The 56,893-nt window shown below is 66.6% G+C and carries 51 protein-coding genes and 1 tRNA gene (2 of these 52 running past the window's edge); 21 read left to right on the forward strand and 31 right to left on the reverse strand.

The genetic code is table 11. The features are described from left to right. The 3 genes from gdhA to ArtHe_RS11640 form a co-directional block, all read right to left on the reverse strand. Window positions 1-287, reverse strand: the 5' end (the start) of a protein-coding gene (gene gdhA / locus ArtHe_RS11630; protein ID WP_066296431.1) for an NADP-specific glutamate dehydrogenase. 1,054 nt of this gene lie to the left of the window's left edge; 287 of the gene's 1,341 nt are visible here — the first part of the coding sequence; it begins with the start codon at window positions 285-287; the stop codon falls past the left edge of the window. Window positions 288-373: 86 nt separating this feature from the next. After that, window positions 374-928: a metalloregulator ArsR/SmtB family transcription factor gene (locus tag ArtHe_RS11635; RefSeq protein ID WP_248317038.1), complete on the reverse strand. Its 555-nt coding sequence runs from the start codon at window positions 926-928 to the stop codon at window positions 374-376. 48 nt (window positions 929-976) lie between these two features. After that, window positions 977-2,185: an acetoin utilization protein AcuC gene (locus ArtHe_RS11640; protein ID WP_248317039.1), complete on the reverse strand. Its 1,209-nt coding sequence runs from the start codon at window positions 2,183-2,185 to the stop codon at window positions 977-979. A gap of 108 nt (window positions 2,186-2,293) precedes the next feature. Here ArtHe_RS11640 and ArtHe_RS11645 point away from each other — a divergent pair, with 108 nt between their 5' ends. Both ArtHe_RS11645 and ArtHe_RS11650 read left to right on the forward strand, forming a co-directional pair. Continuing rightward, on the forward strand, window positions 2,294-3,703 hold the full coding sequence (locus ArtHe_RS11645) for a potassium transporter TrkG (RefSeq protein WP_248317040.1): 1,410 nt from the start codon (window positions 2,294-2,296) through the stop codon (window positions 3,701-3,703). Further along, window positions 3,696-4,364: a TrkA family potassium uptake protein gene (locus tag ArtHe_RS11650; RefSeq protein ID WP_066296444.1), complete on the forward strand. Its 669-nt coding sequence runs from the start codon at window positions 3,696-3,698 to the stop codon at window positions 4,362-4,364. Before ArtHe_RS11645 ends, ArtHe_RS11650 begins: the two co-directional genes overlap by 8 nt. A gap of 14 nt (window positions 4,365-4,378) precedes the next feature. Here the strand turns inward: ArtHe_RS11650 and proC are convergent, their stop codons facing one another. The 6 genes from proC to ArtHe_RS11680 form a co-directional block, all read right to left on the reverse strand. Further along, window positions 4,379-5,224 carry a pyrroline-5-carboxylate reductase gene (gene proC / locus ArtHe_RS11655; protein ID WP_248317041.1) on the reverse strand — a complete coding sequence of 282 codons (846 nt, stop codon included), beginning with the start codon at window positions 5,222-5,224 and terminating at the stop codon, window positions 4,379-4,381. Window positions 5,225-5,329: 105 nt separating this feature from the next. Then, a complete protein-coding gene (locus tag ArtHe_RS11660) occupies window positions 5,330-6,163 on the reverse strand; it encodes a sugar phosphate isomerase/epimerase (RefSeq protein WP_248317042.1) in 834 nt (277 codons plus the stop codon). Then, window positions 6,160-7,194, reverse strand: a complete 1,035-nt coding sequence (locus tag ArtHe_RS11665) for a Ppx/GppA family phosphatase (RefSeq protein WP_248317043.1) — start codon at window positions 7,192-7,194, stop codon at window positions 6,160-6,162. Before ArtHe_RS11665 ends, ArtHe_RS11660 begins: the two co-directional genes overlap by 4 nt. Window positions 7,195-7,281: 87 nt before the next feature. Continuing rightward, window positions 7,282-9,999 (reverse strand): type I DNA topoisomerase, encoded by a 2,718-nt coding sequence (gene topA / locus ArtHe_RS11670; protein ID WP_248317044.1) that lies wholly within the window; start codon window positions 9,997-9,999, stop codon window positions 7,282-7,284. A 157-nt stretch (window positions 10,000-10,156) separates the two neighbouring features. After that, window positions 10,157-11,896, reverse strand: coding sequence for a methyltransferase (locus ArtHe_RS11675; RefSeq protein ID WP_248317045.1), 1,740 nt, complete (start codon window positions 11,894-11,896; stop codon window positions 10,157-10,159). Between the two features lie 129 nt (window positions 11,897-12,025). Next, window positions 12,026-13,483, reverse strand: a complete 1,458-nt coding sequence (locus ArtHe_RS11680) for an MDR family MFS transporter (RefSeq protein ID WP_248317046.1) — start codon at window positions 13,481-13,483, stop codon at window positions 12,026-12,028. A gap of 146 nt (window positions 13,484-13,629) precedes the next feature. Between ArtHe_RS11680 and ArtHe_RS11685 the strand changes: the two genes are divergently transcribed. Continuing rightward, on the forward strand, window positions 13,630-14,232 hold the full coding sequence (locus tag ArtHe_RS11685) for a TetR/AcrR family transcriptional regulator (protein WP_248317047.1): 603 nt from the start codon (window positions 13,630-13,632) through the stop codon (window positions 14,230-14,232). On the opposite strand, the gene ArtHe_RS11690 is transcribed toward ArtHe_RS11685, so the two are convergent. Continuing rightward, window positions 14,229-15,122, reverse strand: a complete 894-nt coding sequence (locus tag ArtHe_RS11690) for a rhodanese-related sulfurtransferase (RefSeq protein ID WP_248317048.1) — start codon at window positions 15,120-15,122, stop codon at window positions 14,229-14,231. The two genes, ArtHe_RS11685 and ArtHe_RS11690, sit on opposite strands and share 4 nt — an antisense overlap. 82 nt (window positions 15,123-15,204) lie before the next feature. On the opposite strand from ArtHe_RS11690, the gene ArtHe_RS11695 reads away from it, so the two are divergent. Together ArtHe_RS11695 and ArtHe_RS11700 are read left to right on the forward strand one after the other, a co-directional pair. Next, a complete protein-coding gene (locus ArtHe_RS11695; RefSeq protein ID WP_248317049.1) occupies window positions 15,205-15,855 on the forward strand; it encodes a GNAT family N-acetyltransferase in 651 nt (216 codons plus the stop codon). A 72-nt stretch (window positions 15,856-15,927) separates the two neighbouring features. Further along, window positions 15,928-18,291 (forward strand): DEAD/DEAH box helicase, encoded by a 2,364-nt coding sequence (locus ArtHe_RS11700; protein WP_248317050.1) that lies wholly within the window; start codon window positions 15,928-15,930, stop codon window positions 18,289-18,291. Window positions 18,292-18,300: 9 nt separating this feature from the next. Here ArtHe_RS11700 and ArtHe_RS11705 read toward each other — a convergent pair whose 3' ends face one another. The 3 genes from ArtHe_RS11705 to ArtHe_RS11715 are packed head-to-tail and all read right to left on the reverse strand — an operon-like array spanning window position 18,301 to window position 21,330. Further along, window positions 18,301-18,987 (reverse strand): HAD-IA family hydrolase, encoded by a 687-nt coding sequence (locus ArtHe_RS11705; RefSeq protein WP_248317051.1) that lies wholly within the window; start codon window positions 18,985-18,987, stop codon window positions 18,301-18,303. Between the two features lie 16 nt (window positions 18,988-19,003). Next, window positions 19,004-20,392 carry a xylulokinase gene (gene xylB, locus ArtHe_RS11710; RefSeq protein ID WP_248317052.1) on the reverse strand — a complete coding sequence of 463 codons (1,389 nt, stop codon included), beginning with the start codon at window positions 20,390-20,392 and terminating at the stop codon, window positions 19,004-19,006. Beyond that, a complete protein-coding gene (locus ArtHe_RS11715; protein ID WP_066296497.1) occupies window positions 20,389-21,330 on the reverse strand; it encodes a sugar-binding domain-containing protein in 942 nt (313 codons plus the stop codon). The genes xylB and ArtHe_RS11715 overlap by 4 nt, the downstream gene beginning before the upstream one ends. Window positions 21,331-21,494: 164 nt before the next feature. Between ArtHe_RS11715 and ArtHe_RS11720 the strand changes: the two genes are divergently transcribed. The 4 genes from ArtHe_RS11720 (at window position 21,495) to ArtHe_RS11735 (ending at window position 26,217) form a co-directional block, all read left to right on the forward strand. Next, window positions 21,495-22,535 (forward strand): NAD(P)-dependent alcohol dehydrogenase, encoded by a 1,041-nt coding sequence (locus tag ArtHe_RS11720; protein ID WP_248317053.1) that lies wholly within the window; start codon window positions 21,495-21,497, stop codon window positions 22,533-22,535. After that, window positions 22,532-24,061, forward strand: coding sequence for a sugar ABC transporter ATP-binding protein (locus tag ArtHe_RS11725; protein ID WP_248317054.1), 1,530 nt, complete (start codon window positions 22,532-22,534; stop codon window positions 24,059-24,061). Before ArtHe_RS11720 ends, ArtHe_RS11725 begins: the two co-directional genes overlap by 4 nt. Next, entirely contained in the window at window positions 24,058-25,080 is a 1,023-nt protein-coding gene (locus ArtHe_RS11730; protein ID WP_248317055.1) for an ABC transporter permease, read from the forward strand. The genes ArtHe_RS11725 and ArtHe_RS11730 overlap by 4 nt, the downstream gene beginning before the upstream one ends. A gap of 63 nt (window positions 25,081-25,143) precedes the next feature. Further along, window positions 25,144-26,217 carry a substrate-binding domain-containing protein gene (locus ArtHe_RS11735; RefSeq protein WP_191747613.1) on the forward strand — a complete coding sequence of 358 codons (1,074 nt, stop codon included), beginning with the start codon at window positions 25,144-25,146 and terminating at the stop codon, window positions 26,215-26,217. A 120-nt stretch (window positions 26,218-26,337) separates the two neighbouring features. Here ArtHe_RS11735 and ArtHe_RS11740 read toward each other — a convergent pair whose 3' ends face one another. The 9 genes from ArtHe_RS11740 to ssd all read right to left on the reverse strand — a co-directional run bounded on the left by ArtHe_RS11740 (window position 26,338) and on the right by ssd (window position 34,241). Beyond that, entirely contained in the window at window positions 26,338-26,799 is a 462-nt protein-coding gene (locus ArtHe_RS11740) for an Rv3654c family TadE-like protein (protein ID WP_282568684.1), read from the reverse strand. 201 nt (window positions 26,800-27,000) lie between these two features. Beyond that, window positions 27,001-27,423, reverse strand: coding sequence for a TadE family type IV pilus minor pilin (locus tag ArtHe_RS11745; RefSeq protein WP_349238351.1), 423 nt, complete (start codon window positions 27,421-27,423; stop codon window positions 27,001-27,003). Further along, the gene (locus ArtHe_RS17880) at window positions 27,420-28,034 is read right to left on the reverse strand and encodes a DUF4244 domain-containing protein (protein ID WP_349238352.1); all 615 of its coding nucleotides are present in this window, start codon (window positions 28,032-28,034) and stop codon (window positions 27,420-27,422) included. Before ArtHe_RS17880 ends, ArtHe_RS11745 begins: the two co-directional genes overlap by 4 nt. Before the next feature lie 234 nt (window positions 28,035-28,268). Next, window positions 28,269-29,861 (reverse strand): tannase/feruloyl esterase family alpha/beta hydrolase, encoded by a 1,593-nt coding sequence (locus ArtHe_RS11755; RefSeq protein ID WP_248317057.1) that lies wholly within the window; start codon window positions 29,859-29,861, stop codon window positions 28,269-28,271. Next, window positions 29,858-30,172, reverse strand: coding sequence for a hypothetical protein (locus ArtHe_RS11760; RefSeq protein ID WP_248317058.1), 315 nt, complete (start codon window positions 30,170-30,172; stop codon window positions 29,858-29,860). Before ArtHe_RS11760 ends, ArtHe_RS11755 begins: the two co-directional genes overlap by 4 nt. 222 nt (window positions 30,173-30,394) lie before the next feature. Beyond that, window positions 30,395-31,012, reverse strand: a complete 618-nt coding sequence (locus ArtHe_RS11765) for a type II secretion system F family protein (protein ID WP_248317059.1) — start codon at window positions 31,010-31,012, stop codon at window positions 30,395-30,397. Window positions 31,013-31,022: 10 nt separating this feature from the next. After that, window positions 31,023-31,655, reverse strand: a complete 633-nt coding sequence (locus tag ArtHe_RS11770) for a type II secretion system F family protein (RefSeq protein ID WP_248317060.1) — start codon at window positions 31,653-31,655, stop codon at window positions 31,023-31,025. Window positions 31,656-31,878: 223 nt separating this feature from the next. Then, the gene (locus ArtHe_RS11775) at window positions 31,879-33,012 is read right to left on the reverse strand and encodes a TadA family conjugal transfer-associated ATPase (RefSeq protein WP_066297081.1); all 1,134 of its coding nucleotides are present in this window, start codon (window positions 33,010-33,012) and stop codon (window positions 31,879-31,881) included. 92 nt (window positions 33,013-33,104) lie between these two features. Next, entirely contained in the window at window positions 33,105-34,241 is a 1,137-nt protein-coding gene (gene ssd, locus ArtHe_RS11780) for a septum site-determining protein Ssd (RefSeq protein WP_083521389.1), read from the reverse strand. Window positions 34,242-34,498: 257 nt separating this feature from the next. Here ssd and ArtHe_RS11785 point away from each other — a divergent pair, with 257 nt between their 5' ends. Then, on the forward strand, window positions 34,499-36,217 hold the full coding sequence (locus ArtHe_RS11785; RefSeq protein ID WP_282568687.1) for a bifunctional 3'-5' exonuclease/DNA polymerase: 1,719 nt from the start codon (window positions 34,499-34,501) through the stop codon (window positions 36,215-36,217). Here the strand turns inward: ArtHe_RS11785 and ArtHe_RS11790 are convergent, their stop codons facing one another. The 3 genes from ArtHe_RS11790 to ArtHe_RS11800 all read right to left on the reverse strand — a co-directional run bounded on the left by ArtHe_RS11790 (window position 36,218) and on the right by ArtHe_RS11800 (window position 39,069). Then, window positions 36,218-36,901: a CoA pyrophosphatase gene (locus ArtHe_RS11790; RefSeq protein WP_248317061.1), complete on the reverse strand. Its 684-nt coding sequence runs from the start codon at window positions 36,899-36,901 to the stop codon at window positions 36,218-36,220. It lies immediately after the preceding gene. Next, window positions 36,898-37,689, reverse strand: coding sequence for an endonuclease III (gene nth / locus ArtHe_RS11795; protein WP_248317062.1), 792 nt, complete (start codon window positions 37,687-37,689; stop codon window positions 36,898-36,900). Before nth ends, ArtHe_RS11790 begins: the two co-directional genes overlap by 4 nt. 78 nt (window positions 37,690-37,767) lie before the next feature. Continuing rightward, the gene (locus ArtHe_RS11800; RefSeq protein ID WP_248317063.1) at window positions 37,768-39,069 is read right to left on the reverse strand and encodes a hypothetical protein; all 1,302 of its coding nucleotides are present in this window, start codon (window positions 39,067-39,069) and stop codon (window positions 37,768-37,770) included. Between the two features lie 321 nt (window positions 39,070-39,390). On the opposite strand from ArtHe_RS11800, the gene acs reads away from it, so the two are divergent. After that, a complete protein-coding gene (gene acs, locus ArtHe_RS11805) occupies window positions 39,391-41,379 on the forward strand; it encodes an acetate--CoA ligase (protein WP_066296551.1) in 1,989 nt (662 codons plus the stop codon). Window positions 41,380-41,467: 88 nt separating this feature from the next. Here the strand turns inward: acs and ArtHe_RS11810 are convergent, their stop codons facing one another. Continuing rightward, on the reverse strand, window positions 41,468-41,890 hold the full coding sequence (locus tag ArtHe_RS11810; RefSeq protein WP_248317064.1) for an organic hydroperoxide resistance protein: 423 nt from the start codon (window positions 41,888-41,890) through the stop codon (window positions 41,468-41,470). Between the two features lie 113 nt (window positions 41,891-42,003). Between ArtHe_RS11810 and ArtHe_RS11815 the strand changes: the two genes are divergently transcribed. The 3 genes from ArtHe_RS11815 to aroQ all read left to right on the forward strand — a co-directional run bounded on the left by ArtHe_RS11815 (window position 42,004) and on the right by aroQ (window position 44,522). After that, the gene (locus tag ArtHe_RS11815; protein WP_248317065.1) at window positions 42,004-42,591 is read left to right on the forward strand and encodes a TetR/AcrR family transcriptional regulator; all 588 of its coding nucleotides are present in this window, start codon (window positions 42,004-42,006) and stop codon (window positions 42,589-42,591) included. Between the two features lie 129 nt (window positions 42,592-42,720). Then, the gene (locus tag ArtHe_RS11820) at window positions 42,721-44,049 is read left to right on the forward strand and encodes an MFS transporter (protein WP_248317066.1); all 1,329 of its coding nucleotides are present in this window, start codon (window positions 42,721-42,723) and stop codon (window positions 44,047-44,049) included. An 8-nt stretch (window positions 44,050-44,057) separates the two neighbouring features. Further along, complete coding sequence (aroQ, locus tag ArtHe_RS11825) at window positions 44,058-44,522, forward strand: type II 3-dehydroquinate dehydratase (RefSeq protein ID WP_066296561.1); 465 nt, start codon at window positions 44,058-44,060, stop codon at window positions 44,520-44,522. Window positions 44,523-44,546: 24 nt separating this feature from the next. Here the strand turns inward: aroQ and ArtHe_RS11830 are convergent, their stop codons facing one another. After that, a complete protein-coding gene (locus tag ArtHe_RS11830; RefSeq protein WP_248317067.1) occupies window positions 44,547-45,728 on the reverse strand; it encodes a MarP family serine protease in 1,182 nt (393 codons plus the stop codon). Between the two features lie 220 nt (window positions 45,729-45,948). Here ArtHe_RS11830 and ArtHe_RS11835 point away from each other — a divergent pair, with 220 nt between their 5' ends. Further along, window positions 45,949-46,626: a Crp/Fnr family transcriptional regulator gene (locus ArtHe_RS11835; RefSeq protein WP_055239104.1), complete on the forward strand. Its 678-nt coding sequence runs from the start codon at window positions 45,949-45,951 to the stop codon at window positions 46,624-46,626. 70 nt (window positions 46,627-46,696) lie between these two features. On the opposite strand, the gene ArtHe_RS11840 is transcribed toward ArtHe_RS11835, so the two are convergent. Genes ArtHe_RS11840 through ArtHe_RS11850 form a run of 3 tightly spaced genes read right to left on the reverse strand, consistent with a single transcriptional unit; the run spans window position 46,697 to window position 48,238 of the window. Next, the gene (locus ArtHe_RS11840) at window positions 46,697-47,608 is read right to left on the reverse strand and encodes an NUDIX hydrolase (RefSeq protein WP_248317068.1); all 912 of its coding nucleotides are present in this window, start codon (window positions 47,606-47,608) and stop codon (window positions 46,697-46,699) included. Next, window positions 47,601-48,083 carry a RidA family protein gene (locus ArtHe_RS11845; protein WP_066296567.1) on the reverse strand — a complete coding sequence of 161 codons (483 nt, stop codon included), beginning with the start codon at window positions 48,081-48,083 and terminating at the stop codon, window positions 47,601-47,603. Before ArtHe_RS11845 ends, ArtHe_RS11840 begins: the two co-directional genes overlap by 8 nt. Further along, complete coding sequence (locus ArtHe_RS11850) at window positions 48,083-48,238, reverse strand: DUF4177 domain-containing protein (RefSeq protein WP_151723881.1); 156 nt, start codon at window positions 48,236-48,238, stop codon at window positions 48,083-48,085. Before ArtHe_RS11850 ends, ArtHe_RS11845 begins: the two co-directional genes overlap by 1 nt. Before the next feature lie 37 nt (window positions 48,239-48,275). Here ArtHe_RS11850 and ArtHe_RS11855 point away from each other — a divergent pair, with 37 nt between their 5' ends. From ArtHe_RS11855 to ArtHe_RS11880, 6 genes are all read left to right on the forward strand, one after another. Continuing rightward, complete coding sequence (locus ArtHe_RS11855) at window positions 48,276-50,534, forward strand: transglycosylase domain-containing protein (RefSeq protein WP_248317069.1); 2,259 nt, start codon at window positions 48,276-48,278, stop codon at window positions 50,532-50,534. A gap of 2 nt (window positions 50,535-50,536) precedes the next feature. Then, window positions 50,537-51,475 (forward strand): metallophosphoesterase, encoded by a 939-nt coding sequence (locus ArtHe_RS11860; RefSeq protein ID WP_248317070.1) that lies wholly within the window; start codon window positions 50,537-50,539, stop codon window positions 51,473-51,475. Between the two features lie 144 nt (window positions 51,476-51,619). Then, window positions 51,620-53,440: an ABC transporter ATP-binding protein gene (locus tag ArtHe_RS11865; protein WP_248317071.1), complete on the forward strand. Its 1,821-nt coding sequence runs from the start codon at window positions 51,620-51,622 to the stop codon at window positions 53,438-53,440. Between the two features lie 32 nt (window positions 53,441-53,472). Next, window positions 53,473-55,302: an ABC transporter ATP-binding protein gene (locus tag ArtHe_RS11870; protein ID WP_248319780.1), complete on the forward strand. Its 1,830-nt coding sequence runs from the start codon at window positions 53,473-53,475 to the stop codon at window positions 55,300-55,302. Window positions 55,303-55,406: 104 nt separating this feature from the next. Further along, window positions 55,407-55,483: transfer RNA gene (locus ArtHe_RS11875), tRNA-Pro, on the forward strand. 194 nt (window positions 55,484-55,677) lie between these two features. Continuing rightward, window positions 55,678-56,319: a dihydrofolate reductase family protein gene (locus tag ArtHe_RS11880; protein WP_248317072.1), complete on the forward strand. Its 642-nt coding sequence runs from the start codon at window positions 55,678-55,680 to the stop codon at window positions 56,317-56,319. A 58-nt stretch (window positions 56,320-56,377) separates the two neighbouring features. On the opposite strand, the gene ArtHe_RS11885 is transcribed toward ArtHe_RS11880, so the two are convergent. Then, on the reverse strand, window positions 56,378-56,893 hold the 3' portion of the coding sequence (locus tag ArtHe_RS11885; RefSeq protein ID WP_066296580.1) for a phosphoribosylaminoimidazolesuccinocarboxamide synthase. The gene runs 378 nt beyond the window's last position; 516 of the gene's 894 nt are visible here — the last part of the coding sequence; its start codon lies beyond the right edge, outside the window; the stop codon is at window positions 56,378-56,380.

Below are 56,893 nucleotides of genomic sequence, written 5' to 3' on the forward strand. Positions count from 1 at the left end.
TGGAAGCGCAGGCCGCCCTTGTACGGGCCCAGTGCGGAGTTGAACTCGACGCGGAATCCGCGGTTGATGCGGACCTGGCCGGCGTCATCCACCCACGGCACCCGGAAGATGATCTGGCGCTCGGGTTCGCAGACCCGCTGCAGGATGGCTGCTTCGCCGAATTCGGGATGCTTGCGGAGGACCGGTCCGAGGGTGTCGAAGACTTCAACCACCGCTTGGTGGAATTCCGTTTCGCCGGGGTTGCGGCGGAATACTTCGTCGCGCACGCGTGTGAGTGTTGCGTCCATATATTGCTCCTTATAAATTCCCCGCTTGCTTACTACGCTAAACCGATTGGTGCCGGGGTGCGATTGAAGACCGGGGGCAGCACCGCTTACGGGCGGCGGCGGCGGAACTTGGGTAGTGAACCCAGCAGGTCAGCGGCGCGTTCCGCGGCACGGCCGACAGTGCGGCCGAGCTGCTGCTGGACGCTGGCGTCAGCGGCCGAAGGGGTTTCGGCAGCGCCGGACGGCAGCTGTGCCGCCACGGCAGCGGCAGCGTTTTGCCGTCCTGCTCCGGGCACAGGGCGCCCGGGGAAAAAGGATCGGCCGCCGCGGAAATCGGCTGTCTCCAGGCCGGCGGCGACGCCGGCCAGGCGCGGAGTGGTGGCCTGGACGGCGGTAAGTGATGGCAGATCGAATGCGCTTAGCCATAGTACTACCTCGCCGAGCGGCTCGGTCTTCAGGGCGTAGTACCGCCGCTGTCCTTCCGCCCGCATGGAAACCAGGCCCGCTTCGCGCAGGACCTTCAAATGCTTGGATACCGTGGGCTGGCTGACTTCCAGTTCCTCCACCAGTTCACCCACGGATTTGTCGCCGCTGCGCAGTGCACCCAGGATCTCGCGCCGGGTGCCTTCCGCGATGACGGCGAATACATCATCAATGACCATATCCATTACCTTAGCTGCATATATTCGGCTGTTTGCTCACGGGGTCCGTCAGTCGAACCAGGGGTCCAGGCCGTGCAGCGGGAAAACTTCCTTACGGGTAGCCATGACCGTCCGGTCAATCTCGTCGTTGGGGTCGTAGCCAACCTCCCAGGAGCGCCACCATACGTCCACGCCGTCGCCCATGACCGCTGGAGTGTCGATGCCGTGCCGCTCGCGGACATAGTCCCGCCAGCTGCGCGGCACCGGCGTCGTAACCGGCATGCGGGTGTTCGCCGCCACGGCGAGCAGGAGGCTCCAGGACCGCGGAACGACGCTGGCCACGTTGTACCCGCCGCCTCCGGTGGCGACCCACCTGCCTTCGCAGAACTGATCCGCCAGCCCGGAGATGCTGAGGGCAGCCTGCCGCTGTGTGTCCACGGACAGGCGGAGGTTGGAGAGTGGATCATCCCGGTGTCCGTCACAGCCGTGCTGGCTGATGATCACCTGTGGCGCGAACGCCCCGGTGAGCTGCGGGACGACGGCGTGGAAGGCCCGCAGCCAGCCGGCGTCGGAGGTGCGCGGCGGCAGCGCGACGTTCACGGCCGTTCCCGCGGCATCCGGTCCGCCGGATTCGTTCGCGAAACCGGTTCCGGGGAAAAGCGTCAGCCCTGTTTCGTGCAGCGAAATTGTCATGACCCGCGGATCGTTCCAGAAAATCGACTGGGTGCCGTCTCCGTGATGCGCGTCGACGTCGATGTACAGGACCCGGGAGTAGCCCGCTTCCAGGAACCGCGCGACGGCGGCAGCGGCGTCATTGTAGATGCAGAACCCTGAGGCCTTGCCGGCGGCGGCGTGGTGCATGCCGCCGCTGAAGTTCACGGCGTGCAGGGCCCGGCCGGACAGCACGGCCTCTGCGGCGGCGAGCGAACCGCCCACCAGCCGGGCACTGGCCTCGTGCATTCCTTCGAAGGCAGGGTCGTCTTCCGTCCCCAGTCCCAGGGCCTCGTTGGATCTGCCGGGATTGCGGCTGATTTCCCGCACCGCGGCGATGTAGCCGGGCTCATGCACGGTGGCGAGCTGGGAGTCCTCAGCGACGAACGGCTCCCCCACGCTCACCTGCGGGAGGTCGAAAATTCCCAGTTCCTTCGCCAGCCTGGCGGTGAGGTCCAGCCGGAGCGGACTCATGGGATGGCTGGCGCCAAAGTTATATGCCAGCAGTGACTCATTCCACACGATATGGGTGGGGATCGCGGGGAGGCTGAGCCCGGTACTCGTCATGGTCACAGGCTACGCGATCCGGCCTCCGCGCCCCGCACTGCTGCCGGCAAGGTTAAGTGGTTTACTACTCAGCAGGACCACAGCGCACAGAACTGGATTTTTCGACCCATGGCATCCCAACAGCAGCCTCCGCTGCAGACGCGCCAACGCCGCCCCCTTGGCTTCGTCGTAGCAGGCCGCGACTTCATTGACGCCGTTGCCAACAGCTCCCCCGCACGTCTGGCACTGATCGTGTTCAGCCTCGTGATCCTGCTGTTCTCGGCGCTGCTGTCGCTTCCCGCGGCTTCCGCTTCCGGCGAAGTGACCCCGCTGCATGACGCGATGTTCACGGCCGTTTCCGCCGTCTGCGTCACCGGCCTGACGGTGGTGTCCACCGCAGCATACTGGTCCGTGTTCGGGCAGGTCCTGATTCTGGTGGCCATCCAGATCGGCGGCCTCGGTATCCTCACCATGGCCTCGCTGCTGGCGCTGGCCGTGAACCGGCGCCTCGGTGTGCGCGGCAAACTCATTGCCCAGGAAGGAATGAACACCGGCCGGCTCGGTGAAGTGGGTTCGCTGCTGCGGATCGTGGTGAGCACCACCGTGCTGATCGAGCTGGTCCTCGCTGCGGTGCTGGCCCCGCGCTTTATGATGCTTGGTGAGTCCCCGGCCCAGGCCATCTGGCACGCGGTGTTCTACTCCATTTCCTCGTTCAACAATGCCGGTTTCACCCCGCACTCGGACGGGCTGGTTCCGTATGAAAACGATCTCTGGATCCTGGTCCCGCTCATGCTGGGCGTGTTCATCGGCTCCCTGGGTTTCCCGGTCATCATGGTCCTGCTCCAGACGAGGCTGCGTCCCCGTGGATGGAACCTGCACACCAAGCTGACGCTGGTGGTCTCCTTCATCCTGCTGGGCGCGGGAAGCCTGCTCTGGGCCGCCTTCGAGTGGTTCAACGTGCGGACCATTGCCGGCATGGATGTTGGCGAAAAGATCCTGCATTCCATTTTCGCGTCCGTAATGATGCGCTCGGGCGGGTTCAGCCTGGTTGACATGGCGGACCAGGACGCCAGCACCCTGGTGATCACGGACATGCTGATGTTCGCCGGCGGCGGTTCGGCGTCCACGGCCGGCGGCATCAAGGTCACCACCATCGCCGTGATTTTCCTGGCCATCATCGCGGAGGCGCGCGGTGACACGGATGTGCGGGCCTTCGCCCGGAACATCCCCGCCGGAGCCCTCCGGGTCGCGATTTCGGTGGTGATGCTCGGCGCAACCATGGTCGCCGTCTCCACCCTGGCACTGCTGGTCATCACGGACGAGACCCTGCAGCCGGTACTGTTCGAGGTGATCTCCGCATTCGCTACGGTGGGACTAAGCGTCGGGCTGAGCCCGGAGCTGCCGCCGGCAGGTAAGTACGTGCTGGCCGCAACCATGTTCGCCGGCCGCGTTGGAACCATCACGCTCGCGGCCGCCCTCGCCCTGCGGCAACGCAAACCGCTGTACCACTACCCCGAAGAAAGGCCCATCATTGGCTGAAAGACCGCCGCACAACGCTCCCGTCCTGGTGATCGGACTGGGCCGTTTCGGTTCCGCCACCGCCGAGCAGCTCGTGAAGCAGGGCCGGGAGGTCCTCGCCATCGAACGGGATCCGGACCTGGTGCAGAAAGCCGCCGGCAAGCTCACCCACGTGGTGCAGGCCGACGCCACCAACATTGACGCACTCAAGCAGCTCGGCGCGCAGGACTTTTCTGCCGCCGTCGTGGGCGTGGGCACCTCGATCGAATCCAGTGTGCTCATCACCGTCAACCTGGTGGATCTGGGCATCGAGCACCTCTGGGTCAAGGCGATTACGCCTGCCCACGGCAAGATCCTCACCCGGATCGGAGCCAACCACGTGATTTATCCCGAGGCCGACGCAGGGCAGCGCGCAGCGCACCTGGTCGGTGGCCGGATGCTGGACTTCATCGAGTTCGACGACGATTTCGCCATTGTGAAGATGTACCCGCCGAAGGAAACCCAGGGGTTCACTCTGCGCGAGTCCAACGTCCGGTCCAAGTACGGCGTGACGATCGTGGGCGTGAAGTCCCCGGGTGAGGACTTCACCTACGCGCAGGCCGACACCAAGGTTTCCAGCCGGGACGTGCTGATTGTCTCCGGCCATGTTGACCTGCTGGAGCGCTTCGCGGCCCGGCCCTAACCCCTCATCCGCGCTTAGGAAGCTGCGCTGAGCTCCGCGGTGATTTCCGCCGAACGGTCCGCGGCGGCAGCCATTCCCGCAGCAATGATTCCGGGCAGGTCCTGCTCGCCAAAGACGCGGATCGCCGCTTCCGTGGTGCCGTTGGGGCTGGTCACAGCCTTGCGCAGGGCGGCAGCTTCCGCGCCGGGCTCGGCCAGCATGGCACCGGCTCCCGCCACGGTCTCCGCCGCCAGGACCGCGGCGAGTTCCGGATCCAGTCCCAGGTCCGCTCCGGCCTTGGCCATCGCCTCCGCCAGGTAGAAGGCGTAGGCGGGACCGGAGCCGCTGACGGAACCGACGGCGTCCAGCTGGTTTTCGGGCACCTCGACGACACGGCCGGTGCTGGCGAGCAGGGAACGGACGACGCCCACCGATTCGGGGGTGGCCGCGGACCCGGGTGCCAGCGCGGTGACTCCGCGGCCCACCTTGGCCGGGGTATTGGGCATGGTGCGGATGACCTGTGTCCCGGCCGGGAGTGCGGCTTCCATGAGTTCCAGCGGCACTGCGGCGGCAACGCTGACGACGACGGCGCCCGGGACCAGGGAACCAGCCACCTCAGTGAGCATGGCGCGGACCCCCACGGGCTTCACTCCGATGATCACGATGTCCGCTTCCGCCGCCGCGGTGCGGTTGGCGCCGTCGTCCTCGGAACCGGCCAGGACGGTGATCCCGTGCCGCTGCCGCAGCTCCGAGGCACGGTCTGCACGGCGGACGGTGGCCGTAATGCGGTCCGCCGGGAAACCACCGGCGAGGATACCGCCAAGGATGGCTTCATTCATGGAACCGCAGCCGAGGAAGGAAAGTCGGGGGAGATTTTGCATGCCCCGATTCTTTCACGGGCCCGTGGAGGGGCCGTACGTTACTCCGCGGCCGGGAATGACCGGCAGGGAAAAGGCGCGCGCCGGCAACCAGTAACCTGCGCGCGTTTACTCGTCGAGCACCTGGTTGAGGTTTACGCGGGCGAACTCCAGGGTCTGCCGCAGCATCTCCTCCCGCTCCCCCGGTTCCTTTGCCCTGCGGGTACTGACTTCAATGGCCACTGTCCCGTTGTAGCCGGTCTCCGAGAGGTACTGCAGGGCCTCAGCACAGCGCTGCGTCCCCTCCCCCGGCAGCAGATGCTCATCCCTGCCGTTCGGGGTTCCGTCCGTCAGGTGCACATGGCTGAGCCGGCTGCCGAGTTTGCGGATCTCCTCATAGGAGTCCATCCCGGCGATCGCGGCATGGGAGAAGTCCCAGGTCACGTGGTCGTACGGTTCCGGCAGCGGATTCCAGTGCGGCAGGTAGGCCTTCGCCTCGCGGCCACGGACGCGCCACGGATACATGTTCTCCACGGCGATGGTGACGCCGTAGTCCTCCGCGATCCGCCGGACCCCTTCGGCGAAGTTCTCCGCGTAGCCGGTCTGCCAGCGGAACGGGGGATGCGCCACAACGATGTGCGCCCCCACTTCGGCAGCCATCGCAGCGGACAGCTCGATCTTGGTCCACGCCTTGCCCCAGACCTGCTGGGTCAGCAGCAGGGTGGGGGCGTGGATGGCCAGCACCGGCAGCTGGTACCGGTCGATCAGCCCCTTGACGGTATCCGGGTTCCGGCTGATCTGGCTGCCGGTCACCATCACTTCCACGCCGTCATAGCCCAGGTCGTGGGCCACGGCAAACGTGTCGTGCACGGACAGCGGGTAGACCGAGGAGCTGGACAGCGCCACCGGGATGGATGGCAGGTTGGCGGCCGGCTGGACCGGCTGGGGGGAGGTTAAGGTCATGGCATCGCACTTCCGCTCGGTTCACCGGCCGCAGCCAGGACCAGGGCCCCGGCGTGTTCTGGCAGGTAAGGTTCGGGCCCGGCCGGCAGGGGGCCCGGGGTGTCAAAGCGCAGCGTATCCAAACGCTGCAGGATCAGGCCCTCGCGCAGCGCCCAGGGGCAGATCTGCAGTGTCTTGAGGTCGAAGGCTTCCATCGCCGCCTCAGCAACCAGCGCGCCGGCCAGCAGCTGGGGTGCCCGGAGAGCGGAGACCCCGTCCAGGCGGGAGCGCTCGGCCACGCTCATACCGGACAGCCGCAGGGTCAGCTGGGAAAGATCCTTTCGGCGCAGCCTGCGCCGGACGTAGGAACCGGCTGCCGACGGCGCCGCGCCGGTCAGGCGGGCCAGGGACCGGAACGTCTTGGAGGTGCCGGTGGCCAGGTCCGGCGCTCCGTACGGCAGGAACTCCAACGCCGCGTCATGCACGGTGTTGCGGATATAGTCCCGCAGCGCGTCAATGCTTTCCGCTGCCGGAGGATCCCCCTCCAGCCAGTCCCGCGTGAGGCGTCCGGCGCCCAGCGGAACCGAGACGGCGACGTCGGGCAGTTCATCCTGGCCCTGTGCCATCTCGAACGATCCGCCGCCGATGTCCAGGTCCAGGAGGGTTCCCGCACCCCAGCCGTACCAGCGCCGCGCGGCGAGGTAGGTCATGGACGCTTCCTGCCGCCCGCTCAGTTCCTTGAGTGCGACGCCGGTGAGGAGTTCCACATGTTCCAGTACGGAAGGCCCGTTGGCGGCTTCCCGGATGGCCGAGGTGCAGAAGGCCAGCAGGTCCTGCGCCCGGTGGCGCTCGGCGAAGTCCCGGGCCTCCTCCACGAATTCGACCAGCAGGTCCCGGCCGTGGTCGGTGATGGCACCGTTCCCGTCCAGGTGGGCAACCAGCTGCAGCGGCCGTTTGTGGGAGGCGAAGGGCACCGGCCGGGCACCCGGATGCGCGTCCACCAGGAGCAGGTGGACGGTGTTGGAACCAATGTCCAGGACGCCTAGTCGCATAGTTCCATTATGGCTCTGCCGCGCCCGCGCGCCTGCTCCGGGCCCCGTGCAGGGACCCGGAGCAAACGCCCGGCAGCCGGCATCGGCCTACTTCTTCGCCGTAGCGCGCTTACGGACAGGCTTCTTGGCCGGCCCCTTCTCGCGCTTCTCGGCCAGCAGTTCCACGGCCTGTTCCCGCGTGAGTTCCTCGATCGCGGTGGAGCGAGGAACCGTGATGTTCGTGATGCCGTCGGTGATGTACGGGCCGAAGCGTCCGTCCTTCACCACAATGGGCTTCTCCGACACGGGGTCGGTGCCGAACTCCGCCAGCGGAGCAGCGGCCTGGCGTCCGCCGCGCTGCTTGGGCTGCGAGTAGATCTCCAGCGCCTGCTCCAGGGTGATCGTGAAGATCTCCTCCTCCGAGCCGATCGAGCGGGAGTCCGTGCCCTTTTTCAGGTACGGACCAAACCGGCCGTTCTGCACGGTGATCTCGTTGCCCTCAGCGTCGGTGCCCAGCACGCGCGGCAGGCGCATCAGCTTCAGGGCCTCCTCCAGGGTGACCGTCTCCACGCTCATGGACTTGAAGAGCGAACCGGTGCGCGGCTTGACTTTGACCGGCTTCTTCGGGGGCTTGGGCTTCCCGTTCTTGTAGTACTCCACCGGCTGGTTGGCCAGTTCCTCGGCCGTGGGCTCGGGGATCAGTTCGATGACGTAGGGACCGTAGCGGCCGTTGCGGGCCACGATGGTGCGCCCGGTTTCCGGGTCCTCGCCGAGCACACGTTCCTCGGGGCCGGCACTGTTCATGAGTTCGATCGCCTTTTCGGCGGTCAGCTCATCCGGTGCCAGGTCCTCGGGCACGTTGGCACGGTCCGGCTCGGTGCCTTCGGGAGCGTCCGCGGGCAGCGGGCGTTCCAAATACGGGCCGAACTTGCCCACGCGCAGCACAATGCCGTCGGCGATCTCAATCGAGTTCACCGCGCGGGCGTCGATCTCGCCCAGATCGTTAACGATGGTGTGGAGGCCGGTCTCGACGCGGTCGCCGTAGTAGAACCGGTTCAGCCATTCCACCCGGCCGGCTTCGCCGCGGGCGATCCGGTCCAGATCTTCTTCGAGTTCGGCCGTGAAGTCGTAGTCCACGTAGTCGGTGAAATGCTCTTCGAGCAGGCGCACCACGGAGAAGGCGATCCAGCTCGGGACCAGGGCCTGGCCGCGGCTGGTCACGTAACCGCGGTCCATGATGGTGGAGATGGTCGCCGCATAGGTGGACGGCCGGCCGATGCCGAGCTCTTCGAGCATCTTGACCAGCGAGGCTTCAGTGAAGCGCGGCGGCGGCGAGGTCTCGTGGCCGGCGGCAGCGAGTTCCGCTGCCTTCAGCGGATCGTCCTTCTTCAGGATCGGCAGGCGGCTGTCGCCGGCGCCTTCCTCGTCTTCCCGGGAAGCGTCATGGCCCTCTTCATACGCAGCCATGAAACCGCGGAAGGTGATAACCGTTCCGGAGGCCGAGAACTCGGCGTCGCGCCCGTCCGCGGACACGGCACCCAGCTTGACGGACGCCGTCGAGCCCTTGGCATCTGCCATCTGGGAGGCGACGGTGCGCTTCCAGATCAGTTCGTAGAGCTTGAACTCGTCGCCGCGCAGCGAGGACGCAACCTGTGCCGGGGTGCGGAAGGAGTCACCCGCGGGGCGGATGGCCTCGTGGGCTTCCTGCGCATTCTTGGATTTGCCCTTGTATACGCGGCGGGCCTCGGGCACGTATTCGGGCCCGTAAAGCTCCGAAGCCTGGCGGCGTGCAGCGTTGATGGCCTGGTCCGACAGCGAGGAGGAGTCGGTACGCATATAAGTGATGTAGCCGTTTTCATACAGCCGCTGCGCCACCTGCATGGTCACACGGGAGGAGAAACGCAGCTTGCGGCTGGCTTCCTGCTGCAGCGTGGAGGTGGTGAACGGCGCTGCCGGACGGCGGGTGTAGGGCTTGGTCTCCAGCGAACGGACTGAGAACGACGCCGATTCCAGGCCGGCGGCCAGCGATACGGCGGCTGCCTCGTCCAGGTGGGTGACGCTCTTGGACTTGAGCTCACCGCGGTCGGTGAAGTCCTTGCCGGTGGCGATCCGGGCGCCGTCGACCGAGGTCAGGCGGGCTTTGAAGGTCTCCGAGGAGGCGGTGGCGAAGGTGCCCAGCAGGTCCCAGTAGGACGCGGAGCGGAAGGCCATGCGTTCGCGTTCGCGTTCCACCACCAGACGGGTGGCAACGGACTGGACGCGGCCGGCGGACAGTCCCCGGGCGACCTTGCGCCAGAGCACCGGGGAGATCTCATAGCCGTACAGGCGGTCCAGGATGCGGCGGGTTTCCTGCGCGTCGACCATGGAGATGTCGATGTCCCGCATTTCCAGCAGCGCGCGCTGGATGGCTTCCTTGGTGATTTCGGGGAAGGTCAGGCGGTGGACGGGTACCTTCGGCTTCAGGACCTGAAGCAGGTGCCACGCGATGGCTTCGCCTTCGCGGTCACCGTCAGTTGCGAGGTAAAGTTCGTCGGCGTCTTTGAGCGCGGCCTTGAGCTCGGCGACCTTCTTCTTCTTGTCGGCGGAGACGACGTAATACGGCTCAAAGTCCTTCTCAACGTCGACGGCGAACTTGCCCAGCGAGCTCTTCTTCAGCTCCGCAGGAAGGTCCGAGGGCTGGGGAAGGTCGCGGATATGCCCCATGGAGGCGGTCACTTCGAACCCCTCGCCGAGGTACCCGGCGATGGTCTTGCCCTTGGCCGGGGACTCGACAATTACCAACTTCTTCTTTTTGCCGGCCGACTTGTCCGTTGCCTTAACTGGCACTGTTCTCCTACGTACGGGGTAGATCAAATGAAAATGAGGGAGGCGCGGAAAGGACCGCTGGCCTGCTCATCCTAAGACAGTATGGGGTTTTCCCAAGCACAAGGGTAACCTCAACCGGTCAGGCCCGCCGACGCACCCCCAATTCCGCGCGGTGCTGTTAGGGCTGTGCGGGCAGCAGGAAACCGTCGAGGATGAGATTGCGCACTTCTGTTTCGAGTCCTGCGGCAAATTCCGGATCGTCCCGGCCCAGCAGCGCGCCGAGGGCCGCAATGATCGCCCCGGCGGGCAGGTCGCCGTCGCAGGCAGAGACGAATCCGGTGAGCTCGGTGCTCATCAGGTTGGTCCGCCGCAGGCCGGCTCCCTGCCGCAGCAGGATGACGCCGGGGTGTTCGGCGCCGGGACGCTGGTGGCGTTCCTCCGTGACGTCCCCGGCAGCCACCAGGTGTTCCCCGGCAAGGTCAGGATGGGCTGCGGCCCAGTCGAAGAGGTCGACGGCGGCACCCAGGTGCGGGCCAATCGGCGACTCGAGCTGGTGGGTGATTTCCTCGAAACGGCGCAGCGGGGCTGCAGCCGGATCCTTCCGCTGGCGCATCCAGACCATTCCGAAGCCGACGGCGGTGGTGCCCCGGGAGGCAAAGTCCTCAAGGTAGGCGGCGTAGGAGGCGGCGTATTCGTTCTTGTCGCGGTTCTCCGCCGCATCCCGCAGCCACATTTCGGCATATTCCGCCGGGCTGAGGGTCTCCCGCTGGATAACCCACGCATCCATGGTGTCCGGAAGCCAGGAGCGCAGCCGGGCATTCCATCCGCTGTGGGTTTCGTTCGTTTCCTGATCCTGATCCTGCGCAGGCGCTGCGTCCTGGATTTCCCAGTTGCCGAGCATCTGGGCCGTGCCGCCGGGTGCCAGGACTGACTCCAGGTTCCGGAACAGTCCTTCGACAATGCCGTCGCCGGCCAGTCCACCGTCCCGGTAGGTGAAGCGTTCTTCGGCGGTTTCTTCGAATGGGCGCGGCGTAATCACGAACGGCGGGTTGGAGACCACCAGGTTAAACCGCTCCCCCGCCACCGGTTCCAGCATGCTGCCCAGCCGCAGGTCGATGCGGCGTTCCGGGAAGGCCGGATCGATGCCGAGCGCGCCGGCATTCAGGAGCAGATTAAAGCGGGTAAATCCCAGCGCCCGCTCGGAAATGTCAGTTGCGGTGACGTGGCCGGCGTGGCCCAGCAGGTGGAAGGCCTGGATGCCGCAGCCGGTTCCCAGGTCCAGGGCGCGCTCCACCGGTCGGCGGACGGTCAGCTGGGCCAGGGACAGGGACGCCTGCCCGATCCCCAGGACATGGTCATGCGGCAGGACCCCGGGCCGCTGGTGCGCGCCGAGATCGCTGGCCACCCAGAGCTGGACGCCGGCCGTGGGGCCGCCGTCGCCGTCCCCCGAATCAGCGCCTGCTGCAGCACCGTCGTCCGCCAGGGCGGTCCCGTCCGTTGTGGAGGCAGCGCCGTCGTTCACCGCGCCGTCAAAAGCGTAGGGCCGCAGGTCAACGGCGGCCCGCAGCAGTTCCGGAGCCTCCGGATCACCTTCGGCCAGCCCAAGCTCCAGCAGACCGGCGGCGCCGGTTCGGGGGAACGCGGCATCCAGCCGGGCCGGGGCCACAGATTCCCCGGCCAGCCACAGCAGCACAGCGGCAGCCACAGGTGCCGGGGTCCCGGCTTCGGCGGCAGCGCGGCACACCAGCAGCGCCGGAACCACCTGCTCCCGGCCCAGCGCGGCGCTGGCTTCCTCTCCCAGGAAGGCGGCGACTCCGTCCACCGTGTAACCGGCGTCCTGCAGGTCAGCGGCAAGGCCGGACAACAGCGGAAGGTTCGAGCTCTGCGGAGCACCCGGGATCCGGGAAAAATCAGTCACCGCTCCAGTCTAGGTTCCGCCGCGTGTCCTCCCGGCACGGAGTCAGGCCGCGCCGCCAGGCTGCCCGAACAGGTACGGCCCGCATGGATGTCCATGCGGGCCGTACCTGTCCTGCGGGCAGGAGGGTGGTCAGTGCTGCTTCGAGACCTTAATGAACGGTGCGAGCACCAGGCCGATGGTGGCCAGGATGGCGCCGATCAGGAAGGACACATGCGCTCCGGAGAACAGAGCCGTCGCCAGGTCCGACCCGGCCTCGAGCTTTCCGGCCGACAGCAGGGACATAACGGTCACGAAGATGGTCGTTCCGATGGCACCGCCCAGCTGCTGGCCGGTGTTGAAGATGGCGGATCCGTGGCCATAGAGGCGCGGTTCGAGGGAAGCCATGGCGGAAGCGAGCAGCCCGGTCATCAGCATGGCCAGGCCAATGCTGAAGACAACATGGCTGACCATGAACATCCACAGTTCGGTATCCGTATTTACCGTAACGAAAAGCCACTGGCCCAGCGCCAGCATGGCAGCACCGGGAATCAGGACTGGCCGGGGGCCGAAGCGGTCGTAGACCCGGCCGAAAATCGGAGCGACGACAGCCTGCACCAGGCCGCCGGGCAGAAGCATCAGTCCAATGCTCAGGGTGCTCAGGCCGTTGCCGGTCTGAAGAATGATCGGCAGCAGGACGACGGTTCCGAGCAGGGTGCCCATGGCAATCATGATCATCATCACGCTGAACGTGAACGTGCGGTTCTTGAACGGGGTGAGGTTCAGGAGCTCCCGGCCCGTGCGGGTCAGGCGGATCTGCCGCCGGACGAACAGGGCAAGTCCGGCCAGGCCAACCACGAAGGCGGCGATGGTCAGCAGCATATTCTCGCTTGCATGCTCCACGCTGGAAATACCGTAGACGAGGAAGCCGAAGGCAAACGCGGAGAGAATCACGGAGAGTACGTCCACCGGGATTTTGCGGGTGCTGGACGGGATCTTAATGAAGATGATGCCGACGATGAGGATGAGCACGGCAAGCGGGGCCATCATCACGAAGATGTAGTGCCAGCTGAAGGAGTTCACGATCGCGCCGGACACGGTCGGCCCGATGGCCGGCCCCACGGAGATCACGATCGAGTTCAGCCCCATGATGGCTCCACGTTTCCGCACGGGAACCAGTGTCAGCGTGGTGGTCATCAGCAGGGGCAGGACGATGGCGGTGCCGACGGCCTGGATAATCCGGGCGATCAGCAGGAAAACGAAGCTCGGCGCGAAAATCGCCATGAGGGTGCCCGCCAGGAAGCTGAGCAGCGCGAAGACGAACAGGCTGCGCGTGGTGAACCGCTGCAGCAGGAACCCTGTGGTGGGGATGACGATGGACATGGTCAGCAGGAAGCCGGTGGTCAGCCACTGGCCCGCAGCTGCTGAGACGTCCAGGTCCACCATGATTGAAGGCAGCGCGACGGTCAGGACAGTTTCGTTCAGGATCATCAGGAAGGCCGCCAGGGCCAGCGCCCCGATGATTCCCGTCAACTGCTTGTTGGATACCGCGGGGGGCGCGGCGGTGTGCGGCCGCTCTACTGCTGGGGCTGCGGGACTGTCGTGACTCAAATGCTTCCTCTTCCTGGGTATTTTGGAACTCGTAGATTGTGTCACACACTGACAGTATTTTTAACCAAACGTGGCATACTGTGACAGAAAACAAACGGGCTGAACGGAGCCCGGCACAGTCACACGAAGGCAGGGAGGAGCGCGGAATGGGAATACGGGACGACCGCAAGGCAGCTACCCGGGGCGAGATTCAGCGGGCGACGCTGGACCTGCTGGAAACCGCAGGATTCGAGGCCACCACGGTTGCCCGGATCGCTGAACGGGCCGGCATCTCAGAGCGCACCTTCTTCCGCTACTTCGATTCCAAGGAGTCTGCCGCGATGCCGGGTCAGGGCGAATTGGTCCAGGCACTGGTGACACACCCGCTCCATCCCGCCCTGACGTCCGCCCAGATTCTGCACGAGCTGATTGAGGTCTGCCGGAGGCACTTCGCCTACGAGGTCGAGCAGTATGAGTTCCTGCGGATCTCGCGCCTGATCCTGAGCGAGCCCGGGCTGCTGCAGGGAGTAGCCCGGCAGGAACTGCAGATGGTCACGGCCCTGAGCGATTCACTGGTCGAGCGGAAACTCCTGGACCAGATGCCTGCCCTGCTGGTGGCGGAGCTCATCGCCTGCACGTGGCGGGTGGCCTGGCAGTGCTTCGCCCAGGAGGAAAACTCCGCACACGGATGCGATCCGGCGGCCCTGTTCGAAAAAGCCGTCACCAACCTCGGTGAGATCGTCTCCCCTGCGGCCGGAGCCCAGGGCTAGGCAGCGCATCCTTCCGGACAGCGCAGCGTCGAGGGATCGGAAGCGCAGTCGGAGCAGTAGAGGGTGAGTTCACGGCAGGCCAGGTTGGAGCAGTTTTCGAACTTGCTCGTTGGGGCTTCACAGCGGACGCACCTGCCGATCACAGCGGCGTCGTCCGTGAATTCCATGTGCATCCGCTTGTCGAAGACGTAGAGCGAGCCCTCCCACAGGCCCTGATCGCCGTAGGTCTCGCCATACCGGACGATCCCGCCCTGCATCTGGTACACCTCCTGGAAACCACGGTCCACCATCAGCGCGGAGAGCACTTCGCAACGGACGCCGCCGGTGCAGTAGGTGACAACTGGCTTGTCCTTCAGGGCGTCGTACTTTCCGGATTCCAGCTCGGCGATGAAGTCGTGGGTGGTGGAGACGTCCGGGACCACGGCTCCCTTGAACCGGCCGATCTGCGCTTCGAACGCGTTGCGCCCGTCGAAAAAGACGATCTCCTCACCCTCGGATTTCTTCTTCTCCACGAGTTCATGCAGTTCTTCGGGGCGCAGGTGCGTTCCGCCGCCGACCACGCCGTTCGCATCTACCTTCAGCTCTCCGGGAGCGCCAAAGCTGACGATTTCCGGGCGGACCTTGACGCTCAGGCGCGGGAAATCCTCGGCGGACCCCTCCGAGTACTTGATGTCCATCTTCTTGAACGCGGGGTACTCCCGGGTGGCCTTGACATAGGCCTTAACCGCGCTGAGCTCACCGCCGACCGTTCCGTTGATGCCGTCCGGGGAGATGAGGATGCGTCCACGCAGGCCGAGCTTTTCACACAGGGCGCGCTGCCAGAGGCGGATCGCGTCCGGGTCGGCAAGCGGGGTAAAGGCGTAATAAAGAGCAATTCGGTTCAAAGCCACCCTTTAAGGGTAGACCGGCGGAGGAAATCCGATTTAGGGATCAGCCCTGCCGCCGGTCCGGCTCCCGGGCTAGTGTTCATTCATGAACGCGCTAACCGATGATCTCCTCGAAACCTGGGTTACCGGCTGGGCCCGCGCCCGCGGGTACCAGATGCGCCACGAGGGTCGGTTCCCGGCAGCCTTCCTGCACGACAAAACCAATGATTGGGAGTACTTCGCCCTTGAGCCCTCCCATGACGAGTTTGCCGCCCTGGCCACCTCGGCCCGGCAGGGTGCCAGCCGCCTGTTCACCATCGTCACTTCCCGGGTGGGTGAACTGCACGGGGCGGCGAACGTGTACGGACTCTCCGTTCGTTCCACGGACGAGGTCTTTATGGTCCTGGACATGGAGGGCCAGGACATCGAGGACCCCATCCCGCCGGACGGCTACGATTCCGAGACGACCAGGTCCGGGGCAGTGGGATCGGTGCTCGTCACGATGGACGGCGAACCGGCCGCCCGCGGGCATGTGGCCGTTGTTGACGGTTATGCCGTGTACGACAAGATCTCCACGGAACCGTCCTTCCGCCGCCGAGGTTTGGGCAGTTATGTCATGCGGGCGCTGACGGCGGTGGCCTTGGAACACGACGCCGAGACGGGTCTGCTGATTTCGCCCGAATCCGGGCTGGAACTGTACCGCTATCTGGGCTGGGAGTCGCTGGCCAGCGTGATGATCTTCGAACCGCGGCTCTGACGGATTTCGCCAGCCGCGGAGCCGGCGGGGTTTGAGTGCAGGCCGCAGGGCTGCCGGTGGGACAATGGCGGCGTGGCCTTACACGATTCCCTGATCCCGCTGCTCGGCGGCGGCGCAGACCCGGAGCAGCTGGTCCACATCCATTCCATTCCGGCCCGGCAGGCGGAGACGGTGCCGTGGCCTGGCTGGGTCCACCCTGATGTGCTGGCCGCGTATGAGCGCCTCGGCGTGCACGCACCGTGGCGGCATCAGGCCGAGGCCGCCGAGTCAGCCCGTGCAGGCCGGCACACGATCATTTCCACCGGAACGGCGTCGGGCAAGTCGCTGGCCTACCAGCTGCCGGTGCTGGACGAGATCCACCGCACCGCCCTGGACGACCGGATCAGCCTGGAACCCACCGGCTCGGTGGCCCTGTACCTCTCCCCCACCAAGGCGCTCGCCGCGGACCAGCTCTCCGCTCTGAAATCACTGCAGCTGCCAACGCTGCGGGCGGAAACCTACGACGGCGACACCGACCAAGGTGCCCGCCGCTGGATCCGTGACCACGCCAACCTGGTGCTGGCCAATCCGGACATGCTGCACTTCGGGGTACTGCCCAACCACGCATGGTGGGCCCGGTTCTTCCGCCGGCTGAAATTCGTCATCATCGATGAGGCACACAGCTACCGGGGTGTTTTTGGCTCCAATGTGGCCAACCTGATGCGCCGGCTGCGGCGGATCTGCGCCTACTACGGTGCAGACCCGGTTTTCATCGGCGCATCGGCCACCTCAGCTGACCCGGCGCAGTCCTTCGGCCGGCTGATCGGCGGGGACGTTCAGGCCTTTACCCGAGACTATTCCCCGCACGGCGCCACGACGGTTGCCCTCTGGGAGCCGCAGCTGACCGAGCTGAAGGGCGAGAACGGGGCCCGCGAGCGGCGCACGGTCATCGCCGAAACCTCGGATCTGCTGGCGAACCTCGTGGCTGCCCAGGTCCGCACCATCGCCTTCATCAAATCCCGGCGCGGTGCGGAGGCGATCGCCACCATCAGCCGGCGCCTGCTGGAGGAAGTCCATCCCTCGCTGCCGGGCCGGGTGGCGGCCTACCGTTCCGGGTACCTGCCGGAGGAGCGCCGGGAGCTGGAGAACCAGCTGCGCAGCGGGCAGCTGCTGGGGATTGCCAGCACCTCGGCGCTGGAGCTGGGGATCGATATTTCCGGGCTCGACGCCGTCCTCGTGGCAGGCTGGCCCGGAACCCGTGCGTCGCTGTTCCAGCAGATCGGCCGGGCCGGCCGCTCGGGGCAGGATGCCCTGGCGGCATTTGTGGCCAGCGACGATCCGCTGGATACCTATCTGGTGCATCACCCGGAGGCGATCTTCGATATTTCGGTGGAAGCGACGGTGTTCGACCCGTCGAATCCCTACGTGCTGGGTCCGCATCTGTGTGCGGCGGCAGCCGAGCTGCCGCTGACGCCGGACGAGCGGGAGCTGTTCGGCCCAACTGCTGCCGGGCTGCTGGAGCAGCTGGTGGCGCAGGGGTACCTGCGCCGCCGCCCGGCCGGCTGGTTCTGGACCCATGCCGAGAGCGCTGCGTCGATGGTGAACCTGCGGGCCAGCGGAGGCGGCCCGATCAACATCGTGGAATCGGCCACCGGAACCCTGCTGGGCACCATGGATGCCGCGCAGAGCCAGTACCAGGCACATACCGGGGCGGTATACGTCCATCAGGGCCAGAGTTTCGTGGTGGATGAACTGAACGAGGCCGACCACTGCGCCATGGTGACCCGCGGCAACCCCGAGTTCTACACCCAGGCCCGGGACATCACCCAGATTGAGGTGATGGAAACTGAACGCACCTCGCAGTGGGGTGAGGTGACGGTCTGCTTTGGCACGGTGAAGGTGACCACCCAGGTGGTGTCCTTCCAGCGCAAGGCCCTGGTCTCGAATGAGATCCTCGGCGAGGAACCCCTGGAGCTGGAAGCCAAGGAGCTTTTCACCAAGGCTGTGTGGTTCATCATCGACGAGGAGCTGCTCCTCGGGGCGGGGCTGGCGGCGGCGGATTTCCCGGGGTCGCTGCACGCCGCTGAGCACGCCTCGATCGGGATGCTGCCGCTGGTGGCGACCTCGGACCGCTGGGATATCGGCGGGGTGTCCACGGCCCTGCACGCTGACACCGGCAAGCCGACCATTTTTGTGTATGACGGCCATCCCGGCGGCGCCGGGTTCGCCGAACGCGCCTACGAGGCCGCGACCGTGTGGCTGACGGCCACCCGGGACGCCATCCGGGCCTGTGAGTGCGACGGCGGCTGCCCGTCCTGCGTGCAGTCGCCCAAGTGCGGCAATAAGAACAACCCGCTGGATAAAAAGGGCGCGGTCACCCTGATCGAGGTGCTGCTGGCCAATGCTCCGGATCCGGCTGCCGCTGAAGGGACCGTCTCTGCCGGGCCGGGACGCTAGCTCCTCCTGTTACCGGGCCCGGACGCCAATCAGGAGTGCTTCCCCCGGCTGGCGGGACACGGTGAGCTGGCTGAGGGAGGCCACCACGGCGTCGGCGTCGAGCTCCTCCGCACCGTAGGTTCCGGTGACACCCAGGGTCTGCGCGTTTGCCGACCGGCCGGCGCTCAGGCCGGCCGGAGCGTCTTCGACCACCAGGCACCGCCGGATGTCCGTTCCCAGCCGTTCGGCGGCCAGCAGGTATCCCTCGGGCGAGGGTTTCCCCGTGGTGACCTGGTCCGCGGTCACGATGTGCTGCGGCCAGTCCAGTCCTGCGGCTGCCATCCGGGCGCGGGCCAGCTCCCGGGTGCAGGAGGTCACGATGGTCCAGTTCTGCGGCGGAAGGGCGGCCAGGAGTTCCGGGGTGCCTTCCTTCTGCCGGATTCCGCGGGTGTCTTCAATTTCGAGCCGGGCGATCAGTGCGAGCGCTTCCGCCCGCCGGGGTGGGTCTACCAGTTCGTTGACCAGGGTCTGGGCCGTCAGGCCGTGGGCCGTATGCCGGTATCCGGCGATCCCCATCCGTTCACCCCACAGGGTCCAGGCACGTTCGGTGGCGACAGTGGAGTCAATAAGCGTTCCGTCGAGGTCAAAGAGGACGGCGTCGACGTCGAACATCTTCGCTGAATCGTCCAGGGCACGTGCAGCAGCATCAAAAGTCATGGATTCCTTCGGACCGTCACAGTCCATAAGCGGCGATGCGGGACGCCGTGAAGCGTCCCCGGACCTCGGCTGCCCAGGAGGCACCGGTGGGGGTATGAGTTTCTTCCGTGGAGCGGGACCAGGTGGGAGGCTCTGCCTCCCCGCTCAGGGCCCAGGCTGCCTGCCGGGCCGCACCCAGGGCCACATACTCCGCAGGGGCAGGAATGACGACCTCGGCGTTGAAGATCTCCGCTGCCGCCCGGCGGACGGAACGGGACAGCGATCCTCCTCCGATGAGCACAACCCGTTCGCAGGCAACTCCCTGCGCGCGCAGCCGGTCCAGGGCATCCGAAAGAGTGCAGAGCAGGCCCAGGACGGACGCCCGGGCCAGGTTTTCGGCTGTCAGGTTCGCCCGGGTCAGCCCCGTCATTGTTCCGGTGGCGTGCGGGAGGTCAGGAGTGCGTTCGCCGTCCAGATACGGAATGAGGGTGAGCCCGCCGGCATCCGGCGCGCCGGCTGAGGCCAGGTCATCGAACGCAGCGAGGTCAACGTTGAGCAGCCGGGCGCTGGCGGCCAGGGTGCGGGCAGCGTTGATCGTGGCCAGCAGCGGCAGGTTGTTGCCGGTGGCGTCCGCGAATCCTGCCACGGCGCCGCTGGGGTCCTGGATACGGGCGGCCGACGGCGCGAAGACAGTGCCGCTGGTCCCGATGCTGACCACCACTTCGCCCGGTGTCAGGCCCAGTCCCAGTGCCGCTCCGGCATTGTCACCGCAGCCGGCGGCCAGGAGCGCGCCCGAGGTGGTTTTACCCGCCGTCGCACTCGGAGCCAGTACCCGGGGCAGCAGCGGTGAGCGTCCGAAGGCCAGTTCCAGGATGTCTTTGCGGTAGCGGCCTTCGGGAACCGAATAATAGCCGGTGCCCGAAGCGTCGCTGCGGTCGGTGGTCGCCTCCTCCGGGCGGCCGGCGAGCCGCCAGGTCAGCCAGTCGTGCGGGAGCAGGACCTGATGCACGCGGTCGGCGAGGTCAGGATGGTTTTCGGCCAGCCAGGCGAGTTTGGTGACTGTGAAGGAGGGGACCGGAACGATGCCGATCTCCCGTGCCCACGCCTCCGCTCCCAAGGCTTCCCGGAGCTTTTTCGCCTGCGCCGAGGACCGGGTGTCGTTCCACAGCAGGGCATCGTGAACGGGCACACCGGTGGCGTCCAGGGCAACCATGCCGTGCTGCTGGGCACTGACCGAGACCGCGGCTACGTCCTCCAACCGGTCCTGCGACTGCAGGGCTTCCCACCAGGCTTCCGGGTCAATGCTCGTCCCGTCGGGGTGCGGGGCCGAGGTCTTGCTGAGGATCTCGCCTGTCTCGGCATCCACGTGCAGCACCTTGGTGCTTTGGGTTGATGAATCGATACCGGCGACGACGGTGCGGGTCATGGTTTCTCCAGCAGTCGGTTGGCAAGGGTGGAATCGGTGACAAGTGAGTCAATGAGCCCCGATTTGAGGGCGGCCCGGACGGCGTCGTGTTTCAGCGCTCCGCCGGCGACGCCGATCACCTCCGGGATCTGCCGCAGCTCTGCGTCGTTAATGGCCACGCAGCGGGACTGGATATCGTCGACGATTTTTCCCTCGCGGTCGATCAGGATTGAACCGATATCGGCCTGGACGCCGCTGGCCAGGAGAGCTGCGTGGTCTTCGGCGGTCAGCGCCGGGTTGTCGAAGAACTGCGAATCGGCGGGTGCCCAGCTGCCGATCGCCACCAGCGCCAGCGTGACTTTGGAATACTGCTCCATGGTCTGCTGGACATCGTGCTGGCGGCGGATGGCTGCCGCTGCCTCCGGGTCGGAAGCGACAATGGGCGCGTACAGGGTCCAGCCGCGTGACCGGGAAGCTTCGGCCACCCGCCGGATGACTTCCACCCCGGTGGCCTGGATCGGCCCGGCTACTCCGGCCAGCTGGACCACTTCACAGCCGGGCAGCGTGCCCAGGGAATCGGCGAGCCGGCCCAGGGTGCGGCCGGCAGTCATGCCGATGACGTCATCCGGCGCGGCCAGCTCGGCGAGCAGCTCCGCGCCGACTCTGCCCAGTTCCTCCTGGACGGCTTCGGACGCATCCGTGGGGGTACGGACCACAACGGCCCGCGTGAGGCCGAACCGCCGCTGCAGTTCCAGGGAGCACTCCACGTCCACGGGGCCGGGGACCGAAATATCGAAGGTTACGATCCCGGACTTCACGGCGTCGTCGAGCAGCCGGCCCACCTTGAAGCGGCTCAGGCCAAGTTCCTCTGCAATTTCGACGCGGGTTTTGCCGGCTATGTAGTGTTCGCGGGCAATGTGAGCCAGCCGAACCAGCTCGTCGGGGCCAATCGGTGCCAAATACGTCTCCTTGCAGGGGGCGGGCTTCCACCATAGCGTACCTGTGCTCACATGAGCACACCAATTGCACAAGTGAGAAAATGTGGTGCATACTTGTGGCTGTCGTCACGGCGCATCTCTGCTCAGCGGGAAGCCCGTTGAAGCAACCCATGAGAAGGAAACCCATGCGCGAACCACTTCCAACGCAGATGCGTGCCAGCGTGCTGCGCCGCGCCGGCGAAATCGTCGTCGAGCCGCGTCCCGTCCCGTCGCCCGCCGCCGACGAGGTCCTCGTCCGTGTTGGTGCGGTGGGGATCTGCGGCTCCGACGTGCACTACTTCAAGGAAGGCCGGATCGGCGATTTCGTCGTCGAGTCCCCGCTGATCCTGGGGCACGAAGCCGGCGGAACCATCGTGGCCGTTGGCTCGGACGTTGCCGAGTCCAGGCTCGGTGAACGGGTATCGATCGAACCCCAGCGTCCCTCACCGACCAGCCGGCAGACCCTTGCCGGCGCCTACAACCTCTGCCCGCACATGGAGTTCTACGCCACCCCGCCAATCGACGGTGCGTTTGCCGAGTACGTCACCATCCAGTCCCACTTCGCCTTCCGGATCCCGGACTCCGTCTCCGATGACGCCGCGGCCCTGATGGAACCGCTGTCCGTGGGCATTGCCGCCGCCCGCAAGGCCGGCATCACGGCCGGGACCCGGGTACTGGTCACCGGCGCCGGGCCGATCGGCATCATCGCCCTGCAGGTCGCCCGGGCCTTCGGAGCGACTGAAGTCATCGTCAGCGATGTGGACCCCGACCGCCGCGCCCAGGCCCTGAAGTTCGGTGCGGACCGGGTACTGGACGCCATTGCGGACGACGCCGAGCTCCGCACCCTGGGCGTGGACGCCCTGCTCGAATGCTCCGGCGCCACCCCTGCGGTCCTCGCTGGCCTGGAGGCCCTCGCCCCGGCCGGCACCGCGGTGCTGGTCGGCATGGGTGCGGACGAGATTGCCTTCCCGGTCCCGCTGATCCAGAACCGCGAACTCGTGGTCACCGGAATTTTCCGCTACGCCAATACCTGGCCCACCGCCATCGACCTGGTCAGCACCGGCCGGGTGGACCTGGATTCCCTGGTCACCGGATCCTATGGTCTCGATGACGTCGAAGAAGCCCTGCGGATTTCGACGGCTTCCACCAGCCTGAAGACCATGATCCGGCCGGGAAGCGCCTCATGACTGCCGGTACAGGAGCCCTGGAATGCGTTGACGTCAGGAAGGGATTCGCAGGCGTTCCGGTGCTGAAGGGCATCACCCTCACCCTCGAGCCCGGCACGGTGACCGCCCTCGCAGGGGAAAACGGTGCGGGCAAATCCACGCTGATGAAGATCGCCTCCGGCCAGTACCGGGCGGACAGCGGAAGCGTCAGCGTGGCCGGAGAGCACCTGCCCGTTGGGAACCCGCAGGCAGCCAACCAGCTCGGGGTCGCCATCGTCCCCCAGGAGCTCGCCTCGATCCCGGACATGAGCGTGTACGAGAACCTGTTCATCGGACGGGAACTGCGCCGTGCCGGATTCCTGCGCCGCCGGGCCATGAAGGCTGAAGCCCGTTCCATGCTGGCCAAGTTCGGGCTGGACATCTCCCCGGAGATCCAGATGGGCTCGCTGCCCGTCGGCGTCCGCCAGATCATCGAAATTGCCAAGGCAACCACCCGCGGGGCGAAGGTCCTGCTCCTCGATGAGCCCACCAGCGCCATCGCGGAAAAGGAAGTGGCCCGCCTGGCGGCAGTGGTCCGCCAGCTCCGTGCGGACGGGGTGGCGCTGCTCTTCACCACCCACAAGATGGAAGAGATCCGGGCCATGTCGGACCGGGTGATCGTGCTCCGGGACGGAAACCTCGTTGCGGACAGCCCCATCGGGGACGTCACCGACGACGATATTGTGCGCGCGATGATCGGCCGCGATCTGGAAGACCTGTTTCCCGAGATCCACCCCCACGGCTCCGAGGTCCTGCTCGAAGCCACCGGCCTGCGGGTGGGCGACCGGGACCCGGTGAACCTCTCGGTGCGCCGCGGAGAGATCCTCGGACTGGCGGGACTGGTCGGTGCCGGACGCACCGAGCTGCTCGAAACGATCTTCGGTATGCGTGCCCGCACCTCCGGAACCGTCACCGTCTCAGGTACCAAGGTCCGGGCGGGTAACCCGGCCGCCTCCATCGTTGCCGGCATGGCCCTGGTACCCGAGGACCGCAAGGGCGCCGGCGCGGTCATGGGAATGTCCATTCTGGACAACACCACCCTTCCGCGGATCTCGGCCTTTTCCACCGCGGGCTGGCTGCACCGGAAGTCACGGCACCAAACCGCCGTCGAAGTCATGGACTCCCTGCGGCTGCGCCGCCGCACCCTGCACCAGCCGGTGGAGACGCTTTCCGGCGGCAACCAGCAAAAGGTGGTGCTGGGGCGCTGGCTGACCGGGAACGTTGATGTGCTGCTGCTCGATGAGCCGACCCGGGGCGTGGACGTTGGAGCCCGCAACGAGATCTACCGGATCATCACCGACCTCGCGCAGTCCGGCATGGCCGTGGTGATGGCCTCCTCAGACATGCCCGAAATCCTCTCCCTGACCCACCGGACCCTGGTGATGCGCGACGGCGGTTTTGCTGCCGAACTCTCCCGGGAGGAACTCTCCCATCCCGAGGTCCAAGACCGCATATTCAGACTCGCCTCCGGGCAGGAAGCCCACTCCGAGAAGGACCACAGCAAATGACGACGACTAAACCGGCTTCCCCCAGCGGGCAGGCAGAAACGGCTAGGCCTGCTTCCCTGGGACCCGCGCGCTTCAGCGGGCCCTGGATCAAACAGCTGCTCATCGACCACGCCATGGTTGTGGTGATGGTGCTGGTGATCTGCTTCTTCCTGTACCGCAGCGCGCGTTTCGGCACACCGGAGAACCTTGCGACCATCCTTATCGCTGCGGCGCCGTTCGCGCTGATCGCGTTGGGGCAGACCCTGGTGATCCTGACCGGCGGCATCGACCTCTCCGTCGGCAGTGTTATCGCGGCCAGTGCCATGGCCGGGGCGCTTACCGCCAAATCGAACCCCGACCAGGTGTGGCTGGCCCTCCTGGTCGCCGTCGCCGTCGGCCTGCTGGCGGGCGTGATCAACGGCCTGGTGGTCGCGTATATGAAGGTCCCACCCTTTATTGCCACGCTGGGCATGATGACGCTGGCCTCCGGTATTGCCTATGTGATCGGCAACGGAGCGCCCATTAACGGCCTGCCCAACAGCTTCGGCAGCTTTGCGAACACGGAGATCCTCGGCGTCAAGATCCCGGTGATCCTCATGATCGTCAGCATCATCGGCCTTGGCGTGATCATGAAGCGTACGTCCTACGGCATGCGGGTCTACGCCGTGGGCGGCAACCGTCTCGCTGCCGAAATTGCCGGCGTCAACAGCTCCCGGATCCTGCTCAGCGTTTATGCCATCAGCGGGGTGCTCGCCGGGCTCTCGGGAATCATGATCGCTTCCCGGGTGATCTCCGGCGCTCCGAACCTGGGCTCCGGTTACGAACTCGACGCGATTGCCGCCGTCGTCATTGGCGGAGCCTCGCTGATGGGCGGCCGCGGAAGCATCTGGGGTACAGCGCTTGGTCTGCTGCTCATCCAGACCCTCAACAACGGGTTCGATCTGCTGGTTGTCCCTGCCTACTGGCAGGACGTTATGAAGGGCATCCTCATTGTCGCGGCTGTAGCCGTTGATGTCTGGGCGTCCAAACACCGCAAATAGCGGCCCCTCTTCTTTCATCCCCCACCTATTCATCAGCTCAACCCACTATCAGGAGTGTCAACGATGATCCGTCCTCTGCAAAAACTCGCCACCAGCATCGCTGCTGTGGGAGTTTTCTCGCTCGTCCTTACCGGCTGCGGTGCCGGTGACCCGAACGCCGCGTCCGGTGCCACCGATGCCGGCGGCGAGCAGCTCACCATCGGTGTGAGCGTTTACGACATGTCCTCCTTCGTCACCCAGGGCAAGGAAGGCATCGACGCATACGCTGCGGCCAATAACGTGAAGATCCTCTGGAACTCCGCCAACCTGGACGTCAACACCCAGGCCAACCAGGTGGACCAGTTCGTGAACCAGGGCGTTGACGCGATCCTCGTGAACCCGGTCCAGGCGGGCTCGCTGCAGCCCCAGGTCGCCGCGGCCAAGGCCGCGGGGATTCCCTTCGTGGACGTCAACGCGTCCCTGAAGAACGATGATCTTGACGGTTCGGTGCAGCCTGACGACGTCGCAGCCGGCGCGCAGGAAGCCCAGATGATGATGGACAAGCTGGGCGGCAAGGGCAACGTGGTGATCCTGCAGGGTCCGCTGGGCGGCTCCGGCGAGATCGACCGCGGCGCAGGAATCGACTCTGTCCTGGCGCAGTACCCGGATGTGAAGGTGCTGGCGAAGGACACGGCCAACTGGAAGCGTGACGAGGCCGTCAACAAGATGAACAACTGGATCTCCGCCTTCGGCGCCGACATTGACGGCGTTATTTCCCAGAACGATGACATGGGTCTCGGCGCCCTTCAGGCGTTGAAGGAAGCCGGGATCACGGATGTCCCGATCGTCGGTATCGACGGCATCGAGGACGGCCTGAACGCGGTCAAGAACGGCGACTTCATCGGGACCTCGCTGCAGCACGGCACGGTTGAAATGGCGGCCGGCCTGGCCGTGGCCATCAAGCTCGCCAAGGGCGAAGACGTTGACGCCAAGCCTGTCTACATGATGCCGGCCATCACCACGGAGAACGTCGAGGACGCCATGAAGAACGTGGTGACCGAACGTGACGCGTTCCTGGACCGCCTGCCCGCTCTTATCGACGAGAACCTCGCGTCCGGCAACGTGGCCTACGAAGGTCTGCCCGGCCAGGAGCAGTAACCGCTGAATCCTCCCTAGAGCTGTTGGCGGCTGCCGGATCACTCCGGCAGCCGCCATTTTGCTGTTCACGGCGGTTCCCCGGCGGCCGTTGCGGTCCGGGGTACCGTGCTGCCCGGGCGGTCATTGCGATCCGGGCAGCCACTGCGATCCGGGCGGTCCCGCCCCGGCGCGGGCCGAAGGTGCCCAAGGCAGCAGCCTTCCGGCAGATGAGGCGACGTCCACAGTGATGGAAAGGGCTCCCACATCCGGGGCGCAGGAGCCAAGTTCTGCTCCATTCCGGGCGGCGACCTCTGCTGCGACCGTGCAAGGGTCCCCCACCCGAAGAGCCCGGATAGTGTCTGCACCGGCGAGCGCCGCCAGATCGGCCGCTGCACCAGCACGTGCTGCCCCGATCGTGGCTTGGGCCAGAACCAGCAAGGCCAGGAGCAGGGTGATCACCGCCAGGCAGAGACCCAGGCTCAAAACCGTTCCGGCTCCTGCGTCCCCCCGCAGCTGGTCTGGGTTCCTCCGGTTGCGGGTCTGCTGGAACGTACCCGCTGCTGTGAGGCCCTGCCTTTCCCGGGTACCGCCTTGGGATTCCACCGTGTCCTGCCTTTCTGTGTGCCGGAGAATCCCGCGGACGAGGCTCCGACTTCAAGTTCCGGATGCAGCTCCGCGCCCGCCGGGTGCGCCGGTTCGGCCGGTTGCACCGTCCCCGCCGGTTCCGCTCCCCACAGCGTGCTTGGAATCCCGCGAAGAACAGCATCCGTGACTCGGCAGCAGTCGACTGCTTCCTCAGGACGGTCAGGGCAGCTGTTCCGGGAGCGCAACGGCCTGAGCCGAGAGCGTGATCGGAAGGTGTTCGAGCAAGGGGGCGTTGAGGGTGGACTGTACGGAGACCGTGACCCACTCGCCCTCCGTCCTCAGCTCGAATCCGGCGCGTGATCCCGCAAGCCGGGCAACAGTCTCCCCGGCTGCGGAAGCTTCGCCGCGCATGACCTGCCGGGCCGCTGCGCTGGCCGCTTCCTCAAGCCGGAGCTGGGTGACTCCCGCTGCTGCTCCGGTCAATAGCCCAGCTAACAGGACCACCAGAGCTGGCAAGGCCACGGCCACCTCGGCTGTGACGGCTCCCTGCTCTCCCGAAGGCCGGCTGGGGCTGCATCCACGGCTGGGCCACTTCAAATTCTTCCGGGGCCGCCTTCCACAGCTGCAGAACCGCGGAATCACCCGAAACTCAGGGCTCCCCGGATAAGTGCCAGCAGAAGCTCCCGGACATCGCCGCTGCTCAATACGGCAACCAGCAGCGCGGCGAAGGCCACGGCAGCCAGCGTTGCGATCGCGTACTCGGCCGTCGCCATACCCGCCTCGCGGTCCTGTGGGACGGCGGTTACCGGCCGCCGGGGACGCAGTGGAATAACCGGAGCGAGGGCAGACTCATCGGCAGGACCCAGGTCGCCCGTGGAACCGGCGCGGTCCCTGGCGCTCGCACGTACAGGGTGTTTAGCGGGTGCCCGGCCAGGGTGTTTGGCGGGGGCGGGAGCGATAGTCCGGGCAGGGGTAGCGGTGCCTGCAGCCGCCCGGGCTCCGGTCCCCGCCCTGGTTGTCTGCCGCCCATCCGAACAGGTGCAGCCGGACTGGGTGCAGCAGGGTTCCTCCGCCAAGCCGGTGACGGCCGGCGCAGGGGGTGTTGTGTGCAGCGATGGGGATTCAAACGGCAGGGACAACATGGAGGGCTCCTTTGTTCGTTTCTTGTCCTGTGCCGGAAGAGTCTGGGAGATCTCCGGCGTGGGATCGATTCTGGTCCCTCCCCTTGCCACCGGCTCAGGCAAAAACGGCATTCTGGATAACGGCCCGGTCCCAGTCGGTTGTGGAGGACAGGCGATCCGCAGCGTTGCCGGGAAACAGTGCAGCCCGGGTGGGCGCGTCCGCTGCCGCAGCGGAGCTCACCACCAGACTCGAACAGCATGCTCCGGCCCACGCACGGACGCGGGGCCGGAGCAGTGACCCGTTTGATCAGCAGCAAACCGGGGTTCAGACAGACCGGGTGCAGGGCTCGGAAGTCCCGGTGTCAGCTAGGGACGGCCATTGCCGTTCCCGTGGCCGTTCCCGTTCCCGTGGCCGTTCCCGTTCCCGTGGCCGTTCCCGTTCCCGTGGCCGTTCCCGTTGCCGTTGCCGTTCCCGTTGCCGTTGCTGTTGCCGTTGCTGCTCCCGCAATTGAAGCTGTCGGCGCTTTCCGGATCGCCCTTCTTGTACTGTGCGGTGAACGGGTACACACAGAGCGGCCGGGAGCGGTCCGCCGACCAGCTGGCAGGGATCTCCGGGTTGACGCCGCCGGGGTTGCCTGCGCCGCGGGCCGTGGCATCCATACGGTCGGGGGCGTCTCCGCCTTCAACCCAGTTGACCAACGCCCCGAGTCCGTCGAACTGGTCCGTGGCTGGGCCGCCCCGGACATGACCCATGCCCGGTACCTCGAAGTAGCGGACGAATTCGTCGGCTTTTTTCTTGTAGCGGCTGTCAACGGACCGGTACCAGGCCGCTGTGTCATCGGAGGAGAAGACTCCGTCCGCAGCGCCGTGGACCACGATCATCTTGGCTCCGCGGCCGCGGAGCGTATCAAGCTGCGTTGGGTTCGGCGGCGTCATAAAGGACATCGCGCTCTCGGTATACACCTCGTCTGCCGCGAAGATCTGCGGAGCCTGCGTGTCGACGTCGTAATTCAGCGCGTAGCCCAGGGTGTCCTCCAGCATGCTGGCATTCTCCGGCGGGGCCGAGAAAATAAAGCCCACCGAGACCGGGTCCCGGTTGGCGTCTATCGAACTCGTGAACTTCCAGCTGGCCCAACCCGGCGAAACGATTCCCGGGTCCAGCGGAAACGAACTGTACAGTTCCTCTCGGGCACTGTTGCGGGCGCCGGCGAACACCGCCGCGATGACCTTCTTCTGCGCGGTGGTGAGGCATGTTCCATCCCGTACCGGAGCGCAGGTGGGCACGTCCCGGGTGATGGAGAAAACGTCCTGGCAAGCGTCGATGTTCTGCACCATCCCATCCTTGAGCCGGTCCAGCCCGTCGCACCTGGCCAGAATTGCGTTGGCGACGAGCTGACGCTCCGCGGCCGGGAACGCGGTTTCAAGGTCGGCAGGTCCGGTCACCGGCAGGGCAGCGGCCACGCTTGCCCATTGCTGTGCACCCCACAGCTGAGCCACCGCTGCCTGCGGAAGATTGAAGCCGGGAGCGACGGCCAGGAATCCGTCGTACTCCTGCGCGTAGCGGGTGGAGGCAACCATTGCGTGGCGTCCGCCGTTCGAGCCGCCCGCGATGTAAGACCGGTCGGGTCCGCGGCCGTACGCTGCCGCAATCAGTTCCTTCGCCATCGGGGTCAGTGTTCCCACCGCCTGGTAGCCATAATCCAGACGCGCCTGAGGGTCGAGTCCAAACAACGGGTTCTGCGCTCCGCTGTGGCCCGCGTCCGAGCTCAGCACCGCGAACCCCATTTGCAGGCCGTTCTCCAGCTGGCCGCCCGTAATCGCACCGACGGCCGGGGCTATCCGTCCGTCGGTTCCGCCATTGGCCTGGTAGAGGTAGCGGCCGCTCCAGTCCGCCGGCAGGCGCATCTCGAACCCGATCGCGTACTTCTGCCCGTCGACAGGGCTGATGCGTTCGTTCATCTGCCCTGGACCAAACAATGCTCACCCACAGGGGTACCGGCGTTGGTCAGTTCGGCGGCGGGAACTATTTCCGCCCGTGCAATGGTGGTTGTCCCGTAGTCAAAGGACACCAGGCCGGCGCATTCTTCCAAGGTCCCCGGCTGCGCTGCTGACAGCTGCGGGATCTTTTTTGACGTCTCGGGCTGCGCCGCAGAAGCGGATACCAGCCCTGTTGTCAGCGTCAGAGCGGCGAGCGCCGCAGCGTAAACAAGGCGGCGCGGGTGTCTGCCGCCGTCGGGAGCCTGCGAAGCCCCGCTGAACCTGGTGATCATGTCCATCCCTCCATTGGGTTTCGATGAGCAGCTTCATCCGCCACGGACACACCGGGCCAAGCCGCCCGGTGCCTCATTGCGCCGGTCGATGCCATCCTTGCCCAACGTAGGAGGCATTGTTGACATTGGCAATAGTCCACTACCTCAAAAGTTGTGAACGGGTCCTATCTGTTCAGCGGCCGCAGGAGAATGGCCCCGCGTCCCCCGCAGGGCCCAGGCCCGTCAGAAGGAGGGAAGCAGCGCGAGCAGCAGCGGAACCACCGTCAGGCAGATAAATGCCGGAAGCGCACATAGGCCAAGGGGCAGCACCAGATGGATGCCCAGTTCTGCTGCGCGGCGCTCAGCTTCCCTTGCCCGGCTGCGCCGGATCTGATCGGCTTGGGCATGCAGCACGGCGGCTGAGGGTGCACCGCTTGAGGCCGCGAAAGCCAGGGCCCGGCGGAGCACATCCGCAGCTGCATGCAGCTGTGGTGTCTCGCCGCCCGGCGCGGCGGGACTGCTGGCGAGAGCCAGCACCCAGGCCTCCTGCCAGTCCGAGCCAAGCTCCAGGGCAATGACCACACCGGCCAGTCTCCGGGCCAGCTGCGGATCGGCTGATTCACTGAGGATACGCAGGGCGGTGGGCAGCGGCCGTCCGGATACCAGGATGGCCGCAACCAGGTCGAGCATCAGGGCGGGATCGCTGATCCCTCCGCCCTCACCGCCGGTGACCCCGACCGGGGCAGCGGCTTCCACCTTGCCGCGGTCGGGGCTGCTGGGCTGCAGTGCCGGTTCCAGGCGTGGCCGGTACATGGCCCAGACGGCTGCACCCAGCAGCAGAGCCACCGCCGCCCCGGTCATGTTCCTGGTCTCACGCCGGTTCCGGTCCGGCCGCCCGGCGGACCAGAAGCCTGGTCCAGATCCGCGCGGCAAGGGCCAGGCCTGCGCCCGCCGCCGCCGCTCCCCACCCGACAGGTGTCTGGGCGAGCACGGTCAGGGGATCCGCGCCAAGCACATAGCCCATTCCCAAACCGGCGGCCGGCAGCCAGGTTAGGACCCGGATGGTCGCTTTCGGCCCGGACAGCGCCGTTGCCCTCGCCGCCCGGGCATCCAAGACGGATTCCAGACCATGGGCGTACCGCTCCAGGATCCCGGCGAGCGGGGCACCACTGCGTTCGGAGGAATGCATGCAGGCGGCGAGGTCGTGCCACACCATGGCTTCAATGCTCCGGGCCGAGCGGGCTGCTGCCCGCAGCATGGGCACCGGGCTGAGACCAAGCGCAGCCGCGCGTGCGGCAGACTCGAGGACCGCTGCTTCCTTTCCCCCGTCCAGAGTCCCCCGGCCCACCGGGCCCGCGCTTTCCCGGCTCAACCGGGCTGCGTCTGCCCACAGCTCGCCCGGGGCCCGGCCGGCTTTCAGCAGACCGGCCAGCTGATGCACCAGCAGCGGGAGCCGGTGCAGCTCCTCCTCCCGGCTCCCCGCCTTCAGCCGTGCGGCCTGCACCTGCCCCATCCGTGGGGAACCGCCAAATGACGCCTCCGGCCCCGGCGGACCAGACTGGGAACCCGCCCCGCGGCCAGGGAGTGGTTGCAGGATCCTTAGCTGGTTCCGGCATCCGCCGAGAAGTACCAGCCAGGCGGCTGCGAGCAGCAGGGCTACCAGTCCCCCAGCCATCACGCCGGGTCCTGCCGGCAGCCCGGGGCAAGCCGGACCGGCCTGCCGTGCGTCATATGCTTCCTCCCCCGGCTCCGAGCCGCTCCTGCAGCTGTTCCCAGCCAGGGTGCCGGCTCATTCCCCGCGGCCCGCGGGTCAGCGCCGTCACTGCGGACAGTTCCCCGCCGTTCGAGGACAGGACGGCTATCTCCGCCACCCTGCGCCCGGCCGGGGAACGTTCCAGGTGCACGACGGCGTCAAGCGCTCCCGCCGCCTGCAGAGCCAAGGCCCGGCCGCTCATTCCCGCCAGGGCTCCCAGGGCTGCCAACCGCGCGGGAACGGTGGACGCGGAATTCGCGTGGATGGTTCCGCCTGCCCCGTCATGCCCGGTGTTCATCGCAGCAAGCAGTTCGCGCACTTCCGCACCCCGGCATTCCCCCACCACCAGCCGGTCCGGCCGCATGCGCATGGCCTGGCGCACCAGGTCTGCCAGATCCACAGATCCGGCCCGCTCGATGTTGCTGTGCCGGGTCTGCAGGCCGACAACGTGGGGGTGCACGGGATCCAGTTCAGCGGCGTCTTCAATCAGGACCAGGCGTTCGGCCGGACCGCACAAGGAGAGAAGGGCGGAAAGGAGAGTCGTCTTGCCCGTGCCGGTGGCTCCGCTGATGAGGAAGTTCAGCCGTCCGGTGACCATTTTCCGAAGCACTTCTGCGAGGCCTTCCGTCAGCATGCCGCCGGCTTCGAGCTCTTCGAGCCGAAAGCTGCGCGGGGACCGCAGACGGATGGACAGCAGCGTCGCCCCGGTGGAAACCGGTGGAAGGACCGCATGCACGCGGTACCCGTTCAGCTGTACATCTGCGCAGGGACAGGAATCATCCAGCCGCCGCCCTCCGGCAGCGATCAGCCTGGTCGCCAAAGCCTGCACCTCCGAATCAGTGCTGAACCGGACATTGCTCCGTTCGAGGCCCTGCCCGCTGTCGGTCCATACCTGGTTGGGCCCGTTGACCAGGATGTCGGTTACCCCGGGCTGCAGAAGGGGCTGCAACGGGCCGAGTCCCTGCAGGTCGGCACGAACCCGGTCCACGGCCAGCCTGCCGCCTTCAGAGCCGAGCAGGCGGCCGCTGGAGAAAACGGCATCCGCGAGCGTGGCTCCGGTGACCGGAACTCCACCTGACAGGACTCCCGCCCGGATCTCCTCAATCAGGTCCCGTCCTTCGGGATCAGGGCTGTAGGTTCCGGCCGCACTGTAGGTTCCGGCCGTGCCGTGCCGGGCCTGTCTGCGGCTGCCGGGCTCTTTCACGGCATCCCCGGCAGCACGGGATCGATTTCCCGGAGGATCCGGACCAATGCGGAACGCAGCCTGCGCCGCCGCAGCTCCAGGAGCCTTCCGTTGTCAGAAGCCGGGCTGAGCGCACGCACCCACGGCACGTAACCGGCCAGCCGCAGGCCAACAACCTCCGAGACGCGGACTTCGTCCAGTCCCTCCCCCAGCGGACCCCGGACAACGGCGAACGTTTCCGGGGGATCGGCACGGAGCGAGGCCCACCAGGACCGGGCGGCCAGCAGCAGCTGCGCACGGCCAGCCAGGACAGCGAGCACCACATCGCACTGGGCCAGCGCCGGCGACCGGGCAGCTGGACAGGACCCGAGGTCAAGGAACGTCAGATCAAATCCAGCCCGCGCGGCCTGCAGCACAGAGGGGAGCACCTCGCGGTCAAGATCTGACGGCGGAGGCTCCCCCGCCGGGTGTGTCAGCAGGGAGAATCCGCCCGCTGCCGGCAGGGCGGAAACCAGCTGTGCGGGATTCACCGTGCCCCTGACTTCGGCAAGATCCTTCCAGCGCAGACCCGTGGACGCACCCGCGCCCAGCCGGTGTTCCAAGCCGGCACCGGATGGATCCGCGTCCGCCAGCAGGACACTGCTCCCCCGGGCTGCCGCTTCCTGTGCAAGCAGGCAGGCCAAAGTCGATCCGCCCGATCCGCCGAAGGTGCCCGCCACACCGATAACAGAGCCGGTGGGCCCGTTCCTGCGGGCCAGGTACTCTGCCAGCCAGGTTCCGCCATCCGGAAGGACGACGACCCGGTCCACGGCGCAGCGTGCCGCGTGGATCCAGGGACGGTCGGACTCGAATCCGATACAGATGGTTTCGATGCCCCGCAGCGGCGCCAGCGAATGCCCGTCGCGGACCAGTCCATCCGCGGCGATAAGCACGGTCCCGCACGAATGCCGCAGGGCACCGGCAAGGTCCTCCGCCAGAATCAGCTCCACGCCCGCCGCGACCGCTATCCGGGCGGCCTCATCCTGCAGCCGCTGTTCACCCGGCTTGACCAGTACGACGGCGGCTGTCCCCGGTTCGTCCCGCCCCCGGGGCACCTGTCCGGGAGAAGTGCCTCGCCGCTGCCGTTCCGGGAGCCAAAGCATGGTGTCAGTCATGGGTTGAATCTGCCCGGTCCGGGACAATCCGCCAGCTGCGAGAGCAGGATCTGTGCAGCCGGACGCGCGTTCAGCCGTTCGAGGCGCCCTTGTGGAGGAACAGTGCCGCGCCCCGCGTTCCCCCGCCCCGGCCCCCGCACCGGATTCTCCCCACCCGGGCCCGCCCACCGCCTAATGCGGACCATTCCTGTCCGCAGCCTTCGGCCACGGGCCCGGCCGTGTCCAGGGCCGCCCGCCGGACGGGCGAGAATAAGGAGGTGTACATCCTCCTCGCGCCGGCAGCAGACCCGGCAGCAGCAGCCCCGGGTTCCTGGGTCATGCAGCCGACGGACGCCAGCGGCACACCATCAGCACCCGCCGCCGTCGTCCCGGGCTCCGGCCTGGCGCAGGCGGTAGCCACCGCGGAGGGGCAACCGGTCCGCTGGGTCTGGCACCGCACCCGGGAAACCTATGGCTCCCTGCTGCAGGCGGGTATCAGCGTGGAGCGCAGCCATGATCTCAGCCTGGTGCGGGAAATCCTGCGCAACTCGGAGTTCGCTGCGGCCACGCCCTATATTGAGCGGCTCCGGGCCGAGGCCAGCGCGCCGGAAGCCGATCCCGCTCCGCGGCAGCTCCTGCCGCTGCAGCCGTCCCCGGACCAGGGATCACTGTTCGAAGGCATCGATGGATTCGATGCAGGCCCAGGTCCAGAGCGCGCCGTCCCGGTGGAAGATCTCGGGGCCGAGCTGCGGGACCAGCTCGCCGCCGTCGCCGGTTCCCCGGAACGCCGCCGCCTGAGCCTGCTGCTCGCCGCTGAGTCCGCCGGCGGGCTGGTCGCCGCCGAGATGGAGCACGCCGGCATTCCCTGGCGCCGCGATCTGCATGAGGCCATGCTCCAGGCGGAGCTGGGCCCCCGCCCTCCGGAAGGCCAGCGCCCGGCAAAGCTGGATGCCCTGGCCGCTGAACTGCGCGAAAAACTCGGTAATCCCACCTTCAATCCCGATTCGCCTCAGGAACTGCTCCGTGCCCTGCACCGGGCCGGCATCGAGGTCCGCACTACCCGGATCTGGGAACTGCAGGAGCACCACCATCCCGCGATCGAACCGCTGCTGCGCTACAAAAAGCTCTCCCGGCTGCTCTCAGCCAACGGGTGGTCCTGGCTGGATGAGTGGGTGGACGGCGGACGGTTCCGTACCGAATATGTGGTGGGCGGAGTGGTGTCCGGCCGCTGGTCCTCCCGTGGCGGTGGCGCGCTGCAAATCCCCAAGAACGTCCGCGACGCGGTCCGCGCGGATCCCGGGTACAAGCTCCTGGTCGCCGACGCAGCCCAGCTGGAGCCGCGGGTGCTGGCCGCTCTGGGCCAGGACAGCACGCTGGCCGCCGCGGCCCGCGGCAAGGACCTTTATCAGGGCATCGCTGACCAGGGTTTCAACGGGGATCGTTCGCTGGCGAAGATCGCGATGCTCGGCGCGATGTACGGTGCCACCAGTGGAGAGGCCGGCCGGTTGATGCCGGTGCTGACCAGGACGTATCCGCGGGCGATCGATGTCGTTGAACGCGCAGCACGCACGGGCGAGGCCGGGAAGACCGTCTCCACCCACCTCGGGCGGAGCACGCCGCCGGAGTCCGAAGCCTGGTTCCGTTCCCAGCAGTCCGCGTCCGCGGAGGAGCAGCGCCGGGCAGATAACCTGGCCCGGTCTCGGGGCCGGTTTACCCGGAACTTTGTGGTTCAGGGAACCGCGGCGGAGTGGGCCACCTGCTGGCTGGCGGGGATACGACGCCGGCTGCGGGCGGCGTCACGCACGTCGCCTGCGGGGCAGCTGGTGTTTTTCCTGCACGACGAAGTGATGCTGCACGTTCCCGGGGAACGCGCCCAAGAGGCGGCCGTGATTGTGGAAGCTGCTGCGGCGGAGGCCACGGAGCTGCTCTTCGGGAAGATACCGCTCGAATTCCCGGTGGTCGCCACCGTGGTCGATTCCTACGCCGAGGCGAAGTAGCTAGAAATCAGGCACCATTTCCTGCGAGCTGTCCCAGGGAAGGGTCCAGCCCAGCTGGTTGAACAGGTTGTCGAGGATCAAGGCCGTAAACCCCCAGACCACCACGCCGTTCACCAGGAACGCCGGCCCGCGGTGCTCCTGCCCGCCGCGGGCCACCACAGTGGTGCGCCGGTTTGCCGGGTTCAGCAGGTCCGCCACCGGAACCCGGAAGACGGAGGCCGATTCAGCTTCGTCCACCACGTCCACCGGGGTGGGGCGGTCCCACCAGCCCAGAACCGGTGTGACCAGGAAATTGCTCACCGGCAGGCCCACCTGCGGCAGCGTGCCCAACACCCGCACGCCGGCAGGGTCCAGGCCGGTCTCCTCGTTGGCTTCCCGCAGCGCAGCGGCAACCGGATCGGCGTCGGCTTCGTCCACGCCGCCGCCGGGGAAGGCAACCTGCCCGGGATGCGCGTTGAGCGTAGCGGCCCGCTCCACGAACAGCACGTCGAGGTCATCGGGCACGGCGTCAGCGTGGAACCCTGCGGGATCCTCGTCCAGCACGCCGAACAGGATCAGGACCGCAGCCGGCCGGGCCTGGGCAGGATCGACGGCGCGGGTTAGGAAACGCAGGTCCGCGCTGAGGCTGGCCCGTCCCGCCGTGACCAGCGCGCCGAAGGCTTCCAGCTGTGCCTGGGCACTCATGCTTCGAGGCCGTAGCCGGCAGCACGCAGCTCGGCCCGGGTCTCCGAGGCCAGCATTCGTGCCAGAAGTTCCTCGCGCCCCGGAGCCAGCTCATACTTGAGCAGTTTGCGTGCCTTCTCCGGATCGGTTTCGCCTTCGCCGAAGGACGGGCACAGCTGGGCGACGGCGCAGACTCCGCAGGCCGGTTTTTTGGCGTGGCATACCCGGCGGCCGTGGAAAACAACCCGGTTGGACAGCGGTGTCCAGTCCTTGGGCTCAAAGAGCTGAGCAACGTCCTCCTCAACCTTCACCGGGTCCTTGGACGTGGTCCAGCCAAACCGCTTGGAAAGCCGGAGGAAGTGGGTGTCCACGGTGATGCCGGGAACTCCGAAGGCGTTACCCAGCACCACGTTCGCCGTCTTGCGCCCCACGCCGGCCAGCTTGACCAGGTCCTCGAGCTTGTCCGGCACCTCGCCGTCGTAGTCATCGACAATCTGGGTTGCCAGCTTCTTGATGGCCGCGGACTTGGCGCGGAAGAATCCCGTGGGCCGGATCAGTTCCTGCAGTTCGGACTCGTCGGCTTCCGCCAGGGCCTGCGGGTTGGGATACCGGGCGAAGAGGACCGGGGTGACTGCGTTGACCCTTACGTCGGTGGTCTGCGCCGAGAGCACGGTGGCGATGAGGAGTTCAAACGCGTTCGTGAAGTCCAGTTCGGCGACCGCATAGGGGTAGAGCTCCCCCAGCAGCCGGTTGATCTTCCGGGCCCGGCGCTTCAGGGCCAGCAGGGAGGCATCGTTGCCGGTTGCCATGGGATTCGTGTCCTTCACAGTCAGCGATGCCCCGGTGCGCCCTCGCAGCGGAGGGCGCACCGGGGCATCGGCAAGGGTTTAGTGCCCGGAGTTGTCGTCGCTGACGCGCTCGATGTTGGTGAGGTCCCGCAGCACGCCGATGCGGCCTGTGCGCTTGTCCTGGACCAGGAATTCGTGGCCGCGGTCTTCCAGTCCCAGCTCCCAGTCGCCCGGGTAGAACATAAACAGCGGCAGGCCGGTGCGCTCGTCAACAATCTGGCGCGGGGTGCCGACTGCGAACCAGAAGGCCTCCACCACGTTTTCATTCTCTTCGCGGGTGGCGGAGATGGACTCCTGGGCCTGCGTGGCCGGCTGGCTGGAGGACGCCGCGCCGGACGCGACGGCAGGGTTTACCGTGGTGGCCGGCAGGGACTCCCCGGCCGGTGCCTGGGATTCGGCGGCGGGCCTGTGCTGGGCCGCGTCCGACGGCGATGCCGCGGAGGCCTGGGCACCTGCACCTGCAGGGGTACCCGCCGCAGAGGCAGTGCCCGCAGCAGCGCCGGCCAGGCCTGCGGCGCCGGTTCCAGCGGTGTGCTGCTGGTCAGCGCCGGTCTGGGCGGGCCGCCCGGTGTCAGCGCGGTTTTCTCCGTGCCCGGCGTTGAAGGCGGGACGGCTCTGGTCTCGCGCTTCGGGCGCGGCAGCGGCTTGGCCGGAACCTGCCTGGCCGGCACCTGTCTGGGCAGCCCCTGTGTGGGCAGCTCCGGCCGGGTTGCGGCCAAACGTGCCGGCGGCAGCCGGGGCGGCGGGCGCTCCCGCGGCGGGACCCTCAGGCTTGGGAGCCGGAACAGGCTTAGGCGCGCGGTGCAGCGGAGCGGCGTCCCGAGCCACCGGGTGGGCCGGAATTTCCGTGCGGCCCTGGAAGTCTTCCGAGAAGGGAGGAATGTGCGGAGCGAAGGTTGTTGCCGCCACCAGCACTATTGAACCGATCAGCCCGATCAGTGAGCCAATGCTGAAGACGTAGACCAGCTGCAGGAAGAAGAAGATTACGGCCAGCACGGCTATCACGGAGGCGAACTGGTCCACCGACAGCGAGCCGACCCGCAGCTTCATGTCCGGGGCCAGGCGCCGGGCGATAAACAGGCCCGCGGCAAGCAGGGGCATGATGATGCCGATGCCAACGTAGAAGAGGCTGAAGGCGGTCCACAGGTTCAGTCCGCTGCCAATGGTGAAGGGCAGTACGCTGCCCACCAGCATCACCAGGACGGCGGAACCCACCACGATGTCACGCAGCCCGAACGGACCGGCGACAGCCTGCTGCCGGGTTCCCTCCGCCGAGGCCTGCCGCGGCGCTGGCGCGTTCACGTTTGTGCTGGCCTCGTTCTCGACATGGGGATGGTTCATTCTGGTCTCCGTTCCGACAGCAGCCAACCGGAAGGCGGGTGCGCCGACCGTGCAGGACACCGCATGCGCAGGGCCACAAGCGGATTGCTTTCAGTGACAGCCTAGTCAACGGCGGCAGGACAGACTACCCGGATCACGTCTCCGGCAGCCTGCGGACCCTACCGTTTACCGCATAATTACCGCGCTTCACGGCGGCCGGTGTGAGCGGTGCCACAACATTGTTCCAGCCGCGTTAGGGTTAGGAGAACATCCGAATAACCCCCGCCGGCCGGGCGCCAGCCCGGCTTCAGGCCGGGTTCGAGCCAACCGAAAGGGTCCGCGATGTCTGATCAGCTTCCGGTCAAACAGCATGGTGACGCACTGGAGAACCTGTACCATGAGCACCGCAGTTTTCCGCCGAGCGCAGAATTTTCCGCAGCCGCAGTGGCACAGCCTGAACTGTACGAGGAGGCTGCCGCCGAAGGTCCGGAGTTCTGGGCCAAGCAGGCGCGTCAGCTGCTGACCTGGGACGAAGATTTCACCCAGACCCTGGACTGGACCGGCGCCCCGTTCGCGAAGTGGTTTGTGGGCGGCAAGCTCAACGCTGCCTACAACGCCCTGGACCGCCATGTCGAGGAAGGCCGGGGCGACCGCGTCGCCATCTACTTTGAGGGTGAACCCGGAGACACCCGCACCTACACCTATGCGGAACTCACCGAGGAGGTCAAGAAGGCCGCCAATGCCTTCGAATCCCTCGGCGTAAGCAAGGGCGACCGGGTAGCCGTCTACCTGCCGATGATCCCCGAAGCGGTCATCACCATGCTGGCCTGCGCCCGGATTGGCGCCGTCCACTCGGTGGTCTTCGGCGGCTTCTCCGCCGACGCACTGCGCAGCCGGATCGACGACGCCGAAGCCAAGCTGGTCGTCACAGCTGACGGCTCCTACCGGCGCGGCAAGCCGAGCCAGCTCAAGCCTGCGGTGGATGAGTCGCTGCGGAAGGACGGCCACACGGTTGGCCACGTCGTCGTCGTCAAGCGCAACGGCCAGCCGGTGGAATGGACCGAGGGCCGCGATGTGTGGTGGGACGACGTCGTCTCCTCCGCGAGCGCCGAGCACACCGCTGTGCCGCACGATTCCGAGCACCCGCTGTTCATCCTGTACACCTCGGGCACCACCGGAAAACCCAAGGGCATCCTGCACACCACCGGCGGCTACCTGACGCAGACCGCGTTCACCCACCGGGCAACCTTCGACCTCAAGCCCGAGACCGATGTCTACTGGTGCACCGCGGACATCGGCTGGGTCACCGGCCACAGCTATGTCACGTACGCCCCGCTGATCAACGGCGCCACCCAGCTGATGTACGAGGGCACCCCGGACAGCCCGCATCAGGGCCGCTGGTGGGAACTCGTGGAGAAGTACAAGGTCAGCATCCTCTACACGGCTCCGACTGCGATCCGCACGTGCATGAAGTGGGGACGGGATATCCCGGGCAAGTTCAACCTGGATTCCATCCGCGTGCTCGGCAGCGTGGGCGAGCCCATCAACCCGGAAGCCTGGATGTGGTACCGCACGGTGATCGGCGGCAACGGCGGGAAGAAGGAAACCCCGGCTCCGATCGTCGACACCTGGTGGCAGACCGAAACTGGCGCCCACATGATCACCCCGCTGCCCGGCATCACGGCCACCAAGCCCGGCTCCGCGCAGGTGCCGGTCCCGGGGATCACCGTGGACGTGGTGGATGAGATGGGCGAATCGGTTCCGGACGGCTCCGGCGGTTTCCTGGTGATCCGCGAGCCGTGGCCTGCCATGCTGCGCGGCATCTGGGGAGACCCGGAGCGGTTCAAGGAGACCTACTGGTCCCGTTTCGACAACATGTACTTCGCCGGTGACGGCGCCAAGAAGGACGAGGACGGCGATATCTGGCTGCTCGGCCGGGTGGATGACGTGATGAATGTGTCCGGTCACCGGCTCTCCACCACCGAGATCGAGTCCGCCCTGGTCAGCCATCCGTCTGTGGCGGAGGCTGCCGTGGTCGGCGCTACCGACGAAACCACCGGCGAGGCCGTGGTCGCGTTCGTCATCCTGCGCGGCAGTGCCAAGGACGACGACGATATCGTCGCCACCCTGCGCAACCACGTGGGCAAGGAGATCGGCCCGATCGCCAAGCCTCGGCACATCCTGGTGGTCCCCGAACTGCCGAAGACCCGCTCCGGCAAGATCATGCGGCGCCTGCTCAAGGATGTGGCCGAGGGCCGCGAGCCCGGCGATTCGAGCACACTGGCGGACAACACCGTGATGTCCCAGATCGCGGAGTCACTGCGGAAGTAGCCGGCGCCGCCAGCCGCCCTGTACTAAACGAGAGGTGCCCCTTCCCAACCGGGAAGGGGCACCTTCGTTTAATGCGTGGAAGACGTGGTCAGCCGACGACGGCGTCCACCTCCACCTCAATGTTGCCGCGGGTCGCATTGGAGTACGGGCACACCTGGTGGGCTTCTTCAACGAGTTTGTCCGCCATGGCCTGGTCCACACCGGACATCTCCGCATGCAGGGCAACGGCGAGCTGGAAGCCACCCTCCGCGGTGGGATTGATGCTCACCTCCGAGGTGACGGCGCTGTCGCTGATCGTCACCTTGGCCCGGCGGGCGACCAGCTTCAGTGCGGAGTGGAAGCAGGCAGCATAACCAACGGCGAAAAGCTGCTCCGGGTTGGTGGCGCCCCCGGTCCCGCCCATTTCCTTCGGCACGGCCAGCTCCACGTCGAGCAGCCCGTCGCTGCTGCGGGCCGCGCCGTCCCGGCCTTCGCCGGTGGCTGTGGCAACTGCTGTGTAAAGGGCACTCATGGAAACTCCTTGGGGTAGGAAGTGGTTGCAGCGAGGGCGGGACTACCCGCCGTTCACCAAGTAGACTAACTAGTACGTCTACTTAAAGCCAATGATCACAGGAGGCCCCATCCATGGCACCCGACAATCCCGCCAAGAGCCGGCCCGTCCGGGAGCGCCTCCTGGACACCGCCGGCACGCTCTTCTACCGCGAGGGCATCCGGGCAGTGAGCGCGGACAAGATCATCGCTGCGGCGGGCACCACCAAGGTGACCTTCTACCGGCACTTCCCCACGAAGGACGATCTGGTGGCTGCGTACCTGGATGAGCAGTCCCGGCGGATCCGTGAGGCCGCTGGCCGGCTTCCGGACGATCCCTGCGAGGCCCTCACCGGCCTCGCAGCCGCCATGGGCGAGGAAGCCTGCCGTCCGGGTTTCCGCGGCTGTCCCTTTATCAACGCTGCGGCTGAATACCCGGATCCGGGCCATCCGGTGCGTGCCGCCGTCGACCGGCACCGCATCTGGTTCCACACCCTGGTGGCAGGGCTGGTGGCCCGCCTGGGCGCTGCGGATCCGGAAGCCGCCGCCAGCCAGCTGGTTATGCTGCGCGACGGCGCCATGGTGCACGGATACGTCTCAGAACCGGGCGGTGCGGGTGCTGCCATGCTGCAGGCCGGCCGGGCAGTCCTGCGGCTGCACACGCCGGAGTCCGTCACTGCCTAGACGCCTGACCCGAAGGCATCCCCACAGGCCGGAGTGTGGAACGGGGACGAAATCAAGCTGGCGCGAAGAATCGTGACGTTGGGCTCATCAAGTGGCGAAACCCCTCCGCAGCTAGCACAATCAGCAGTTGTGTCTACAACCTCCACAGCAGTGAACCCCGCCCAGCGTGCGCGGATGGCCCGCAGGGTTGCCGGTGCCTCCTTTGTTGGAACCGCGTTGGAATCCTATGACTTCTATGTCTTCGGCACCGCCGCCGCGCTGATCCTGAACCGGGTGTTCTTCCCGGCCGTGGACCCGCTGACCGGAACACTCCTGGCCTTTCTGTCCCTCGGCATGGGGTTCATCGCCCGGCCGCTGGGGGCCGTGCTCTTCGGACACATCGGTGACCGGATCGGACGGAAGAAGTCGCTGATCTACACCATCGTCCTGATGGGTGTGGCCACCGGGGTGATCGGCCTGCTCCCGGATTACAGCACCATCGACGTCTGGGCACCGGTCCTGCTGGTGACCCTGCGCCTGCTCCAGGGCCTGGCCGTGGGCGGTGAATGGGGCGGCGCCGTCCTGATCGCCAGCGAACACGCCGAACCCAGGAAACGCGCCCTCTTCGCCGCGATCCCCCAGATCGGTTCCCCGGTCGGCACGATCATGGTCACCGCAACGTTCCTGATCCTCACCCAGGTCTCCCCCGAAGCCATGGAAGCCGGCGTCTGGCGCATCCCGTTCCTGCTGGCCTTCCCGTTTATGGCCGTGGCGCTCTACCTCCGCCTGGCCATCGATGAAACTCCGGTCTTCAAGGACGTCGCCGAGCACCATCAGGTGGCCCGGGTCCCGGTCCTCGAGGTGCTCCGCACCCAGCGCGCCGCCGTCGTCATCGCCATGGCCGCCGCACTGCTGGGCATCGGATCCTACTTCCTGATGACCACCTACACCCAGGCCTACGGTGTGTCTGAACTGGGGCTGTCCGAGTCCACCGTCCTGAACGCAGCGCTCGTAGGCTCGATCCTGCAGCTGGCCACTATTCCGGCCTTCGGCTACCTGGCCACCAAAATCGGTTCGGCGAAGGTGGTGGCCGCAGGCGCAGCCTGCACCCTGCTGATTTCCTTCCCGCTGTACTACCTGATCAGCATCGCCAACCAGCCGGTGTACATCCTCACCATCCTGATCGGCGGCATCTTCCCGACGGCGGCCTGGGCAGCACTGGGCGGGCTGATGGCGGATCTGTTCCCGGCACGCACGGGTTTCACCGCCATGTCCCTGGCGTACAGCTTCGCAGGAATCGCGGCCGGGTTCACCCCGGCGGTCACGCAGCTCTTCTCCAATGCCACCGGGGCGGCCTGGTGGCATCCCGGCGCGGTGCTGGCGCTGATGTCCCTGATCACCATCGGCGGCGCACTGGCAGCGGGCCGGATGACCCGGGCCCGGGCGCTGGCCGAAGCCGGAACTCCGGTTGCGGCATAGTTGATCCCATGACTACCGAACGCACCCGCAACCTCCTGGTCCTGAACGGCCCGAACCTGAACCTGCTGGGCACCCGCGAACCTGCCGTCTACGGCACCGGCACCCTGGACGACGTCGAAGCCGCGGCCGTCGCCGCCGCCCAGGCGCACGGCTGGACCGTGGACTGCATCCAGTCCAACCACGAGGGCGACCTGCTCGATGCGATCCACGGTGCGCCGGGACTCGCGGACGCCATCGTCATCAACCCCGCCGCCTACAGCCATACGTCAGTGGCGCTGCGGGATGCGCTGTCCGGCGTGGGGCTGCCCGTCGTGGAGGTGCATTTGAGCAACATCCACCAGCGGGAAGAGTTCCGCCACCACTCGTTTGTCTCCGCGGTGGCAGAGGTCGTGATCTGCGGTGCTGGAATTGCCGGCTACCGGATGGCCGTGGAGTACCTCGCTGAGTCGCTGGACGCCAAGGCAGAGCAGTAACAAACCTGCGGCAGCGGCCCGCGGCTACTCGCTGATGCACTCGCCGGGAGACACCGGGCTCACGTAGTCCGGCGCCGCTTCGGCGATCGGCCCCAGCTCGGCCAGGGACAGCGCGTAGCCGATCGGCTGCTCGCTGGTGGTCTTGGCGAAGATCACGCCGGCAACCCGCCCGTCGATGTCCAGCAGCGGTCCGCCGGAGTTGCCCTGCTGCACGTTTGCCGCCAGGGTGTACACCTCCAGGATCTCCGGTGAGGTGCCGTAAATGCTGCGGACCGAGACGTCGCCCAGGTTCTGGACCATGGCCGGCTGCAGCCTGAACGGGCCGCCGGCCGGATACCCCGCGAAGGCAGCCGTGGTTCCGGTGGGAAGTTCCTCTCCGAGCCGGAGTGGATCTGCGCCGAGGTTCTCCACCGCAATCACCGCCAGGTCCCGCGCCGGGTCGAAGTGCACCACCTTGCCCGGGCGTACGCCGCCGCCGGGCACCTGGACCACGGGTTCGCTGACCCCGGCGACCACATGCGCGTTGGTGACCACCCGGTCCTCGGCGATAACGAATCCGGAACCTGTCTGATTCTGCCCGCACTGGAACGCCGTGCCGGTGATTTTCAGGACGGAGCCGGAGGCGGCAGTCAGTGCCTCGGAGCTGATGCCTTCGGCCGGGATCTCCGCTGCCTGCGGGGCAGCGCCGTCGAAAATCCGGGGCAGGCCTTCCGCAAGCGTGAAGGAACGGATCTGAGCGGCCCAGGTCTTGACCGGAGTCGGCGTCACCGCCTCAATCGCGGTCAGGACACGGGAGGACGCGATCTGCTGCGACAGGAACGGCATGCCCAGCGTGCCGATGCTGAACGCCAGCATGGACATCACCAGCGCCGCCACCAGGACGTTCAGCGCCCCGCCCAGGATCCGGTCCAGGGCGCGCAGCGGCGCAAAGTTGAACCAGCGCCGGACTCCTGCGCCCAGTGCCGCGCCGGCCGCATGACCCACCAAGACCAGCACGACGGCGGTTGCTATCACCGCTGCCAGCCGCCAGCCTTCGTCCGGTACCCAGCCGGAGACGAGCGGAATGGCAAAGAAGGCAGCCGCGGCACCGGCAACGAAGCCTACGATGCCGCCAAGAGTTACGGCCAGTCCGTTGCGCAGGCCGGAGACAAGGTAGAAAACCAGGGCAAGCAGCAGGATGATGTCCAGAACGGTGAGTCCGAGCACAAAGAGCTCCAATAGGATGTAATTACGCGTGCGGCTGCCAGGCTGAGCCCCTTGATCCACGAGTCTAGCGGGCAGTGCCGACGATTCCACGGCGGTGTTGCCCGGGCCACAACGCCGTTGGGCTTTTTATCATCCGAGGGCGAACAACGCTATTACGGGTGTCACATGGACGTTCAGTGCGGCAAGATAGTACAAGCGACAACTATTTACAGGAGATTTCATGGATATCGAGGTATTGCGCCGTGCGCCTTTGTTCGCCTCACTGGGAGACGACGTCTTCGCCGCTCTGACCGACGAGCTCACCGAGGTCGATCTTTCGCGCGGAGCCTCTGTCTTCCGCGAGGGCGACCAGGGTGACCAGCTGTATTTCATCGTGTCCGGAAAGATCAAGCTGGGGCGTTCAGCCCCGGACGGCCGCGAGAACCTGCTGGCTATTCTCGGCCCGGGCGAGCTGTTTGGCGAGATGGCCCTGTTTGACCCCAGCCCCCGGACCGCCACGGCCACCGCTGTGTCGGAGACCCGCCTGGCCGGGCTGCGGCACGAGAACCTGCGTGCCCTGATCGAGACCCGCCCCGAGGTTTCCGTCCAGCTGCTGCAGGCCCTGGCCCGCCGGCTGCGGCGCACCAACGAGTCCCTGGCTGACCTGGTCTTCTCGGACGTTCCGGGCCGCGTTGCCAAGGCCCTGCTGGACCTTGCCGACCGCTTCGGACGCCCGGCGACCGACGGCATCCTGGTGGCCCACGAGCTGACCCAGGAAGAGCTGGCGCAGCTGGTTGGCGCTTCACGGGAGACCGTGAACAAGGCCCTGGCGGAGTTCGTCCAGCGCGGCTGGCTGCGGCTCGAAGCCCGCGCCGTCGTCATCCTGGATGTACAGCGGCTGCGCCAGCGCTCCCGCTAAGCCCCGTACCGCAGACCAGAACGGCACCGCTTCCCCGGAGGGAAACGGTGCCGTTTTGCTGTCCGGATGATCAGCGTCCGCGCTGGCCGGAGCCTTCGGCCGTATCGGTGCCGGTGACCTGCAGGACGTACTTTCCGTCTGCTTCGACCAGTTCCGGCTGGTACACAGCGGTGGGCCGGCGGTGCGCCAGGTAGGCGATGCAGCCGCGGGCTTTCGCCAGCTTCTCGATCATCAGCAGCACCGCCGGAACGGTGAGCTGTTCCAGCGTCAAACCGACGGTATCCGGCTGGCCGACCTCGTCGCCGAGCCCGGTGGTGTTCTGCCGCTCGGCTTCACGGGCCGCAATGCACCACTGGCCCCACACACCCTTGCCCTCGAGCAGGGAGGTTTCCTGTCCGATGGGCTGGACGGCGGCGAAGTAGCGGGTGTCAAAGCGGCGAAGCGCAAAGTCCGCTGTCCGCCAGTTGGAAAGCGCCCGCAGCAGGTCGGTGCGCAGTCCCAGCCCGCGGCGGGCAAGGAGCTCCGGGAAGGACTTCTCCCCGGCGGCAATGCCCACGCGTGCCGCCATCCAGTCCGGTCCGCGGTTGCTCTCCAGCAGCGTGGACGAATCCGGTCCGGCCAGCAGCACCCCGGTCTCTTCGAACAGCTCGCGGATCGCCGCCACCACATGCCGCCTGGCCTGCTGCGGATCATCCATGCCCAGGGCTTTGGCCCAGTCCGAGGGTGACGGACCGTACCAGGCCACGGGATCGTCGTCGGCGGGTTCCAGGCTGCCGCCGGGGAAGGCTATCTTCCCCAGCGGTGACTCGCCGCCGCGGTACCGCAGGAACGTTTCCGCGCCCTCGCGGGAGTCGCGCAGCAGCAGTACCGACGACGCCGGCCGCGGTTTGCGCGGAGCGGTTTCGCCGCGTTCGAACCAGCTTTCAGCTGCTGCCTCCTGCCACGGAGGCAACTGGAAGTAGCGGGTGGGAAAACTAGGCAAATTCAGCGATCACTTCCACTTCCACCGGTGCATCCAGCGGAAGTACGGCAACGCCGACGGCGGAACGGGCATGGCTGCCAGCCTCGCCGAAGACCTGGGCGAACAGTTCGGAGGCACCGTTAATGACGCCGGGCTGTCCGGTGAAGGACGGGTCCGATGCCACGAAGCCAACAACCTTGACGATCCGGGTCACCCGGTCAAGGTCGCCGATTTGTGCCTTGATCGCGGCAAGGGCGTTCACGGCGCAGCGGGCTGCATACGCTTTCGCGTCCTCGGCGGAGACTTCCGCGCCGACCTTGCCGGATGCGGGCAGCGCACCGTCAATAAACGGCAGCTGGCCCGAGGTGTAGACATGGTTTCCAGTCACAACCGCCGGAACGTAGGCAGCGACAGGTGCCGCCACGCCGGGGAGTGTCAGGCCCAGTTCAGCCAGGCGGCGCTCGACGGCGGAAACAGCCTCCGGTCCGGCGCTCATCAGGCTTTCTCCCGCTTCATGTAGGCCACGGCACCGGTGCCGTTGGGGGCCGGGGTGATCTGCACGAGCTCCCAGCCTTCTTCGCCGTGCATGTTCAGGACCGCGCCCGGAGTATGGAGGGGCAGCGGTGTGATGAAGTATTCCCATTTGCTCATGATCCAAAGACTAGCGTGTGCTTGTAGACTGATCGGCATGGCAGCTCGCAAATCTCCTTTTTTTGACACGGCTACCACGCTGGGCAAAATTGTCGCTTTCTTTGGTGTGAGCACGCTGTGCGGTGTTCTCGCCGCCGGACTGCTGGTTCCCGCAGCTGCTGCTGCCGGCACGGCTGCCTCCGGTTCGCTGCAGTTCTTCGACCAGCTGCCGTCTGAGCTGCAGCGCGGTGCCCTGGCACAGCCCTCCAAGATCTATGCCAATGACGGTTCGCTGATCGCGACGCTTTATGAGGAGAACCGGCAGCCGGTCACCCTCGATGAGGTGTCGCCCCACATGGTGGACGCGATGCTCGCGATTGAAGATGACCGGTACTACGAGCACGGCGGCGTGGACCTGCAGGGCATCTTCAGCGCCGTCATCTCCAACGTCACCTCCGACCGGACCCGCGGTGCCTCGACGATCACCCAGCAGTACGTGAACAACGTGATCATCGATACCAACATGCAGGAGGGCGGCGAAGTCGTCTTCAGCGGGCAGAAGACTGTCGGCGACAAGCTGCGCGAAATCAAGCTGGCCATCGCCGTCGAAAAGGAACTGAGCAAGGACGAGATCCTTGAGGGCTACTTCAACATCGTCCCGTTCAGCGGAACCACGTTCGGCGTCCAGGCGGCGTCGAAGTACTTCTTCAACGTGGATGCCAAGGACCTGAGCATCGCCCAGTCCGCACTGCTGGCCGGCGTCGTGAACGGCCCCACGTACTACAGTCCGGAGCTGAATCCGGAGCGTTCGCTGGAGCGCCGGAACCTGGTGCTGAACGCCATGCTGGATAAGGGCCGCATCACGCAGGAGGAGCACGACGCCGCGGTTGCCACCGGACTGGAACTGAACCTGACTCCGGTCCTCAACGGCTGTGTCGGCGCCGAGCAAGCACCCTACTTCTGTGACTACGTCAAGCAGCTGGTGCTCAACGACGAGCGCTACGGTGCCACCTACGACGACCGGAACAAGCTGCTGTACCGCGGCGGCCTGAGCATCAACACCACGCTGGACCCGGTCCTGCAGAACGCGGCACAGACCGCGATCAACGAGACCGCTAACCCGGACACCACCGACGCGGAGATCGGCCACTCCATGGTCAGCGTCGAGCCGGGCACCGGCGCCATCAAGGTGATGGCACAGAACACGCGGTTCACGCCTGAGCTGGCCGACGGAAACTCCGTGCAGAACTTCAACGTGGACGCGTACCAGGACGGCGATCCAAACAAGTACCTCAACGGCCTGGGCGGGTTCCAGCCCGGCTCAACCTACAAACCGTTCACCGTCGCCGCGTGGCTCGATGCCGGCAAGACGCTGAACACCACGCTCAACGGCAGCAAGCGCACCTACCCCGCCGGGACCCGCTGGAATGCCAGCTGCTACGGCGGTGCCTATGTCAGCACTGAGCCCTGGACACCGATCAACTACGGCGACACCAACTACAAAAACACCACGGTGATCGACGGCCTGGCCAACTCCTTTAACACGATCACGCTGGCCGAGGCGCGGGAACTGGATCTCTGCAAGTTCCAGGAGATCGCCTTTGCCGCCGGTGTGCACAACGGCAAGGGCGCCTCCGGCGAACGGGAAATGCTCTCGGTTGATCCGCCGTCCACCTTCGGTGGCGGCGGCGACGCTTCGCCGCTGTCCATGGCCACCGGTTTCGCGACTTTCGCGGCCGAGGGCCTGAAGTGCGAGCCGCGGGCCCTGGTCTCCGTGAAGACCCCGGAAGGAACCGACCTTCCGGTGCCGGAACAGGACTGCGAACAGGTGATGAAGAAGGAGGTTGCGCAGGGTGTCAACATGGCAACCCAACGCGTGATGACCAACGGCTCCGGCATCAACCTGCAGGTCGGCGTGCCGACGGCGGGAAAGACCGGCACCAACGACTTCCGGTCCCAGACCTGGTTCATGGGGTACAGCACCGGGCTGTCCACCGCCACCTGGATCGGCAACTGGAAAGCCAACAACACCACCATGTCGGACAAGCTGATCGGCGGACGGATCTATCCTGAGGTCGACGGTTCACTGATCGCCGGTCCGTCCTGGAAGAACTTCATCCAGCGCGTGGCCGGACAGTACGAAGCCAATCCGTTCACCAACCCGCCGGCCAGCATCATCGGCCAGACGCCGGCACCGCCGCGTTCTACCCCCGCGCCCAGCAATTCCGGCACGGGCAACAACAACGGCGGCAATAACGGCAACTCGGGCAACAACAACAATCCGGGAAACAACGGCAACGACCAGGACAACGACTAACCTTGACGACCCGGAACGCCTTCCCGGCGCTTAAGACCGCGGCCTGGGCCGCCGGCAGCGTGGCCGCTGCCGGCGCCGGGGCTTTCGCCTACGGTTCGCTCATTGAACGGAACCTCTTCGGCATCCGCACCGAAACTGTCGCTGTGCTTCCGCCGGGCAGCAAACCCCTGCGGGTCCTGCATCTTTCCGACATCCACTACGTGCCGGGGCAGGCCCGCAAGACCCGCTGGCTGCGCTCGCTCGCGGACCTTGAGCCGGATCTGGTGGTTAACACCGGGGACAATCTCAGCCACCTGGAGGCGATTCCGCCGCTGCTGGAGTCGCTGAAGCCGCTGATGCGGTTTCCAGGCGTGTTCGTTCCGGGCTCCAACGACTACTACGCCCCGGTGCTGAAGAACCCGTTCACGTACTTCACCTCGCCGTCCAAGCTGCGCAAAGAACCCCGGAAGCTCCCCTACGGGCAGATGTTTTCCGCCTTCGGCAACGCAGGATGGATAGACCTGACCAACCGGAACCAGTCCATGGTCCTGGGCGGACTCCGGCTGGATTTCTCCGGCGTCGACGATCCCCATCTGAAGCGCGACCGCTACGCTGGCTTCCCGGCCGGGAGCGCGTCCTCAGACAACGCCCGGCACCTGCGGATCGGCGTCGCCCATGCCCCGTACCAGCGCGTGCTGGATTACTTCACCGACGGGGGCGCCAAACTCATTCTCGCCGGCCACACCCACGGCGGGCAGGTCTGCATCCCGGGCTACGGTGCGCTGGTCAGCAACTGCGACCTGCCGACCTGGCGGGCCAAGGGCCTCACTGATTGGGAGCACAACGGGCGGAGCGTTCCGTTGAACGTTTCCGCAGGCATCGGCACCTCCCGGTTCGCGCCGGTTCGTTTCGCATGCCGGCCCGAGGCCGTGCTCCTCACGCTCACTCCCCCCGCCGGATAACAGCCGCGGCGGGCCGGGGTGCTGCCCCGGAATCCGCGACCGTTTCTGCCTGACGCCGTTCTGCCCCGCGGGTCCCGTGGCCTACGATTGAGCGGTAACGCGGTCCGCACCCACCGTGCGGCCAGCCCGGCACGAAGAGGATCCATGCCCCCGCAGACAACTTTGTGGCAGTCCCTGGGGCGTCTGTACCCGCACATCAAACCGATTCTTCCGCGCCTGTTCCTTGGTTTCCTCTGTGCCGTGGGCGCCAGCATCGTCGCTCTGGCCATCCCGCAGGTGCTGCGGATCCTGGTGAATTCCTATCTGCAGCCCGGGGCCCAGTCTTCCGCACTGTGGTGGGCCACCGGCATCGTGCTGCTGCTCGGCATCCTGGAAGCAGCATTTATGGCCCTGCGGCGGCAATTCGCCATTGCCCCGGCCACCACCGTCGAGACGGGCCTGCGCACCTCGTTCTACCGGCACCTGCAGGACCTCTCGGTCGCGTTCCACGACCGCTGGGGCTCGGGCCAGCTGCTTTCCCGGGCGATGAGCGACTTGAACCTGATCCGCCGCTGGATGGCGTTCGGCGCGATGATGCTGATCGTCACCGCCCTGACCGTGGTCATCGGAATCACCATCATGTTCTTCACCAGTTGGCAGCTGGCGCTGGTGTTCCTCCTGGCTGCCGTCCCGATCATCGTCTACGGCTTCCGGTTCCGGCGCTTTTACGGCAGGGTCTCCCGGCAGAGCCAGGACCAGGCCGGAGACCTGGCTACCACCGTGGAGGAATCGGTCCACGGCATCCGCGTGCTCAAGGCCTTCGGCCGCAGTACGGAAGCGCTGGACGCGTTCGAGGAACAGGCCCAGGGCCTGCGCCAGACCGAGGTCTTCAAGGCGAACTCCCTGGCGAAGTTTTCCCTGGTGGTCACCCTGCTGCCGGAAGCCGCATTGGCCGTGTCCCTGGTCTGGGGCATCCTGCTGGTCAACGCCGGGGAGCTAAGCATCGGCGCCCTGGTCGCGTTCTTCGCCACCGCCGCCGTCGTCGCCGGTCCGGTCGAATCCATGGGGCCACTGCTTTCCATGACCCTTACCGCGAAAACCGCGATCGACCGGCACTTCGAGGTCATGGACGCCCAGCGCACCATCGCTGATCCGGCGCAGCCCCGCCGGCCGCAGCAGGTACACGGCCATCTGGCGTTCGAGGATGTCCATTTCGCCTACCCGGATGCGGACGGAGATCGGCCGGATGTGCTCGACGGTGTCACCCTGGACCTGCGCGCCGGCGAAACCATGGCGCTGGTTGGGATCACCGGCAGCGGCAAGTCCACCCTGCTGCAGCTGGTGCCCCGGCTGTACGACGTGACCGGCGGGAATACCCGGATCGACGGCATCGACCTCCGCGACTACGCTTTGGAAGAGCTGCGCTCCATTGTGGCCGTCGCGTTCGAGGACACCACCCTGTTTTCCAGCTCGGTCCGGGACAACGTCCTGCTCGGTGCAGATCCCGGTACTGATGCTGAGGCGGAGCTCCTGCTGCGCGAAGCCCTCGACGTGGCGCAGGCCCAGTTCGTCTATTCGCTTCCTGACGGTACTGACACGCTGATCGGCGAGGAAGGCCTCAGCCTCTCCGGCGGTCAGCGCCAGCGGATCGCCCTGGCCCGGGCCATCGCCGCGCGGCCCAGCGTCCTGATCATGGACGATCCGCTTTCCGCGCTTGACGTACGCACCGAGGAACTGGTGGAACACCGGCTGCGCGAAGTCCTGGCGGAGACCACCACGCTGGTGGTGGCGCACCGGCCCTCAACGGTGAGCCTCGCCGACCGGGTGGCACTGCTGGAAAGCGGACGGATCACGGCCGTGGGAAGCCACGCCGAACTGCTGGCGGCAAACGAGCATTACCGGCATGTCATCGCCAGCCTGCCCGCCACCCCGCAGGACCTGGACAGCCAGCTGGAATCCGGTGACGAAGACGAGGTGGTCCTGTGAGCCGGTTCAGCATCCGCCGCGGCGGCGCTCCCCTGCCCGGGGAGAACGGCAGCCCGGCGGCAGCCACCGGAACCGCGGGCGAGGACAACCTCAACCTGGACCGGGCGGAGAACCAAGCCGTCCGCCGTCGTTCACTGGCCCTGCTCCGTTCCCTGCTGCGCCCCAACCGCGGCCGCTTTATCCTCACCATCGTCCTGGTGGTCATTTCCCAGGCCGCCCGCGTGGCCGGCCCGGCGATCATCGCCTACGGCATCGACCATGCCCTCCCGGTCCTGCGCAGCGGGAGCTCGGTTCCGCTGCTGCTCTCCGGCGGCGCGTACCTGCTCGCGGCGGTGCTGGCCGCCGCCCTGACCGCGGGCTACGTCCGGTCGACGGCGCAGCTAAGCCAGGCGATGCTGCTGGATCTGCGCCTGCGGGTCTTCCGGCACACCCAGCGGCTCAGTCTGGAATTCCACGAAAGGTACACCTCCGGGCGGATCATTTCGCGGCAGACCTCTGACCTGGAGGCACTGCGGGAACTGCTTGATTCCGGAATCAGCTCACTGGCGTCCGGGGCGATGTACATGCTCTTCGTGGCAATCAGTATCTTCGCCCTGGACTGGCGCACCGGGGTCCTGCTTTGTGTCGCCTTTGTACCGATGTACCTGCTCACACGCTGGTACCAGAAGCGCTCCCAGATCGCCTACCGCGCTTCCCGGGTCACCTCTGCCCGGCTGATCGTGCACTTCATCGAAACCATGACCGGCATCCGGGCCGTGAAGGCCTTCCGCCGCGAGAAGGTCAACGCAGAGAAAAATGACGAGCTGGCCGAGGATTACCGCCGGGCCACGCTGCGCTCCATCAACCTCAACGGCGTTTTCCAGCCTGGACTGATCCTGATCGGCAACGCCACGGTGGCTCTGGTACTGCTGGTGGGCGGTTACCGGGTGCTCGACGGCGGCATGGAAGTCGGCGCGCTGCTGGCACTGCTGCTGTACACCAAGCGCTTCTTCCAGCCGGTGGACCAGATGGCCATGTTCTACAACTCCTTCCAGTCAGCCTCCGCCGCCCTGGAGAAGGTGTCCGGTCTGCTGGAGGAAGTACCCACCGTGCGTCCGCCGAAACACCCGGTGGAGCTGAAGGAGGCCGAAGGCGATGTGAGGTTCGACGGCGTGGAGTTCCGTTACGGCGACGGCCCGGTGGTCCTGCCGCGGATGGACCTGCACATTCCTGCCGGGCAGACGGTGGCCCTGGTGGGCCAGACCGGCGCCGGCAAGTCGACCCTGGCCAAGCTGATCGCCCGCTTCTATGACCCGTCCTCCGGTGCCGTGCTGCTGGACGGGGTGGACCTGCGGGACCTGACCCAGCGGGACCTGCGCCGCGCCGTCGTGATGGTGACCCAGGAGGCGTTCCTGTTCAGCGGCTCGGTGGCAGAGAATATTGCCCTGGGCAAACCCGGGGCCTCGCAGGAGGAAATTGAGGCGGCGGCCCGGGCGGTCGGAGCCCACGAGTTCATCGGATTGCTTCCCGAGGGGTACCAGACCGATGTGAACAAGCGCGGCGGCCGGGTCTCCGCCGGGCAGCGCCAGCTGATCAGCTTTGCCCGCGCGTTCCTGGCCGACCCGGCGGTGCTGATCCTGGATGAGGCAACCTCGTCGCTGGACATCCCCAGCGAACGGCTGGTGCAGCAGGGCCTGAAAACCCTCCTGGGCAACCGGACCGCGCTGATCATCGCGCACCGGCTTTCCACGGTGGAGATCGCCGACCGCGTGCTGGTGATGGCGGACGGCGAGGTCGTTGAGGACGGCACCCCGAAGGATCTGACCAGCGGTACCGGACGGTTCGCAGCATTGAACGCTGCCTGGCAGGATTCGCTCGTCTAGTGTGTTTCGCCTCCCCAGGAGCTGAATTTCGCGCTCCCGCAGGTTGTCGAGTACACTTGTAAAGTTGCTTGGCCGGGAGGGAAACCTTCCACCGGCAGTGGTTACGGGGTGTGGCGCAGCTTGGTAGCGCGCGTCGTTCGGGACGACGAGGTCGCAGGTTCAAATCCTGTCACCCCGACCAAAACAATGAAGGACCCGCTGTTTTCAGCGGGTCCTTTTTTGTTGCCTTCTGCTAGGTCACCCTCGAGGGCAAACCCACCGGCAAAGAATGCGGAATACGGCTCCGTTCCGGCCACTGATCCTGATGCCCTTGCATCATCCTGTCCCGGCGGTAAGCTCAGGTTCACTTTCTGCCTAGCCGCCCAGGAGCCCCCAATGGCTGTTCGTGTTGACCTCAACATCTCCCTCGACGGATACGCCACCACCACAGACCAGACCCCGGAGAATCCATTCGGGCAGGATTGGGGCCGGCTCGTTGGCCCGTATGCCGCGACCCGGACCTTCCGGGAGCGGGTACTGCTTGAGACCAGCGGTGAAGGGACCACAGGCGTGGACGACAAGTACGCCCAGGCCTACTTTGATCAGATCGGGTCGGAAATTATGGGAGCTGGCATGTTTGGCCTGCACAACTTCCCTGACGATCCGGATTGGCAGGGCTGGTGGGGCGACGAGCCGCCGTTCCGGGTCCCGGTCTACGTTCTGACCCATACGCCGCGCCCGCCGGTCGAAATGGCTAACGGAACCAGATTCGAGTTCCTCACCGCCTCCCCCGAGGAAGCCCTGGAACTGGCCACGGAAACTGCCGGGGGCAAGGACATCCGGGTCGGCGGTGGCCCGACGGTGGTTAAGTCGTTCCTGGAAGCCGGGCTGGTCGACCAGCTGCACGTAGGCATCGCCCCTATCCTGCTGGGGCGCGGCATCAACCTGTGGGAAGGTCTCCGCGGCCTCGAAGACGCCTACGACGTCAGTGCGGAAACAGCGGAGAGCGGCACGATCCACCTGACGTTCAGGGGGTGAGGCATACGGCCGAGACGCAAAACGGCCCCGGGAAATCCCGGGGCCGTGGGCAGGAAAGCTAGACGAACGTCTTTCCGGTCAACCGCTCGTACGCGTCGATGTAGCGGGCGCGGGTGCGCTCGACGACGTCGGCCGGCAGCGCGGGAGGCTGGGTGTCCGAGGCCTTGTCCCAGCCGGATTCCGGTGACGTGAGCCAGTCCCGGACGTACTGCTTGTCGAAGGACGGCTGCGCCTGGCCCGGCTCGTACAGGGAGGCGTCCCAGAACCGCGAGGAATCCGGGGTCAGCACCTCATCGCCCAGAGTGACCAGGCCGGTGGCCGGATCCAGGCCGAACTCCACCTTGGTGTCCGCCAGGATGATCCCCCGCTCCCGGGCAATCGCCTCGGCGGTGGTGTAGATCTCCAGCGTCAGGTCGCGGATCTTCGCGGCGGTCTCGGCACCCACGGCGGTGACGACGGCGTCGTAATTAATGTTCTCGTCATGCTCGCCCACCTCAGCCTTGGCTGACGGCGTGAAAATCGCCGGCTCCAGCCGCGAGCCGTCGACCAGGCCGGCCGGCAGCGGCACGTCGCA

The organism is Arthrobacter sp. Helios (genome assembly GCF_023167125.1).
Classification (GTDB): domain Bacteria; phylum Actinomycetota; class Actinomycetes; order Actinomycetales; family Micrococcaceae; genus Arthrobacter_B; species Arthrobacter_B luteolus.

Bases quoted from the DNA above. Each gene is read 5' to 3' on its own strand.
- ArtHe_RS11635 (WP_248317038.1), bottom strand. From the start codon at position 928: ATGGTCATTGATGATGTATTCGCCGTCATCGCGGAAGGCACCCGGCGC.
- ArtHe_RS11640 (WP_248317039.1), bottom strand. From the start codon at position 2,185: ATGACGAGTACCGGGCTCAGCCTCCCCGCGATCCCCACCCATATCGTG.
- ArtHe_RS11645 (WP_248317040.1), top strand. From the start codon at position 2,294: ATGGCATCCCAACAGCAGCCTCCGCTGCAGACGCGCCAACGCCGCCCC.
- proC (WP_248317041.1), bottom strand. From the start codon at position 5,224: ATGCAAAATCTCCCCCGACTTTCCTTCCTCGGCTGCGGTTCCATGAAT.
- ArtHe_RS11660 (WP_248317042.1), bottom strand. From the start codon at position 6,163: ATGACCTTAACCTCCCCCCAGCCGGTCCAGCCGGCCGCCAACCTGCCA.
- ArtHe_RS11665 (WP_248317043.1), bottom strand. From the start codon at position 7,194: ATGCGACTAGGCGTCCTGGACATTGGTTCCAACACCGTCCACCTGCTC.
- ArtHe_RS11685 (WP_248317047.1), top strand. From the start codon at position 13,630: ATGGGAATACGGGACGACCGCAAGGCAGCTACCCGGGGCGAGATTCAG.
- ArtHe_RS11695 (WP_248317049.1), top strand. From the start codon at position 15,205: ATGAACGCGCTAACCGATGATCTCCTCGAAACCTGGGTTACCGGCTGG.
- ArtHe_RS11705 (WP_248317051.1), bottom strand. From the start codon at position 18,987: ATGACTTTTGATGCTGCTGCACGTGCCCTGGACGATTCAGCGAAGATG.
- xylB (WP_248317052.1), bottom strand. From the start codon at position 20,392: ATGACCCGCACCGTCGTCGCCGGTATCGATTCATCAACCCAAAGCACC.
- ArtHe_RS11720 (WP_248317053.1), top strand. From the start codon at position 21,495: ATGCGCGAACCACTTCCAACGCAGATGCGTGCCAGCGTGCTGCGCCGC.
- ArtHe_RS11725 (WP_248317054.1), top strand. From the start codon at position 22,532: ATGACTGCCGGTACAGGAGCCCTGGAATGCGTTGACGTCAGGAAGGGA.
- ArtHe_RS11730 (WP_248317055.1), top strand. From the start codon at position 24,058: ATGACGACGACTAAACCGGCTTCCCCCAGCGGGCAGGCAGAAACGGCT.
- ArtHe_RS11735 (WP_191747613.1), top strand. From the start codon at position 25,144: ATGATCCGTCCTCTGCAAAAACTCGCCACCAGCATCGCTGCTGTGGGA.
- ArtHe_RS17880 (WP_349238352.1), bottom strand. From the start codon at position 28,034: ATGCCGTTTTTGCCTGAGCCGGTGGCAAGGGGAGGGACCAGAATCGAT.
- ArtHe_RS11755 (WP_248317057.1), bottom strand. From the start codon at position 29,861: ATGAACGAACGCATCAGCCCTGTCGACGGGCAGAAGTACGCGATCGGG.
- ArtHe_RS11760 (WP_248317058.1), bottom strand. From the start codon at position 30,172: ATGATCACCAGGTTCAGCGGGGCTTCGCAGGCTCCCGACGGCGGCAGA.
- ArtHe_RS11765 (WP_248317059.1), bottom strand. From the start codon at position 31,012: ATGACCGGGGCGGCGGTGGCTCTGCTGCTGGGTGCAGCCGTCTGGGCC.
- ssd (WP_083521389.1), bottom strand. From the start codon at position 34,241: ATGACTGACACCATGCTTTGGCTCCCGGAACGGCAGCGGCGAGGCACT.
- ArtHe_RS11790 (WP_248317061.1), bottom strand. From the start codon at position 36,901: ATGAGTGCCCAGGCACAGCTGGAAGCCTTCGGCGCGCTGGTCACGGCG.
- nth (WP_248317062.1), bottom strand. From the start codon at position 37,689: ATGGCAACCGGCAACGATGCCTCCCTGCTGGCCCTGAAGCGCCGGGCC.
- ArtHe_RS11800 (WP_248317063.1), bottom strand. From the start codon at position 39,069: ATGAACCATCCCCATGTCGAGAACGAGGCCAGCACAAACGTGAACGCG.
- acs (WP_066296551.1), top strand. From the start codon at position 39,391: ATGTCTGATCAGCTTCCGGTCAAACAGCATGGTGACGCACTGGAGAAC.
- ArtHe_RS11810 (WP_248317064.1), bottom strand. From the start codon at position 41,890: ATGAGTGCCCTTTACACAGCAGTTGCCACAGCCACCGGCGAAGGCCGG.
- ArtHe_RS11815 (WP_248317065.1), top strand. From the start codon at position 42,004: ATGGCACCCGACAATCCCGCCAAGAGCCGGCCCGTCCGGGAGCGCCTC.
- aroQ (WP_066296561.1), top strand. From the start codon at position 44,058: ATGACTACCGAACGCACCCGCAACCTCCTGGTCCTGAACGGCCCGAAC.
- ArtHe_RS11835 (WP_055239104.1), top strand. From the start codon at position 45,949: ATGGATATCGAGGTATTGCGCCGTGCGCCTTTGTTCGCCTCACTGGGA.
- ArtHe_RS11845 (WP_066296567.1), bottom strand. From the start codon at position 48,083: ATGAGCGCCGGACCGGAGGCTGTTTCCGCCGTCGAGCGCCGCCTGGCT.
- ArtHe_RS11850 (WP_151723881.1), bottom strand. From the start codon at position 48,238: ATGAGCAAATGGGAATACTTCATCACACCGCTGCCCCTCCATACTCCG.
- ArtHe_RS11855 (WP_248317069.1), top strand. From the start codon at position 48,276: ATGGCAGCTCGCAAATCTCCTTTTTTTGACACGGCTACCACGCTGGGC.
- ArtHe_RS11865 (WP_248317071.1), top strand. From the start codon at position 51,620: ATGCCCCCGCAGACAACTTTGTGGCAGTCCCTGGGGCGTCTGTACCCG.
- ArtHe_RS11880 (WP_248317072.1), top strand. From the start codon at position 55,678: ATGGCTGTTCGTGTTGACCTCAACATCTCCCTCGACGGATACGCCACC.